Consider the following 57,671-nt stretch of genomic DNA (forward strand, 5'->3'; position numbering starts at 1 on the left):
TTTACTTTAGAAAATTAATTTTTAGGGATTTATAAGTTTTTAGAGTATGCTTTTTGAGATACTGAAGGGGATAAGAATGGTTATGATTATGTTAATTTATAAAAAATATTAAATTTAAAATAAAGCTTGCAATTAAATTAAAAATCTGTTATCATAAATATATTGTTAAAAAAGATTTTTTATAGATATGTAGATTTCTCCTTTTAGAGAATTATATAAATCAATATTAGTCTTTAAAATTAAGGAGGAATTTAATATGGAAGATAAAATATTAGTATGTAAAGATTGTGGAGAAGAATTCGTATTTTCAGTAGGAGAACAAGAATTCTACAAAGAAAAAGGATTCGATAATGAACCTGTAAGATGTGCAGCTTGTAGAAGAGCTAAGAAAGCACAAAATAATAGAAGATAATTTATGATTTAAAAGGTTATAAGATTTTCTTATAACCTTTTTTTTATGTAGCAATTTAAGAAAAGGTGAATAAAGTGATTAAAGAATTATAGCTATTTTATAGTAAGTTATAAAATAGAGGGTTCTTAGTAGTTGATCCCTAAAAGCTACTTGCCAATAATTATATAAGTTAAAAGAAAAAGTAACTAAGAAGCTATAAAAATGTTTTAATTTTTATAGCTTCTTAGTTTTACAAAAAAATATTGAATTCTCTCTTAAAATGTGCTTATTATTAGTTAATATTTAAATTATGGTATAATTACTATAAATAAGCAAAAATAGTATACTTAAAAATAGTAATGAAAGAGGGGATATATGTATATTGATTTATTAGAAAGAGAGTATCTAATATTGAGATGCTTTCTTTTCTATAATGCATTATTTTACCATAGTATAATTTATTGATATTATCACCGTAATTATATATAATGAGATAATTAATTCAGTGCTTAATAAAGCTGAGATTATACACAAGTTATAAATTACAGAAAACTTTATATTTCAAGCACTTTAGTTCGGAGAGATGTTTATGTTAAGTAAAGAATTAGCACAGAATATAGTAAATAAAGTTATGGGAGTTATTCCTTATAATGTGAATATAATGAATGAAAAAGGTGTTATCATTGGTAGTGGTGATGTATCTAGAATAGGAAGTTTGCATGAGGGTGCTTTAGAAGCTTTAAAAAATAAAAAAGCAGTTGAGGTTTTTAAAGATTATGAATATACAAAAGCAGGAGTTAATATACCAATACTTTTTAGAAATAAAATTATGGGAGTAATAGGTATAACTGGATCACCTAAAATAGTTAGTCCATTTGGAAGAATAGTAAGCGTAACAGCTGAATTATTAATATCTCAGGAATATACTTTAAATCAGCATATAATAAAGCAAAAGTTAACTGAAGAATTTATTTATGAATGGCTAAATATCAATGAAGAGTATACTGAGGAATTCATTCAAAGAGGAATGTCATTAGAAATAGATATTAGAATAAAAAGATTTGTTATAGTAGTTCAATACGATAAATCTAAATTAAAGGAAGTTAATAAATTTATAGATAAGAATTTAAAAGAAAATGAATATAGTATAAATATATCTTCAAATAAAATAGCTTTGTTATTAAAAAGTGAAAGAATAACTAGCAATAAAATAATAAAATTTCAGGATAAAATACAGGAATTATCAATAAAGATTGGAATCGGAAGAGTTCATAGTATCATAATAAATTCATTAATTGATAGTGTAAATGCTCTTAATATTGGAAATAAATTATATGAAGATAAGAATATATATCTTTACGATGCAGTTAAGTTTTTTCATAAAATGAGTTTGCTTATAAATAAGGACTATGAAAAGGAAGTTATAGGTAATATATTACAGGAAATAATGGGAAAAGAACTATTAGAAACGTTCTTAATTTATATGAAAAACAATGGTGAAAGAGCTAAAACAGCTAATGAAATACATATACATAGAAATACACTTAACTATAGGTTAGAAAAAATAGAAGAAGTTACTGGATTGAAATTTAATGATTATTTAGATTTATTTCAGCTAATAACATCATATATAGGATATAAATTAAACTCTTAGAGTTTGATTTATATCCTATTTTGCTTTAAATAGGACTATTTTTGTGCGTTTGCATAATAATAATGAATATAAATTCGTTTACATTACAATAGATAAAAAAAATACATGCCTATACAATATTAAATAGAGTATATAAACATTTACATTGAAAGAAAGAGGGAATAAAAATGGAAGTTACAGTTACAGCTTTGGGTGCAGTAATAGCATTAATTATTGCAATTATATTAATTATAAAAAAAGTACATCCAGCATATGGACTAATAATTGGGGCCTTAGTGGGAGGGCTTGTAGGAGGAGCTGGTTTAACAGGTACTGTAGATTTAATGATTACAGGTGCTAAAAATATGATGCCAGCTATATTAAGAATACTTACTGCAGGGGTGTTAGCAGGGGTATTAATAAAATCTGGTGCAGCAACTAAAATTGCAGAATCCATTGTAGAGAAAATGGGAGAGTCAAAAGCTTTAATTTCTTTAACAATAGCAACTATGGTTTTAACTATGGTTGGTGTATTTATAGACGTAGCCGTTATAACAGTAGCACCAATAGCTTTAGCTATTGCAAAAAGAGCAAACTTAAGTAAAACATCAATTTTATTAGCTATGGTAGGTGGTGGTAAGGCCGGTAATATAATGTCTCCAAACCCTAATACTATAGCAGTATCGGATAATTTAGGAGTATCACTAACTAATGTAATGATGGCAGGAATAATACCAGCTATATTTGGTGTTATTATTACATGCATAATAGCTAAAAAATTAAAGAATAAAGGAAGTTTTGTAAAACAAGACGAATTAATACAAGAGTCAGAAGAAAAACCTAATTTTTTACCAGCAATAGTTGGACCGTTAGTAACTATATTATTACTTATGCTAAGACCAATAGCTGGTATAAGTATAGATCCATTAATAGCACTTCCAGTTGGAGGAATATGTGGAGCTTTAGCAATGGGAAAAGCTAAGAAAGTGAATGAATATGCTATATTTGGGATTGGAAAAATGAGTGGAGTTGCTATACTTTTAATAGGAACAGGAACTTTAGCTGGAATAATTTCTAATTCAGGATTAAAAGATGTAATAATTCAAGGCATAAACATTTTAGGATTACCAAGCTTTGCATTAGCACCAGTATCAGGAATACTTATGGCGGCAGCAACAGCGTCTACAACTTCAGGTGCAGCAGTAGCTAGTTCTGTATTTGGAGCAACAGCTTTAGAATTAGGTGTATCAGGTTTAGCAACAGCAGCTATGATGCATGCTGGAGCAACAGTTTTAGATAGTTTACCTCACGGAAGCTTTTTCCATTCAACAGGTGGAAGTATAAATATGGATATGAATGAAAGATTGAAACTTATTCCATATGAAGCTATGGTTGGACTTACTATGACATTGGTATCAACTATAATATTTGGAATAATACTTTAAGTACATATTATTAAATATGAGAGCTAACATAATTTATGGAGGAATTAAATATGAAATTTGTATTAGCACCAGATTCATTTAAAGAAAGCATGACTTCTAAAGAAGCATGTGAAGCTATGGAAAGAGGAATAAAGAAAGTTATACCAAATGCAGAATGTATAAAGGTTCCTATGGCAGATGGCGGAGAAGGAACTGTAGAAGCTCTAGTTGAGTCAACAAATGGAGAAATACATAAAGTAGAAGTATTAAATCCATTAGGCAAAAAAATAAATGCTTGTTTTGGAGTACTTGGAAATAAAACTACTGCGGTAATAGAAATGGCAACTGCTAGTGGTATACAATTAATAAAAAGAGAAGAACGTAATCCACTTATAACAACAACTTATGGGACAGGTGAGCTTATAAAAGCAGCTTTAGATAAAGGAATTAAGCATATCATTATAGGAATTGGAGGAAGTGCTACTAATGATGGTGGAGCAGGAATGATTCAAGCATTAGGTGGAAAACTTTTAGATAGCAATGGAAATGAGATTTCTTTTGGTGGTGGTGCATTAAATAATCTTGAAAATATAGATTTATCAAATTTAGATGGTAGATTAAAGGATACTACTATTGAAGTTGCTTGTGATGTTACTAATCCTCTAATAGGAGAAAAAGGAGCTTCAGCTATTTTTGGCCCACAAAAAGGTGCAACTTTAGAAGTGGTTAAAGAATTAGATGCTAATTTAGCACATTACTCAGATGTGATAAAAAGATGTTTAGGAAAAGATATTGCATATGCTGAAGGTGCAGGTGCAGCAGGCGGTCTTGGCGCAGCATTACTAGCATTTTTAAATGGAAAACTAAAAAGAGGAATTGACTTAGTTATAAAACACACAGACTTAAGTGAAAAAGTAAAAGGTGCACATTTTGTATTTACAGGAGAAGGAAGTATTGATTCTCAAACAATCTTTGGAAAAACTCCCATAGGCGTAGCAAAAGTTGCTAAAAAAGAAAATGTTAAAACTATAGCTTTTGCAGGAAGAATAGGTAAAGGTATAGAAAATTTATATCCTGAAGGAATAGATTCTATATTTGGTATTTTAACAAGTGTTACTGATATAGATAAAGCATTAGCTTTAGGAAAAGAAAATTTAGAAAGATGTACTGAAAATGTAGTTAGGGTTTTAGTATTATAATTTTAATAATTTAATAAAAGACTATATTTTGGCATGGTGTTGATATATGCATAAATAAAGCTAGACTAAGTAATTTAAAATAAAATCTAACAATATGAAAAGGTATTTAAAATAGTTGTTCTATTTTAAATACCTTTTCATATTATCCTTCTAAAGTTTTGCTTTGATGATTTTTTATAAGTTGAAAAATGTACATAATACTTAATTTTTTTCAAATACTATAAAAGAATATAGAGGTTAAAATTAAGTTTTTAAGAAAATACATTTTTCATATTTAATAAATAATTAAGCAAAAGAGGTAGATAAGATGAGAAGAACTAAAACTATGGATGGAAATACTGCTGCAGCACATATGTCTTATGGATTTACAGAAGTAGCAGCTATTTATCCTATAACACCTTCATCACCAATGGCAGAACATGTTGATGAATGGGCATCTCAAGGAAGAAAAAACATATTTGGAGAGTCTGTTAAAATAGTTGAAATGCAATCAGAAGCAGGAGCGGCTGGTGCTATGCATGGTTCACTTCAAGCAGGTGCATTAACAACAACATATACAGCATCACAAGGATTATTACTTATGATACCTAACATGTATAAAATAGCTGGAGAAAAATTACCTTGTGTTATGCATGTATCAGCCAGAGCACTTACTACATCTTCATTAAATATTTTTGGAGATCATCAAGATGTTATGGCAGCAAGACAAACAGGTTTTGCTATGCTTGCAGAAACTTCTGTACAAGAAGTTATGGATTTATCAGGAGTTGCACATTTAGCAGCTATAAAAGGAAAAATACCATTTGTGAATTTTTTTGATGGATTTAGAACATCTCATGAAATTCAAAAAATTGAAGTTATTGAGCAAGATGAATTAGCTAAACTCGTTGATTATAATGCAATTGATGAATTTAGAAAGAATGCATTAAACCCTAATCATCCAGTAACTAGGGGTACAGCTCAAAATCCAGATATATATTTTCAAACAAGAGAAGCAGTAAACAAATCTTATGATGATATTCCATATATAGTAGAGGAGTATATGAATGAAATAACTAAGCTTACAGGTAGAGAATATCATTGTTTTGATTATTATGGTGCAAAAGATGCTGATAGAATAATAATATCAATGGGATGTGTAAATGATGTAATAGAAGAAACAGTTGATTATTTAAATAATAATAAACAAAAAGTAGGTTTAGTAAAGGTTAGATTATATAGACCATTTTCAGTAGAGAAATTATTAAAATCAATACCAGAAAGTGTTAAGAAAATTGCTGTTTTAGATAAAACTAAAGAACCAGGATCAATAGGAGAACCTTTATATTTAGATGTAGTTAGAAGTTTGTATGGTAAAAAAGACGCTCCTATTGTTGTTGGAGGTAGATTTGGATTAGGATCTAAAGACCCTACACCTGAACATATCGCTGCTGTTTTTGATAACTTACTTAATGATGAACCAAAAAATGACTTTACAATAGGAATAACTGATGATTTAACAAATAAATCATTGAAGCCACACAAGGGAGTAGATGCTATACCAGAAGGAACTACTTCTTGTAAGTTTTGGGGATTAGGATCAGATGGTACTGTAGGTGCAAATAAAAGTGCTATAAAAATTATAGGAGATCATACTGATATGTATGCTCAAGGATATTTTGATTATGATTCTAAAAAATCTGGTGGTATTACGGTATCTCATTTAAGATTTGGTAAAGAACCTATAAAATCAAGATATTTAATAGATAAAGCAGATTTTATTGCTTGTCATAATCAATCATATGTTTATAAATACAATGTATTAAAAGGATTGAAGAAAAATTCTAGATTCTTATTAAATACAATATGGAATAAAGAAGAATTAGAAGAAAAATTACCTGCAAGTATGAAGAAATTTATAGCAGAAAATGATATAGAATTCTATACAATAAATGCAATTAAGATAGCTCAAGATATCGGACTTGGTGGAAGAATAAACATGATAATGCAATCTGCATTTTTTAAAATAACAAACATTATACCTGTTGAAGATGCAGTTAAGTATTTAAAAGAAGCTGTTGTAAATACATATGGTAAAAAAGGCGAAAAAGTAGTTAGAATGAATCATGATGCTATTGATGCTGGCGTTGAAGGTGTAATAAAAATTGAAATACCATTTGGATGGAAAAATGTTATAGATGATAAAAAAGAACATAATGAAGAGTTACCTGATTTTATAAGGGAAATAGTAAATCCTATGAATAGATTAGAAGGTGATTCTTTACCAGTATCAACTTTTGTAAAGCATAATATTGAAGATGGTACATTTATGGCAGGAACTACTGCTTATGAAAAAAGAGGAATTGCAGTGAATGTTCCAGAATGGCTACCAGAAAAATGTATACAATGTAATCAATGTTCATATGTGTGTCCACATGCTACAATAAGACCATTTTTATTAAATGATGAAGAAAAATTAAAAGCACCATCATCTATTAAACTTGTTGAGCCAAAAGCTTTAAAGAGTGATGAAAAATTATATTATTCAATAGGAGTAACCCCTCTTGATTGTACAGGATGTGGAAATTGTGCTGAAGTATGTCCAGCACCAGGAAAAGCATTAGTTATGAAACCTCAAGCTTCTCAACATGAACAAATAGAAGTTTGGAATTATACAGTCGAAAAAGTAACTAATAAAAATCCTATGAATAAAAATACTGTAAAAGGAAGTCAATTTGAAATACCACTTCTTGAATACTCAGGAGCTTGTGCAGGTTGTGGAGAAACCTCATATGCTAAACTTGTAACTCAATTGTTTGGTGATAGAATGATGATAGCAAATGCTACAGGATGTTCATCAATTTGGGCTGCAGGAGCACCTGCTACAGCTTATACAAAAAATCAACAAGGACATGGTCCGGCATGGGCAAATTCATTATTTGAAGATAATGCTGAGTTTGGATACGGTATGTATTTAGGAGTTAAAGCTATAAGAGAAAGAATAGCTAATAATATTGAACTTGCTTTGAAATCTGATATGCCTCATAATGCAAAAGAAGTATTAAAAGATTGGTTAGAACATAAAGACTGTGGTGAAGGAAGTAGAGATAGGTCTAATAAAGTTATAGAAGTACTTGAAAAAGAAAATAATCAATTTGCAAAAGTTATATTAAAGGATAAGGAATTCTTAGTTAAGAGATCTCAATGGATATTTGGTGGAGATGGTTGGGCTTATGATATAGGCTTTGGAGGACTTGATCATGTTATTGCATCGGGAGAAAATATAAATATATTAGTATTTGATACAGAAATATACTCAAATACAGGAGGTCAATCTTCTAAATCTACACCAACAGCTGCAATAGCTAAATTTGCAGCATCAGGAAAGAGAACTAAGAAAAAAGATTTAGGTATGATTGCTATGACTTATGGTTATGTATATGTTGCACAAATATCTATGGGCGCAGATAAAAATCAAACACTTAAAGCAATAGCAGAAGCAGAGGCATATGATGGACCGTCATTAATAATTGCTTATGCACCTTGTATAAGTCATGGAATAAAAATCGGAATGTCAAATTCTCAAGAGGAAGAAAAGAAAGCAGTTGAATGTGGATATTGGAGTCTTTATAGATATAATCCTACATTAAAAGGAGTTAAGAATCCATTTTCACTAGATTCAAAAGAACCAAAAGAAAACTTTAGGGAATTTTTAATGGGTGAAGTTAGATATTCTTCACTTGCCAAAGTATTCCCAGAAATATCAGAAGATCTATTTAAAAAGACAGAAGAGGATGCTTTAGAAAGATATAATAATTATAAAAAATTAGCATCTCAAGAATAAGAAAGTTAGCATCTCAAAAATAAAATATATAAAAAATACAATGGCTATATTACTATAATGATATAAGTAATATAGCCATTTCTTTATATGTAAGATATTAAAAAATACAAAATTTTCAAATATTTTTATATAAAATTTAGTATAATGTATGCTTTGCACTAAAATAAAGGAGCATTCTTTAGAATTTTTGAAGAATTTTATAATAAAAAGAAGATAAATCATTCTAAAGCTTGTCTTCATTGGTTGAAAAATGTCATGGATATGTTAGTATTGAACACAAGGATGTTGTAATAAATTTGAATATATGAAAAAGAGTTAATTAAAAAGGATTATATTGAAATTTACACATATATCCAAAAAAAAATAGCGAGGGAGAGAAACTAATGAAGAAAGCTTTTTTAAGAAGAATACTAGGAGGGGTTGTAGCGATAGCAACAATTACTAGCCTAAGTCCATTAGGGGTATCCGCAGCAGGAAAAAATAATACTACTAATAATTATGCTACAACTAAATGTTGGAGTAAAGTTTATGGTACTTGGTTCTGTTTAGGTTCAAATGGACAAATACAAATAAGTGATTATATAAAAAATAATAATACAAGCTGTAATTTGAAATTTGGATGGGTGACATGCAATAGTAAGCCAGGAACAGATACTAATGGATCAAATGGTGATGTTACAGTTCCGAATGTACCAGGAAGTGACAATGGATCAAATGGTGATGTTACGGTTCCGAATGTACCAGTAAGTGATAAAGGATCAAATGGTGATGTTACAGTTCCAGATGCACCAGGAAATGACAATGGATCAAATAATGATGTTACAGTTCCGAATGTACCAGGAAAAGATACAACAAATCCGGACAATAATGGAGATGGCGGCACAGTTAAGCCTGAACAACCAGGAAATACACAAGAAAATTTACCATCTACAAATGGAGATTCTGTAAATGTTAATGGATTAAGCAAATTACCAGAAAAGTATTCTATAAGCATACAAAGTAGTGCTGAGAATAAAATCCTTCAATTAATGAATGAAAAAAGAGTACAAGCTGGTTTACAACCATTAACTATGGATAATACTTTATTACAAGTTGCTAGATATAAAAGTGACCATATGATTCAATATAATTATTTTGACCACACAAATCCAGATGGAACTAAATGGATAAACTGGTTACAAACAATAGGATATAAATATAATACAACTGGTGAAAATATTGCATATAATACATACGATCCAGTAGAATTATTTAATCAATGGTGGAATTCACAAGGTCATAGAGAAAATATGATGAATCCTTCTTATAATAAGGTTGGAGTAGGTGTTATTTACGATAAAGATAACAATAAATATATGGGAACTCAAACATTTTCAAATTAATAATTTTGATATAAAATAAAGCGATTTTTAAAGATATTTTTTAGGCTTTTAATTATGACTTAAGTATAGATTGAAAATTGAGAATTCTTAAAGTAACTTTATTTGAAAAATATTATTGTTCAACTAATATTTAAGATAAGTTTATATAAAGTCATTAATTTATTTTTTCTTAATCAAAAGATTGAGAGATTTAAATTAATGACTTTTATTTTAGTTAAAATTTAAAATATACTTATATAATAGGTTATAATTGATTAAAATATAATGAAAGAGTAAACGTATAAATATATTATATGTTTATAAATATATTGTAAGTGGAAGTGATAATATGAAAAAGCAGTGTTTTTATTGTAAAAAAGGATTAAATAATGAACTTTTAGAAAATAAAGTAGGTTGTTTTTGTAACGAAGTTCATTATGATAAATATCTAAAAAATTTAAGCTGGCATGAATATATAGAATTGCAACATAGTTTCTGTGTATGTAGTGACGACTAAATTAATATTCTTAAAGATAGTTATATAGTAAAAGCAATAAAACAATAAACAAATTATTATTATAAATAGACATATTGTTAAGCCAAATTAAAAAAATTATAATCTTTTTAATTTGGTTTTTTGTTGTGTACAAAGAGAAAGGCTTATTCATATTATATTAAAGAAATAAAATTTTAGATTAGAAAAGTAATTAAAGGAGAAATTAAAATTTATTATAGGCTTACTATAACTAGAAAAATTTAATTAAGAACATTAGGAGGAATTTTTATGGATTTTATGACCTATATATCACAAAATGCATTAATACTAATACCTGCATTGTATATAGTAGGCATGATAATTAGGGGTACAGAGAGTATTCCTAATAAATTTATACCATTTATTTTATTGATTATTGGAATTGTAGGGGGAATGCTTTTATTAGGATTTAATATAAATGCAGCGATACAGGGAATTTTAGTTACAGGGGCTACAGTGTATACTAATCAGCTATTTAAACAATATAATAAGAAAGAATAAATTATGTGCAAAAATACAATATTTTTTTATAAAGGTAATATAATATGGAGGTGTGAAGATGGAGAAGTGTTTAAATGAATGGAATGTTCATAGGTATGTAAGAAAGCAAGATAGAGAAGTTCTTAAAACCGCTCTTAAAGAAAATATAGATAGAATATTTACACCTATAACAGTCTGTAGTCAAGTTGTAGATGGAACAAACTATATGTTTATATGTGGATCAACAAGTGACATTTCAAAATTAAAAGTTGAACTTGTAAAAGTATATATTTATGTTCCTGTTGAAGGAAAACCAAAACTAAAAAGTATAGAGAAAATGCAATGATATAAATAAACTTTAGGGTCTTGATTTTATGATATAAGGCAATAATAAAAATAAGTAGAGGAATCAACTAAAAATACTTTTTAGTTGATTCCTTATAAAATTTTACTAAAATTTATATGTTAATAGATTTTATAATGTGGGAATAGATATTAATATATAATATAAAAGGCTATAATTAATATTGGTAAGTTAAAATTAATTATATGTCGCACTATTATTCCTGCACTGTGTTTTAAATATATCAATAATCTAATAAAACATGGCAAAATAAGAAAGTAGTATTTTAAGGAGATTTATTTAAATGAAAAGCAAAGAATTAGAATTTTTAGAAAAGTATTATGGATATAAGTCTTTTAGAAAAGGGCAAGAAAATATAATTTCAAATATTATAGATGGAAATGATGTATTAGCCATAATGCCAACAGGTGGTGGTAAATCAATTTGTTATCAAATTCCAGCACTTATATTTGAAGGACTTACAATAGTTATTTCACCTCTTATTTCTTTAATGAAGGATCAGGTAGATGCATTAAAAGATATGGGGATAGATGGTGAGTTTATTAATAGCTCAATAAGCAGTAGTGAAGAAAATCAAGTTATAGAAAATATTAAAAGTGGTCAATGTAAAATATTATATATAGCGCCAGAAAGATTAGAATCACTTAATTTTTTAAATGTTATTTCAGAATGTAGTATATCTCAAATTGCTATAGATGAAGCGCATTGTATTTCTCAATGGGGACATGATTTTAGAACAAGCTATACAAAAGTGTCTGGTTTTATTAAGTTACTTAAAAAAAGACCTATAATTACAGCATTTACAGCGACAGCATCAGAAGAGGTAAGAGAAGATATTATAAGACTTCTTAACTTAAATAAACCTAAAATTTTTATTACAGGATTTGATAGAGAAAATTTACTTATAAATGTAATAAAATCTGGAGATAAAAAATTATACTTGCATAATTATATAAATAATAATAAGGAATCTTCAGGAGTAATTTATGCAGCAACTAGAAAAGAAGTTGATAAAATACATGAAGAACTAAATCATAATGGATTCTCAGTTACTAAATATCATGCAGGATTATCAGAAAATGATAGAAAGCAAAATCAAGAAGATTTTATATATGACAGAAGTAATATTATGGTAGCAACTAATGCTTTTGGAATGGGAATAGATAAGCCAAATATAAGATTTGTAGTACATTATAATATGCCTAAAAATATAGAAGGTTATTATCAGGAAATAGGTAGAGCAGGAAGAGATGGAGAAAAAAGTGAGTGTATCTTATTATTCTCACCTCAAGATGTTCAAATACAAAAGTATTTAATAGAGCAATCTATTGAAAATATTGATAGAAAAAATAATCAATATAAAAAACTTAATGAAATGACTGATTTTGTATACAGCAATGAATGTTACAGGAAATATATACTAGACTATTTTGGAGAAATTTATGATCATAATTGTAACAACTGTAGTAATTGTTTAAATGAAGGAGAATTAGTAGACAAAACTATAGATGCGCAAAAGGTTCTTTCATGTATATATAGAATGAAAAATAAATTTGGTTCTGGTATGTTAGTTGATGTTCTTAGAGGCTCTAAGAATAAAAAAGTTATACAATTTAACTTTAATGAATTATCAACTTATGGAATAATGAAAGATTATTCAAATGATGAACTTAAAAATTTTATTAATACTTTAATATCACATAGATATATATCTGTCGTTAATGGAACGTATCCTGTTTTAGGATTGAATCAAAGATCAATGAATGTATTAAAGTCAGAAGAAAAAGTTGTATTTAAAGAATTTAAAATTGAAAAGAAGGCTAGAGAGGATAATGAATTATATTCAATACTTAAGGAAATAAGAAAAGAAATTTCTGTAGAAAATGGGGTACCTCCATACGTTATATTTGGAGATGCTACATTAAAAGAAATGACAGTAAAATATCCAGTTAATAAGGAACAAATGTTAAATATATCAGGTGTTGGAGAAATAAAGTATAAAAAATATGGTGAAATATTTGAAAATGAAATAAAGAAATTTGTAAAAGAAAATAATATTGAAATATCAAATGAAATAAAGGAAAAAGAAGAAGTTAAAATGGAAAGTGTTCATTTAGACATTAATACAAATGAAGAGTTATTTAATAAGCTAGATGAAATTAGATGTGAAGAAGCTAAAAAGGAAAATACACTTCCTAAAATGATAATTTCTAAAAATTCACTTAAAGAGATAAGTGGAAGATATCCTATTAATATTGATGAGTTAAAAGATATAAGCGGAATTGGTCCAAAGAAAATTTCTTTATATGGAGAAAAGCTAGTTTCAATAGTTAGTGAATATGTTTTAGAGAATAATATAGAAATAAAATGGGTGGACAGGAAAAGAAGAAAAGTAATTATTGATGGGGAAAATAGAGAAGACAATGAAATTGCAATTGACATGTTAAAAGAAGGAAGAAAATTAAATGAAATATGTGATGAAATAGAGGTTTCAATATCAACTATTTTAGGATATGCAACAGATTATATTAAAGAATTTGGAGAAAGTAAGTTTAATTTGGAGTTAGAAGAATTTTATAATGAAGAAGAAGAAAATTTAATTAGTGATGTATGTGAAAAAATTGGATATGAAAAAATAAGCGCAATAAAAAAACAGCTTCCACCATATATAAAATATGAAACTATACGTGCAGTGATATTAAAAAAATACTTTTTAATATAAGACTCTGTATTAAATGTATAAAAACGCTACTAAAATATAGCCTAATATAAAAAAACATATATTAATAACTTTTTTAAATTAATTAAGAACTAACTCATAAATAAAAATAAGGGATGTAATAATATTAAATATGAAAAATATATTTAATATTAAGGAATAAAGAAATTTTTAGAGGAGTGTTATTAATTTGGATCCATATAAAGTATTAGGTTTGAATGAAGGTGCAAGTAAAGATGATATTAAAGAAAAATACCAACAGATAGTAGAAAGTTACAATGAAAATGAGCAAAATGAAAATAATCAATCTATATTAAAAGACGTGAACATAGCTTATGATGTACTTATTAATGGAAATTTGTACAAGGAAGTTAGGTCTTTAATAGAAAAAAATAATTTTCTAGAAGCAGAGGCTAAGCTTAATGTTGCAGATGATAAAACTTCAGCAGAATGGAATTATTTGCAAGGCTTTATAGCTGTACAAAAAGGATGGTTTGATACAGCTTTAGTATATTTAAAAACAGCAACAGAAATAGAACCTAACAATATAGAATATTTAGATAGCTTAAATAAACTTCAAGCTAAAGTAATGGAATTTGCATCTAATTATGCAAGAAAAAATGCTAATAATAACAATATGAACAATAATAACAATATGAACGCCTGTGGAGGCGGTGGAGGAAATGGAGGAATGTGTTAATCTAAAGCACAGTTTAAATAAAAAATATATTGCTATTAAATAAGAATTATGTTATTCTAAATGGGCAGTTGGTACGTAAAGTGCTAATTATGGAGCTTAGAGTGTCCTTCGCCGGTCTCTAAGCTCCTTTTAATATTTATAATTTGCTTAAGTAAACCAATATTGGATTATTTAGGCTTATTTAGGATTTTTGAGGTGGTGATAATTTGAAGTTATTAGATTTGGAATCACAGTTATTAAAAAGTATATCTAAAATAAGTTTAACAAGGGGAAAAGATATTATAACTGATAAGAAATTGGTTAGACTTAATGGAAAAAAGATTGAAAGTTTATATAACATATATGGAAAAATAAAAGATGATAAACTTAAAGAATATAATCCACATTTAAGATTAGATTTGAAAAATGGAAAAGTTACTTTAGCTAAATGTGAATGTCATAAAGAAAAATATGATGAAGATTTAGATGGGATAGTAATTTGCGAGCATTTAGTAGCTATAATATTAACATTTTTTGATCAAGTTAAAAAACAAAGTAATAAAAATAAAATAGAGAATGTTAAAAAAGAAAATGTTAAATATATATTAGATGAAAAAAATAATAAAGAACTTTTAGCGATAGATGTAGTAGTAAATGAAGTAAAGGATAAAAATGAAGATTATTTTGAAGCAAGTTTTTTAATAGGAAGTAAAACAAAGTATTTAGTTAATATGAAGGAATTTATTTCTAGCTATATAAAAAAAGAAAATTTTTATATAGCAAAAGGACTTATATATAGCCATAAGAAATATTACTTTAATGAAGATGATGAAGAATTAATAGAATTTCTAGAAGAATATTTAAGTATTTGTAGATTAGAACTCAATACTGGGAATATAAAAATATTTCCTCAAAATATAAGAAGATTTTTAAACCTTATAAATAAAAAGAAAATAAAGTTTAAATATAATTATCAAAACTATTTGTGTGATATAAAAACTACTAATTTGCCAATTAGTTTCACTTTTAAAAAGTTAAAAGAAGATTATATATTGAAAACAAAAAAAGTTTTTCCTATACCATTAAATAAAAAAATGAATGCTTTTTTATATGATAGAAATATATACATATCTCCTATAAAGCACTTGCAGAGTTATATTAAATTTTATGAAGATTTAAAGGAATACGGAGAGATTATTTTATCTAAAGATACTTATATAGAAGATATAAATAAAATAATAGAAGTCTTAAATGAGATTTCTCATGATATAAATATTGAACAAGATATTATCGATGATTTGGATAAATTAATAAGTTTCAAATTTAATTTAATAAATAGGAATAATGATAGAATTATTAAAGTTAAAATAATTAGAGAAAATTTAGAATTAGATTATAACCATGATAATATAAATTCTAACTTTATAATTAAAAGATCTAGAAAAGTTAGAAGTATTGAAAGTGAAATGAATAAATTTAGATTTTTTTATAGTTCTGGTGATTTTATATTTCAAGGAAATGATGATGAATATTATGAGTTTTTAAAAAATGGAATAAACAAAATTAAAAAAATTGGAGAAGTAAGTGATTTAAAAGATGAAAAATTATTTACTTTATTTAATGGATCATTTATTAATTATGATTTAAACAAAAACAAAGAAGGTATCGATTTTTCTTTTTCATTAAGTGATTTTAGTAATAATGATTTAAATGCAATATATTTAGCATGGAAAGAGAAGAAAAGTTATATTAAGTTAAATGATGAGAGTTTTGTTAATTTAGAAGATGGAGACATAATAAACTTTTTACGAATTATAGAAAATTTAAATATAGATATAATGAGTGAAAACAATTCTTATATAGTTGATAATAATAAATTATATTATTTAAATGAAAAATTAAATAGTAAAAAATATAATGTTAACGGAGTAGAGATATTTAAAGAAGCTTTAAATAAGCTAGAGAATTTGGATGATGAGAAAATATTTATTCCAAGTAATCTTAATGCTACTTTAAGAGGATATCAAGTTAAAGGATATAGATGGCTTAAAAATTTAAGTAAACTAGGTTTTGGAGGAATACTTGCTGATGAAATGGGACTTGGTAAAACTATTCAAATAATTTCATTTTTACTTTCAGAACCAAATAGGAAAGCATTTGTTATAACTCCAACATCATTAATATATAATTGGGATGAAGAGTTTAAAAAGTTTGCCCCTAGTTTAAAAGTAGGAATTATACATGGAGATTTAAAAGCTAGAAACAAAGTATTAGATGATATTGAAAAATATGATTTGATAATTACAACTTATGGAACTTTAAGAAATGATTATTTAAAATATGAAAGTATGAAATTTGATTATTTAATAATAGATGAAGCACAAAATATAAATAATCCTAAGGCAAAAGTAACAGAAGTAGTTAAGGGAATAAAGGCCAAGATTAGATTTGCATTAACAGGAACACCAGTTGAAAATAATTTGCTTGATTTATGGTCTTTGTTTGATTTTATAATGCCAGGATATCTTTTTAGTAAAGATGAATTTTCGAAGAAATTTATAAATAATGATGAAAAATCAAAACAAGAATTAAGAATAATGATAAATCCATATATATTAAGAAGATTGAAAAAAGATGTTATAAAAGAATTGCCTAATAAGATAGAAGATAGATTTTTTGTAGAGATGACAAAGAATCAAAAGAAAATATATAAAACTTATATTAAAGATATACAGGATAAGTTAAAACAAATTGATAGCAAAAATAATAGAATGGCTATATTTGCTTATTTAACAAGACTTAGACAGCTTTGTTTAGATCCATCTATAATTGTTGAGGATTATGATGGCGGAAGTGGAAAAATTAATGTAGCAAAAGAATTGATAAAAAAATCCATAAAGAATAAGCACAAAATACTTCTTTTTTCTCAATTTACATCTGTACTACATAAAGTTTGTGATGAACTTAAAGGTGAACAAATTTCTTATTTATATTTAGATGGAAGTACGCCTTCAAAAGAAAGAATTAGACTTGCACATGAATTTAATAATAATGAAGATATAAAAATATTTTTAATTTCTTTAAAAGCTGGAGGAACTGGATTAAATTTAACTTCAGCGGATATGGTAATACATTTTGACCCATGGTGGAATCCAGCAATAGAAGATCAAGCCACAGATAGAGCTCATAGAATTGGACAAAAAAACGTAGTTCGAGTAATTAAATTAATAACAAAAGAAAGCATAGAAGAAAAGATACTATTGCTTCAAGATGATAAAAAAGCCTTAATAGAAGATGTAATAACTGGAGAGCTAAAAGAGGAAGGATTATTTAATAAATTAAATAAGTATGAGTTACTGGATCTATTTAAAACATAGCGAAAATATAAATTATCAAATTATGAAATATAAGTAAATAATTAAAGAATATCTAAAGTAAAAAGATTATATCAATTACTTTAGATATTTTTTTATGAACAAGATTCAATAAAAGAGTAACAAATCTACCTATTTCGACATAAATTAAAGTAGCAAATAAATAATGCTAAAAAGTTATGTATTAAAGGAGAATATAAGTATGGCAAAAGTAAATTATCTTAATCAAGCTAGTTTTTATGATACCAGTTCAAATTGTTTTAAAATAAATGAAGTCCCTATAATTATAAAAAGTGAAACAAAAGTATTTTCATATAAATATGTATATTCAGAAGCAGATTGTAATTGTCGAGAAAACTGCTATCCAGGAAAAGGTGACGATATTGGATTTACATTAGTATTTGGAAACTATGGAGAAGAGACTTATTCTCCACTTAATCCAACAGATTCAACAGTAATAGATATTTTAGATCTTTCAAATATCTACAATGCATCTTTAAAAGTAATGAGCATTTGTGCAGATTGTCATTTTAAAATTTTTGATATTACAGGTTTAACACCAGGAACAGGTGGAGGAACAGAAGTTATTCCAGGAGTAACTGAATTTGTAGGTGGAAATGTTTATACTCTTGAAATAAGAGAATGTGATGAAAATGACGAAAATTGTACTGCAGCATTCTGCTTACCTTGTCATTCAGTATTTTGTGCATCAATTTTATTCCAAGTTGAGTTTGAACCTTGTACTAGATTAGATTTAGAAAATGGTAGCTTCTGTGAAGGAGAAGAACCAAGTTTAGATGGTTGGATTGCAATACCAGCAAGTGGAGGAGGAACTGTACAAGCAGTATCATCTTACACTAGTAGTGCTGGTTTTAATTTAACACCTCAAGATGGTGATTGTGGATTCGCTTTGTTGAAAAGCGGAGATGATGGGGTTAAGAGCATATTAAAGCAAACATTTGACGTTAAGCAAGGCGATAGAATAGATTTTTATGCATTTTTCGATTTACCAGATTTCCCAGGTTGGCCTGATGAAGCTCAAGTAATAGTTATTAAAAACTCTAATGGCGATATAATAGATACTATAGTAACCCAAAAAGCACATTATGTTAGTACAGGTTGGGAACCTTATTATTATGATGTTACAGTATGTGGAAGAATTACTTTAGAAGCAAGTGTTAAAGATGTGAATAAACCTGAACCTCCACATGGACATTTAGCTATAGATGCAGTAACAGTAACACATCCTTAACTTTAAGTATAAATATAAGAAGTAAGCTTATTGATTTAAATATTACGAGGAACTTAATTATGTATTAATTCTGGTAATATTTTTATGTATTATCTAGAGCCCTTATATGAAAATTTTAGGACAATTCATATAAGGGCTTATTAATGTAACAATTTTATTCTTATTAACATATAGTGTAGTAATAAATTTTACGATAATTTCATTAAAAAAAGATAAGGAGAATAATTATGCCTACAGATGGAAAAATAAATTATAGAAATATAGCTAACTTTTATAATAAGGATTTAAATTGCTTTAAGCAAAATGTAAAACCTATAACCATAAAAAAAGAAATTAAAGTGTTTTCATATAAATACGTATATTCTGAAGGAGATTGTGGATGTTCGATAGAACCATGTAATCCAGGTAAAGGTGATGATATTGGATTTTTGTTAGTATTCGGAAATTACGGAGAAGAAACTTATCATCCAATTGACTCACAATCAACTGTGAGAGATACTTTAGATCTTACTCTTATTGAAAAAGCATCTTTAAAAGTGATGGATATTTGTACAAATTGTGATTTTATAATATATAATATTACAGATGATAAAGTAGTTGAAAAGGGAGATAGTTTTGACGGTGGAGTTGAATATATCCTAGAAGTAAGAAAATGTTGTGATGAGTCAGAAGAGTACTATGGAGATTTCTGTTTACCTTGCCATTCAGTATTTTGTGCATCAATTTTATTTCAAGTTGAATTTGAAGATTGTAATGAACCAGGTCCAGAACCAGAACCAGGAGACGATTTTGTCAACGGAGGATTTGAAGTTGAAGGAAAATGTAGTCTTGATGGATGGACTAAAATAGATATACCTGCTGGATTTGTTAAAGCCACAGATGAATTTAAATATAAAAAGGATGGTGAAAATAAAGAATTAAAAGGTAAAGATAGTAAATGTTTTGCTTTATTAAGATCAGGTAAGGTTAATGAAAGCGCTATACTAAAACAAAGTGTTGATGTTGTAGTTGGACAGGTAATAGATTATTATGCATTCTTCCATTTGACAGAAGGACCACAGTCAGATCCAGCTGTAGCTAAAGTAGTTATAAAAAATACAGATGGGGTTGTTAGAGATACTTTTACACATTCGGTACCATATATTAGTGATGACTGGGAACATCATCAATATATAATTACAGTAACTGAAACAATTGTTTTTGAAGCTTCCATTTCAAAACCAACTAGTCCCGTAGCTATGCATGGCTATTTAGCTATAGATGAAGTAAATTTATCATAACTATATATTAATGGATTAAGGGGGCAGCCTTTATGGCACTAATAACTTTTTCAACTTCGGTAAATGATAATAGAAATGAAATGCATTATAAATCAACATCAATAAGAAAAGAAACCGATAAACAAGAAAAAGATATACAGCAAAAGGATAGGCAAGAAAAAGAAATGCAACAGGAATCTTATAAGGATTCATCTTATGACTTTATGAGTAAAGTAAAAGAAAAAGAGTTAGAAATAAAAGAAAGAGAATTAAATGTAAAAGAGGAAAAAATCAATATAAAAGAAAGAGAAATTTATATTAATGAAAAAGAAATTAAACTTAAAGAAAAACAAGAAAATTTGAATCGTTTTTTAATGGAAATTAATAAAAAAGAAAATAATATAAAAGAAAAAGAAATTAATATAAAAGAAAAAGAAATTAAACTTAAAGAAAAAGAAATTAAACTTAAAGAAAAAGAAAATGAGTTAAATCAAAAAGAACAGTATTTTAATAAGATAGAAATGAATCTAAAGAAAATAGAAAATAGAAATAATATTTATAAACAAGGAAAATATAATAGAAGAGAATATTATGGTGATAATTATTATGACAATATTTAGATGATACTAATTTTAAAGATATTTGGGACATTAGAGATATTTATATAAAACTATTAAGCTGTTATTTTGATTATAATATTTATATGTAGAAATTATATAAACAGCATCATTAAACTTTTAATAGAAGTTATAAATAAATTATAATTTTTAATAATATTGCTAGGATTTTAATTAGTCCTAGCAGTATTTTTATATTTAAAAAAATAAATACGTAAATTTAGTGAGAATTTATCATAAATAAAAGATTTTTATTTATAAAGAATTAAATAAAAGATTGAATTTTAATTTAATTAAAATTAGTACATATAAAATATGTTTGTTACTTGTTACTTTATTAAAAAATATATGGTAATATATAAGCATGAAGTAATACAATGTATTATATTTTAGAAAATTTTATTCATTGGAAATAAAAAGTACCGAAAATACTAATATTTTTTGTATATAATAATGAACAGGAAGGGAGCTTAAATATGCTCGAATGTGTTTTAGAAGATTTAAATATTGGACAAGACCTTGATGTAAATCAATTAATAGAACAACATATGCCTTTTATAATTAAAAGCATATCTGATGTTACTGGAAAATATGTGTCTTGTGAAAATGATGAAGAACTAAGTATTGCATTACTTGCATTTTGTGAGGCTATTGAAAGATATGAGAAAAATAAAGGTTATTTCTTACCATTCGCAAAGCTTGTTATATCAAGTAGAATTAAAAATTATTTAAAAAGCCAAAATAAACATTCATGTTCATCTATTGAAGAACTGGTTGAAAAGGGAATAGAAATTCAAGATGAATATTTAGAAGAAGAAGATAATGGATTATTAGTTGATGACATAAATATATTAAAATCAGAAATAATGTTATATGGCTTTACATTTGAAGATTTAGTGGAAGAAGCGCCTAAGCAAAGAGCAACACGAGAAAATGCTATGAATTTAGCAAAGCAAATAAGTGAAGTAGAAGAACTAACAACTTTTATGGAGGTTAAAAAAAGATTACCAATTAAGAAAATTGTACTTAGATTTTCTGTTACTGAAAAAGTAGTGAAACGAAGCAAAAAATTTATAATTTCAGTAGTAATTATATTTAAGAAAAATCTTAAGACACTAAAAAATTGGATCAGAAAGTAGGTGATAATCATGAGTAAGGGAATAATAATGGAAATAAAAAAAGAATATGCAATAGTAATGAATGATACGGGTAGCATAGAGAGCATCAAAGTAAAAGATGGTATGAAATTAGGACAAAAGATATTTTACTTTGAAGAAGATTTAGTTAATATTAATCAAAATAGAAGTGTTAATAAAATTAGCTTATTCAAAACATTTGGAACATTTGCAGCATTATTCTTACTTATATTTACGTTCTTTCAACCATTAGCATTTAACAAAGCATATGCTGTAGTAAGCTTAGATATAAATCCAAGTATTCAAATACAGGTTAATAATAAGAAGAAAATAGTAGCTGTTGAAGGTGTTAATGAGGACGGCAAAAATATTGATTTTTCAAGTATAAATGGTCTAGAAATAGACAAAGGAATAGAAGGTATAAAGGCTATTCTAGTTGAAAAAGAATATTTAGGTGAAACGGGAGAAGTATTAGTTGCTTTTGCATTATTAGATAAGCATGAAGATGAAAATTACGAAAATCAAATACAAGATGCTATTAAAACAACTTTTAAAACTGAAAATGTAACTTATGTAAAAGGTAGTAAAGAAGCGGTGGAAGAAGCAAAAACTAAAGGTATAAGTTTAGGAAGATATGAAGTTTCTCTTTCAGCTGATGAAACTGTAAAATCTAAAATTGAAAATATTCCTGTTAAAGAAATTACTTCTTTAATAAAAGATAAAGAAAATTGTATTTACTGGAAAGCTGATAATGCACAAAATTCAGAAAAACCAGAAATAAATAATAATTTATCAGATGATAAATATAGTGATAAACCAGAAAATACTTTAGAAAATAATACAATACCTAAAAAAGATAAAATTGAAGAAACAATAAAAGAAATTACTCCAGAAGTACAAAAGCCAATAGAAGATAATAAAGAGTCTGAAATAAAGAAGGATCCTGAAGAAGTTCCAGAAACAAAGCCAGAAATAGTATTACCTCCAATAGAGGAAATTAAGCCAGGGGATAATACAACAAACAATGAAGAAACAGAAGATAAAAATAATGAAACTTCAAAAGATAAGAATAATGGTTCCGTAAGCAATATTACAGATACTGGGAAAGAAGAACAAAATCTAAAAAAATGATTAAAAAAGTACTCAAAAATAAAAAGCTAAGTGTATTGTATTATGTATAAACTAATTAAATTTTATATTATTTTGTATAAAATCTAATGAAAAAACAAAATAACTCAAATACTTAGTATAATCTATATGTTTGTTAGATGGCAAAGAACAAACGTATAGATTTTTTTATTCTTTAGGAATTTATAAAAATCCCATTATTTCTCAGGAAATATAATTAAATAATGACTTATATGATATACAAATTATTGATATAAATAGTCATAAATTAAAATAAACTATCTATTAGAATAACATAATTATTGTTTTAATAGATAATTTTGTTTTAGTTGAAACATTTTACATAATATACAAAAATATAAAAAACATAAATATAGTGTATAAAAAAGAAAGAAGTTACAATAGAGTATCTAAAAAATAATTATTTTAACAAATAGTCAATGTAAACATTAACATAACAAGAAAGTGCAAAGTAAAACATTGTATTTATTTATGATATAATTATAACATCATAAGATTAACTTAATAGTATTTCTTAAATATTAAGTTAATATTGTCGATACACAACTTAGGGGGGATCATTTTGTATAAAAATAATAAAATGAAAAAAAACAATGAAGAATTAATCAGTCCAGTATTTGCGATAGAGGAATCTTCAAGATGTTTACTATGTTATGATGCACCGTGCTCACAAGCATGTCCAATAGGAACGAATCCAGCTAAATTTATTCGTTCGCTTCGCTTTAGAAATCTAAAGGGAGCTGTTGAGACAATAAGAGAAAACAACATACTTGGAGGAGTGTGTGCCAGAGTATGTCCTACCAAGAAATATTGTGAAGGAGCTTGTAGTAGAACAAATATAGACAAGCCTATAGAAATTGCAAAGCTTCAAAAGTATTTAACTGATTATGAAAACGTTTTAGGGATGGAAATGCTAAACAAAGTAGAAAGTAATAAAGAAAAAATTGCTATAGTTGGCTCAGGTCCAAGTGGATTAGCAGCAGCAACTAAATTAGCACAATTAGGATACAATGTGACAGTATTTGAAAAAAAAGAAAAATTAGGTGGTTGGTTAACTTATGGAATACCAGAAGAAAGACTACCTCAAGTAGTTGTAGATAATGAAATTAAATATATAGAAAATCTAGGTGTAGAGTTTAGAACTAATGTAAACATTGGAAAAGATGTTACTATAGATTCTTTAAGTAAAGAGGGCTATAAAGCATTTTTAATTGCCTGTGGAATGCAAAGGAGTAAAGAAGTTAAAATAAATGGTTCTGATTTAAATGGTGTAATTAATGGTACAGACTTTTTAGCAGAAGTAAAGTCAACTGGACAATATAAATTAGGAAATAAAGTTATAGTTGTTGGTGGTGGAGACGTTGCAATAGATTGTGCAATGACAGCTAAGAACTTAGGTGCAGGAGATGTTAAAATAGTTTATAGAAGAACTATAGAAAAAATGCCAGCTGAAAGAAAGAGTATTCAAGAAGTAATAGACTTAAATATACCAATATTTACAGGAATTAAGCCTGAAGAAATTATTGGAGAAAATGGTAGTGTTTCAAGATTTAAAGGGGTAGGTATGTTTGATGACTCAAACTTAGATATACCTACAGAAAATGTTATATTTGCAATTGGACAAGAACAAGAAGAAGTAAATTCAATAGCTAATATAGAGCTTAATGATAAAGGAATGATATTAACTAAAGAATATAAAACTAATATTGATAGAGTATTTGCTTGTGGAGATATAGTTGAAGGTGATAAAACAGTTGTTTATGCACTTAAATTAGGAAAAGAAGCAGCAGAAAAAATAGATCAATATTTAAATGAGAAAGAAGGTGCTAGATAATGAGTATTATCAAAGACTTATCAATAGAATTTTGTGGAGTAAAATGTGAAAATCCATTTTTCTTATCATCATCACCAGTAGGAAATTGCTATGAAATGTGTGCTAAAGCATTTGAAGCTGGGTGGGCAGGTGTAATGTTTAAAACTATAGGTTTCTTTATGCCTAATGAAGTTTCTCCACGTTTTGATAGTTTAAGAAAAGAAGCAACTTCATTTGTTGGGTTTAAAAATATGGAACAAATATCAGATCATCCATTACAACAAAATTTAGATGATTTAAGAAGATTAAAAGAAAATTATCCTACTAAAGTTGTAGTAGCTTCAATAATGGGAGAAAATGAAAAAGAGTGGGAAGACTTAGCAAAGCTTGTAACTGAAGCTGGTGCTGACATGATAGAATGTAATTTCTCATGTCCTCAAATGACAAGTCATGAAATGGGTTCAGATGTTGGTCAAAACCCAGAACTTGTTAAAAAATATTGTGAAGCAACTAGAAGAGGTACTCATTTACCAATACTAGCTAAAATGACTCCTAACATAGGAGATATGTCAGTACCAGCTATTGCATCTATGGAAGGCGGAGCAACAGGACTTGCAACAATAAATACTATAAAAAGCATAACTGGTATTGATATAAATTCAATGACTGCAAAACCAGTAGTTAATGCTAAATCATCTGTTTCAGGATATTCAGGAAAAGCTGTAAAACCAATAGCATTAAGATTTATTTATGAACTTGTTAAGAATGAAAAATTACAAGGTGTTCCTATAAGTGGAATTGGTGGAATAGAAACATGGGAAGATGCTTTAGAATTTATATTATTGGGTTCAAGTAATCTTCAAGTTACTACTTCAGTAATGCAATATGGGTATAGAATAGTAGAAGATATGATAAGTGGGTTATCTCATTTTATGGAAGAACATGGATTTGAAAAGCTAGAAGATATGGTTGGAATAGCTGTTAAAAATATTATTCCAGCTGAAGATTTAGATAGAGAATATATAGTTTATCCAGAAGTTGATGAAGAAAAATGTTTAGGCTGTGGTAGATGTTACATTTCTTGTTATGATGGTGCTCATCAAGCTATAAAATGGAATGTAGAGGAAAGAAAGCCGGAAGTAAATAAAGATAGATGTGTTGGATGTCATTTATGTGCACTTGTATGTCCAGTTACAGCTATAGGTAAGGGCGAAATAAAATTCAAAAATAATGGAGAAGAAAGAGAAATAATTCTATAAATTTTTTAATTATTCATTTATAATAATAGCTGTGTTAAAAATCCATAAGATTAAACACAGCTATTTTTATCATAAAATAGTTAAATACATTTTATAATAAACATTTTAATAAAAAATAACCTAAAATTAATATTATAGGAGGAAATAATAATGAGTTCATTATTTTCATTATCATTAACTACAGCAATACTTTGTGGTGCGTGGATGATAGGTGCTGATGCTGCAGGATTAATTGCTTGGGCGGGTTTTGCAGGTTGTACTACTTTTTTTGCAGCAGGTGGTAAAAAAGAGGGATTTAAAAGTGCTATATGTACAAATTTGAGTGGAGTATTTTGGGCAATGCTAAGTATAAAGGTATCAGCTATGTTAGGTTTTCCACAAGCGGGAGTAATCATGACAATAGTGACTACATTTTTCTTATGTATACAATCTAAAATTAAAGTACTTGCATTTATACCAGGAGCTTTTGTTGGATCATTTTCAACATTTGCAGCTAATGGAGATTTGATGAATCTTATACCATCATTACTTATTGGCGCAGTATTAGGATTCTTATGTGAATGGACAGGGGTTCTTTTATATGAGAAATGTGGAAAAAAAGAAGAAGTGTAGTTAAATTATTAAGAAATATAGTATATAAATTTCTAATAAAGAGAAAATTATAAATATATTCTATAAATTATTAATTATTAATCAATTTATAAATTGAAATATTATGAAAATATAAAATTACACTTTGTAAACAGAAATTTTAATAATATCAAATTGTGTAACTGTATATAAACATTAGACAATGCATTGACAAATGATGAGAAGCTGATAAAATTACAATGTTAAAGGTTAAATTTTATATTGTGATTTCAGTCCAACATTAGGAGGAAAAAATGGAGAATAACAACTTGAAGAAAGAAATCAGTCTATTTATGGCTACTATGCTTGTATGTGGAAATATGATTGGTTCAGGAGTATTTATGTTGCCAGCAACCCTTGCACAGGTATCAGGCCCGTTAGCAACAATAATAGCATGGGTTATAACGACTATAGGTTCTATATTAATAGCAATTTCATTTGCAAACTTAGGTTCTAAATATCCAGCTACTGGGGGGGCATATCAATATACTAAAGAAGCATTCGGAGAATTTACAGGTTTTTTAAGTGCATGGTTATATTGGAATGGTTCTTGGATTGGAAATGCTGCAATTATTGTGGCTTTATCTAGTTATAGTGCATCCATTATACCTGCACTTCAAAATCCATTAGCATCAATAATATACACTAGCTCATTATTATGGATTTTTACTATATTAAATATAGTAGGAGTTAAAGAAGCTGGAAAGATTCAAACTTTTGTTACTGTGTTTAAGATTGCATTTTTTGGAGTATTTATAATAGCAGCTTTCTTAAATTTTGATAAAATTAATTTAATGCCACTTATGCCACAAGGAAAGGGATTATCTACAATTCCATTAGCGGCAACATCAACATTATGGGCATTTGTAGGCTTGGAAAGTTCTACAGTTACAGCAGGAGAAATCAGAGATCCAGAAAAAAATGTTAAAAAGAGCACAATATATGGAATGATAATAGCATCTGTTATTTACATATTAATAAGTGTTGGAAGTATGGGAGCTATGTCAAATCTACAGCTTTCAACTAGTACAGCACCACTTACAGACATATTAACTAATATATTTGGACACTCAATTGGGAAAGGACTAACAATCGCAGTTATAATATGCATTTTAGGAACAACAATTGGATGGCTATTATCAACAGCTAGAGTTTCATATGCAGCAGGAATAGATGGAGTGTTTCCTAAATTTTTTGGTAAATTACATCCTAAGTATGGAACTCCAATAAATTCATTGATAGCTGGATCAGTATTGGTAAATATATTACTTGTGATGAATTACCAAAAGAGCATGGTATCTGCTTTTACGTTTATAACTATATTAGCAACATTGTCATTTTTACCTGTTTATTTATTAGCAGTAAGTGCAGAAATGATGCTTATGTTTAGAGAAGAGCAGAAATTTAATTTTAAAATATTTATAAAGAAATCAATAATACCTCTTTTGGCATTTGCATATTCTATATGGACTATTTATGGTTCAGGAGCAGAAACTGTAATGTGGGGATTCATACTGATGCTTATCGGAGTACCATTTTACATTTATAATTATTATAATAATAAACAAACATCTTAGTTTTAGATTTGGTTTGTTTTATGTTTTTATTATGTAATTGCATTAATATATGATATGAAAATTATAAAAGCTTATATGCTGAAGGCATATAAGCTTTTAAATATATACTAGTTAATTGTGAAAAATTATATAGGATTAAATTTATAAAAAAATATCACCTAGTATACAGTGGTAATGAAATAAAAAATCAAAACTTTGTAATAAAATCATTTTTAAAGTATAATTAAAAGTGATTTTATTTAAGAATTGTTTAAATACGTGTTAATATATGAAATAGGTGAAGTGGCATTGTAATTGGACTTTGAGAATCCTTAATGAGTATTGTCATATTTACTGCTTGTCTCAATTTTATATTGGGAGCAAGCTAAAATAGGACTATACTCATTTTAGTATTCCTAAGTTTAATTACTTCGTCCACTTCGCTTATTCATATATTAACATATATTTAAAATATAGTTATAATTAAAATAAGATATGGTATTTTTGAATTTATTGGAGGAGAAATTTATGTTTAAGAATTTAGAAAGAATTGAAAAGGATGATTTTGAGAGCTTTTTTTGCTTATTAGATAAGTCCTTTCCTAATATAGAAAGAAGAAGCAGAGAAGGTCAAAAAGAAATTTTTGATGATGATTTATATAAAGTATATGGAGTCAAAGACCATAGTGGAAATGTTGTTGGATTTATAGCAACATGGGAATTTGAGAAGTTTAATTTTATAGAACATTTTGCAGTAGATAGAATCTTAAGAGGTAAAGGTATGGGAACTCACTTGCTAAAAGAATATATAAATAATTCGAACAAGCCTATTTATCTAGAGGTGGAATTTCCTAATGATGATATATGTATACGTAGAATTGAATTTTATAAAAGATTAGGCTTTAAATTAAATGAGTTTGATTATATACAGCTACCATTACAAATAGGAAATGAATTATTACCATTAAAGATAATGACATACCCATCTAAAGTAAGTAATGATGAATTTATTTACTTTAGAAAAAATGTTTATGATAAGGTATATAAACAAAGTCAATCTTCTGACTTTGAACTTTAATTATAGATAAAATTATATAAATTAGAATAATAGTACTATTAACTTAGATTATCTGAAAAAATAATACTCTATTTAATATAAAAAATTATATTAAATAGAGTATTATGTATATTGAGAAGATTGTTATGATATTTTAATTATTGACTTATATTTTAATTATATACATATAAAAAATAAAAAAATGTAATTTTAAACAAAAAATAATATGTTAAATATAGTGTAATTAACTATTAGAATAAACTTCAATACATAATTTTACATGGAAAGTAAAATTATCAAAATAAATAAAATTTTCTATTAATTTATAATTTAAAATATAAATTAAATATGAAAGTCACAAATATTTATTTTGATATTGTTAAATATAAAAATTCAGTTTACAATTAAAGTAATCGATTACATAAATAGTTATAACTAAAAATAATTAGTGAAAAGGAGAATTTTAATGTGCAAAAATATTAAAAAAACGATTGCTATTTTTACTATGGTGGTGTTAATGACTCTATGTTTTGAATTGCCATATCAACATGTTTTTGCTTTTGATAAAGCTTCACTAGAAAGTATCTATGTATTAGAAGAAGACTATGAAGAAAAAATGAAGAACGTAGTAGAACCATATATTGATGACATAAAAGAGACAGGCTTTGTACAAGGACAAGAAGGCGTTGATATATATTATGAGATGTATAAATTAAATGACTCAAAAGCTAATGTTGTAATAAGTCATGGATTTTCAGAATCATTAGAAAAATATAATGAAATGATTTATTATTTTCTAAATCAAGGATATTCGGTTTTTGGAATAGAACATAGGGGACATGGAAGGTCAGGTTCTCTTGGAGTTAAAGATAAGAGTCAAATAAATGTAAAAGATTTTGAACATTATGTTTTAGATCTAAAAGAATTAATGGATGATGTAGTTATGCCTAATTCTAATGATAAAGAAGTATTTTTGTTTGCACATTCAATGGGGGGTGGAATAGGAAGCAAATTTTTAGAAGAATATCCAGAATATTTTGATGCTGTAGTATTAACTTCACCTATGTTAGAAATTAATACTGGCAAAGTACCATCAAGTATAGCTAAATTAATAGCTAATACAAGTGTAGCATTATCATTTGGTGATAAATATATTGCTGGACAAGGTAAATATGATGACACGTATAGTTTGAAAAGTTCTGATACATCATCAGATGCTAGATGTAGATATTATCATAATATAGTAAGCAATGATGAAGATCTACAAAGAGGTGGAGCTTCATATAATTGGCTTCAAGCATCAATATATGCTACTAAAGAAATTACAGATAAAGACAATGCATCAAAGGTTGAAATTCCTGTAATGTTAATGCAAGCTGATAAAGATGATTTTGTAAAATCAGGTGGACAAAACAAATTTGCAAAATATGCTCAAAATTGTGATAAGGTATTTTTTGAAGGATCTAAGCATGGAATATTTAGAGAAAAAGATGAAATATTAAAAGAATATTTAAATGACCTATTCACATTCTATGAAGAAAATTTATAATAAAAATTCTATCTGTTTTAAGATGTAGTTGATAGTATGAAATAAAGAAAAAAAGATATCTAGAAAATCTAAGATATCTTTTTTTCTTTAAAATCATTATTTTACTTTTAAGTTTTCTTTTTTCATATAATTTGTGTACCAATTATTAAATAAAACTTTAAATGAAGCAGCTAAAGGTACTGCAAGTAACATTCCAAAGAGTCCACCAATATTTCCACCTATTAATATTGCAAGCATTGTAAATACAGCATGCAATCCTACGCTATTCCCAACTATTTTAGGTGCTAAAAGATTATTATCTATTTGTTGAACAATAATCATAGCAATAATAGCATAAACTATTTTTATAGGTGTACCACTTAATAAGCCCATTATGGCAGCTAAAATAGTACCAACTATTGGACCTACATAAGGAATAAGATTTGATAATCCAACTATTATACCTATAACAAAAGCGTAATCTATTCCAACAATAGATAAAGCTATTGCTGATAAGATTCCTACGAAGAATGCTTCTAGCAATTGGCCACGAATAAACTTTCCAAAAACCTCATGTATTGTTGAAAATACGTAATTTATTTTCTTACCAACTTTACTATTTCTGAAGATTAAGTAATAAAGTTTATTCCAAAGATTAATAAAATATTCATGATCTTTTAAAAGGTAAATACTAATAACTAATGCAATAAAGAAAGTAGCAACTCCACTTCCTATAGATACTGCAAAAGAAGCCATTTTCCCCATATTATTTGTAATATAATTTTGAATAAAGTTAACTACTACTACTATATGATCTTCTATAGCATTTAAAAAAGGTAAATTTAAATTTTCTAATGCTAAACTGATTGATGAATTAGAAAATGAATGTGTACTTAAATAAATAGATATATATTCTACTATATTAGAAATACTAATATTTTTAGATAATTGTCCACCAATCATAAAATAAATACCACAAAGAAGTCCTAATATTATTCCTATTATTGCTAGGTAAGAAAAAATAATGCTTAGTGCACGGTAAGTGCCTTTATTTTTTATCTTATATATCTTATTATTTTTTAGAAAATTTTCTATACCTTTAGTAAGAGGAAATAAAATATATGTAATTAAAATAGCTATTAACAAAGGTTTTATTAATGAAAGTATTTTCTCTATAACATGAAAAGTAGTTCCTAAAATGTTACCTATATTAAAAAGAATTGCAAAGGCAATATATATAGTAACAGCTGTAATAGTAATGTATAATCCATATTTAAATAATTTTTTATCAATATCAATTTTCATTTTGAGTCACCTTTCTAAAGTTTATGTATTTTATTACAGTATAATAAAATATAGTGTAACATAAAATTTAGAAAAAATAATAAAAAAATAATTAAAATTTTATTATTATTAAAGAATAGGTGATATTAATCTAGAAATAGATTCTAATATTTTAATTAGATGTCCTCTATTTTCATATTCTTTAAGCGTTAATAGTGTACATACATTTTGGTCTTTTAAAAATATATCTTCATAGTCTTTTGCTATTTTAGAGTCATAAATTATAGCATTAATTTCAAAATTAAGTTTAAAGCTTCTTATATCTAAATTAGCAGTACCAATGCTACATACTGAACTGTCTGAAACAATAGTTTTAGAATGAATAAAGCCATTTTTGTATTTATAAAATTTAATACCAGATTTAATAAGATTGCCTATTGAGGCACTTAGAGCCCAACTCATAAAAAAGTAATCAGCTTTATTTGGAACCATTATTCTTACATCAACGCCAGAAAATGCTGAAATTTTTAAAGCTTCTATCATAGGATGATCAAGCACTAAATAAGGTGTTTGTATAAAGAGAGTTTTTTTTGCATTTGTTATAATTTTTAAATAAGAATTTCTTATGTATTCCTCCATATTATCTGGACCAGAAGAGACTATTTGTATACCCACATTTCCTTTTGAAGAAAATGTGATTTTTTTTAATTGTATATCGTAAATATCTTCTTTTGCAGCATATTCCCAATCAAGAGCAAATCTTTTATTTAATTCTAATGCAGCAGCACCTATAATTTTTATATGAGTGTCTCTCCAAAAAGAAAATTGTTTTCCTTTATTTATATATTCATCACCAACATTAAAACCACCGACATAACCTGTATCTCCATCAATAACTACTATTTTTCTGTGATTTCTATAATTCAGACGTGGATTTATATATGGAGCTATATTAGGAAAAAAAACTGAAAATTTTATTCCGCAAGATTTAATATATTTTATGTGCTTTTTTGTTAATGATTTAGATCCCATACCATCAACTAATAATCTAACTTCAATACCTTCATTAATTTTTTCTTTTAATAATTCTATTAATTTAGAGCCTAGAGTATCAAATCTAAAAATATAGTATTCAATATTTATAAAGGATTTAGCATTTTTAATATCGCACATTAAATCTTTAAATTTATTTTCTCCATTAATGTAGGTTTTTACTTCGTTTTCTTTTGTATAAATACTATCATTAGCATAAAAATTCATTTTTATAAGATCTATATATTCTTCAGCAACTTCATTATGCAAATCTTTATTTAAATCAGCTAATAATTTTTTAATCTTTTTTTTATCAATGACAGCTTTTTTGCTGAAAATCTTTTTTTTAGATATGTTTTGTCCAAAACATAAATAAAGCATAAATCCTAAAAAGGGAAAAATAAAAAGGATTAAAAGCCATGCCCAAATAGTTGTTGTATCTCTTTTTTCAATAAATACTAAAGAGACTGCACATATAGAATTAATTATGAAAAGAATTAATGTTAAAATTAAATATATATTCATATACTTCACCTATTTTAATTGAATTTTAATATGTCTTTTAAAGTAGAATTATCTTATAACTAAAATTAAATCTTTATAATATATTTTTCTTATAACTAGTTTTTTATACTTAAATTATGTAATTGATTTTAAATAATAATATAAATTGAAGATTATAGACAGAATTTTAAGACATATGATTATTTAGTTTTGAAAACAATCAATTTTATATTCAAAGAAGACAAAAAATAAACTACTTTTTTCGTTTATTTTTTTTAATAATTACATTAATTTAATATGTAAGAAATAATAAAAATATCTTACAAATAAGTGAAATATGTGTTTTAATATATATAAGAATATAAATAAATATCATAGTATATAATATACGCATGAATGATAGTCATTTAAAGAAGGTGGTATTAAAAAATAAAAAAATAATATATTATTTTGTTAATAAAAGTGATTATATATTATAAATATGTACAAGCATATTATAATAAATCATTTTTTATTTTTATAATAATTTATAATATATGGGGGTGGGACAAGTGATATTAAAAGAAGAGGAAATGAAAGAATTAGATACCATTTTAGCTTCTCATAATTATCAAAAGTCGTCAGTTATTGCTATAATGCAAGAAGTTCAAAAACAATATCGTTATTTGCCAAAGGAAGCACTATGTTATATTGCAAAACACTTAAAAATAAGTGAAGCAAAAATATATGGTGTTGCAACTTTCTATGAAAATTTTTCATTACAACCTAAAGGAAAATACGTAATAAAAATTTGTGATGGAACTGCATGTCATGTAAGGGGATCTATACCTATATTAGAAGAATTCAGAAAATTATTAGGACTTTCAGAAAGTAAAGTTACAACAGATGATATGATTTTTACAGTTGAAACTGTATCTTGTCTAGGCGCATGTGGGTTAGCACCGGTCTGTACTGTAAACGATGTAGTACATCCTAGTATGACTAAGCAAAAGGCTAGAGACATAATAAAACAGTTAAAGGAGGAAGCATCTAATGAGAATTAACACTAGGGAAGAGTTGAACTCTTCAATAGAAAAATGTAAGTTAGCTTTAGGTAAACAATCTAAACAAATATTAATTTGTGGTGGAACTGGTTGTGTAGCTAGTGGTTCTTTAAAAATCTATGATAGATTAAAAGAGTTAATAGAACAAAGAGGACTTGAAGTTACTATCTCATTAGAAGAAGAACCTCATGATGATAGTATTGGTTTAAAGAAGAGCGGATGTCATGGATTTTGTGAAATGGGTCCACTTTTAAGAATAGAACCTGAAGGAATATTATATATAAAAGTTAAATTAGAAGATTGTGAAGAAATTGTTGAAAGAAGCATAATTTCCAATGAAGTAATAGAACATCTTATTTATAAAAATGAAGAGAAAAGCTATAGCAAGCAAGAAGAAATTCCTTTTTATGCAAGACAAACACGTGTTGCATTAGAACATTGTGGACATATAAATGCAGAGTCTATTGAAGAATATCTAGCAGCTGACGGATATACTGCTGTTGCGAAAGCACTTTTTGATATGACACCTGAGGAAGTTGTAGATGAAATATCAGAATCTTATCTTCGTGGAAGAGGAGGCGGTGGTTTCCAAACAGGAAGAAAATGGTCTCAAGTATTACAACAAGCTGAAAAACAAAAATATATAGTATGTAATGGTGATGAAGGTGATCCAGGAGCATTTATGGATAGAAGTATGATGGAAGGCGATCCTCATAGAGTAATTGAAGGAATGCTTATAGCTGGAATTGCAACAAAAGCAAATTATGGTTATATATATGTTCGTGCTGAGTATCCACTTGCAGTTAAAAGATTGCAAATGGCTATAGATCAAGCTACTAAAGTGGGACTTTTAGGAAAGAATATTTTAAATTCTGGATTTGATTTTGACTTACATATAAGTCAAGGAGCAGGAGCATTCGTTTGTGGTGAGGGAAGTGCTCTTACAGCGTCAATAGAAGGAAATAGAGGTATGCCAAGAGTTAAACCACCTAGAACTGTTGAAAAGGGATTATTTGAAAAACCAACTGTATTAAATAATGTTGAAACATTTTGTAATGTTCCAAGCATCATTAATAAAGGTTCAAAGTGGTATAAGAGTATTGGTACTGAAAAGAATTATGGAACTAAGGCTTTTGCACTTACTGGAAATGTAAAACACACAGGTTTAATAGAAGTTCCTATGGGAACAAAATTAAAAGAGGTAATATTTGATATTGGTGGTGGAGTAAAAGAAGGAAAGTTTAAAGCAGTTCAAATTGGAGGACCATCTGGTGGATGTCTTTGCGTAGGCGAAAATCATTTAGAATTACCACTAGATTTTGATTCACTTAAAAAAGTTGGAGCCATGATTGGTAGTGGTGGATTAGTTGTAATGAATGATAAAAGTTGTATGGTAGAGGTAGCTCGTTTCTTTATGAATTTTACTCAAAATGAATCTTGTGGTAAATGTATACCTTGTAGAGAAGGTACAAAAAGAATGTTAGAAATTTTAACTGACATTGTAGAAGGAAGAGGTACATTAGAACACCTAGATATGTTGGAAGAATTATCAGATACTATATCTGCGACAGCGCTTTGTGGTCTTGGTAAGAGTGCATCTTTGCCAGTAAAGAGTACTTTGAAATACTTTAGAGAAGAATATATAGCTCATGTTGTAGATAAAAAATGCCCAGGCGGAGTATGTAAATCTTTAATGTCTTATGAAATAGATAAGGATAAATGTAAAGGCTGTTCTAAATGTGCTAGAATGTGTCCAGCAGGAGCTATTAAAGGAGAAATAAAAAAACCTTATACCATTGATCAATCAAAATGTATAAAATGTGGTGCTTGTATGGATGGATGTGCATTTAAAGCAATCCAGTTAGTTTAATAGCTCACAACGTATGAATTAGTGAAAGGAAGGTATAAACTTATGTCAAAATATATGATAATTGATGGTAACAGGGTAGAATTTGATAAGGAAAAAAATATTTTAGATTTAGTAAGAAAAGCGGGAATTGACTTACCTACATTTTGTTATTATTCTGATCTATCTATTTATGGAGCTTGTAGAATGTGTGTGGTTGAAGATGAATGGGGAGGAATTATAGCTTCTTGCTCTACGCCACCTAAGGATAAAATGTCAATTAAGACTAATACGCCTAAACTTCATAAGCATCGTAAGATGATATTAGAACTTTTATTGGCATCACATTGCAGAGATTGCACTGTGTGTGAAAAGAGTGGAAAATGTAGACTTCAAGAATTAGCTTTGCGCTTTGGAGTGAAGACTATTAGATTTAAAAATAAAAATGAAAAAATTGAATTAGATACTTCATCTAAATCAATAGTTCGTGATCCAAGTAAGTGTATATTATGTGGAGATTGCGTTAGAATGTGTAATGAAATACAAAATGTTGGAGCAATTGATTTTGCATATCGTGGTTCTAATATGGTTGTTAGTCCGGCATTTGGTAAATGTTTAGGAGAAACAGATTGTGTAAATTGTGGACAATGTGCTAATGTATGTCCAACAGGAGCTATTGTTGTAAAGAGCGATATAAAGCCAGTTTGGAAAGCGCTATATAATCCTAAACAAAGAGTTGTAGCTCAAGTTGCACCAGCAGTAAGAGTTGCTTTAGGTGAAGAATTTGGAATAAAACCTGGAGAAAACGTTATGGACAATATAGTTGCTGCAATGAGAAAATTAGGATTTGATGAAATATATGATACTTCATTAACAGCTGATATGACAATAATAGAAGAATCTAATGAATTTTTACAAAAATTAGAATCGGGAGATGATAAACTTCCTTTATTTACTTCTTGCTGTCCAGCTTGGGTAAGATATGTGGAAACTAAACATCCAGAACTTATGAAGTATGTTTCTACATGTAAGTCACCTATGCAAATGTTTGGATCAGTAATAAAAGAGTATTTTAAAGAAAAAGATGCTTTAGACGAAAAAGAAACTATATCAGTAGCTGTTATGCCATGCACTGCTAAGAAAGCAGAAGCAGCTAGAGAAGAATTTATAAGAAATGGAATTAAGGATATTGATTATGTAATTACAACAACAGAATTATGTAAGATGATTAACGAAGCTGGACTTCAATTTGATAAGATTGAACCAGAATCTTCAGATATGCCATTTTCTTTATACTCAGGAGCAGGTGTTATATTTGGAGTTACAGGTGGTGTAACAGAAGCTGTAATCCGTGGGGTAGTTGAAGATAAGAGCTCAAAGGCTTTAAAAGAAATAGAATTTATTGGTGTTCGTGGAATGGAAGGTGTAAAGGTTTGTGAAGTTCCATTTGGAGAAAAGAATCTGCGTATAGGAGTAGTCAGTGGACTTGCTAATGCAGAAAACCTAATTGATAAGATTCAAAATGGAGAAGAACAGTTTGATTTTGTTGAAGTTATGGCTTGCCCAGGAGGATGTGTAGCTGGAGCAGGACAACCTTTTAGTTTAAAAGAAGGAAAGAAAGAAAGAGCTAAAGGTCTTTATAAAGTAGATAAGGTTACGCAAATAAAGAGAAGTCAAGAGAATCCGGTACTAATATCTTTATATAATGGACTATTAAAGGAACGTTCAAAAGAACTATTACATGTTCATTATAAATATGACTAGGAAATAAATAGTTAATATATTTTATGGTGAAAATTTATATTTTTAATTTTATTATTTTGAGTGTGTGTGTTTCAAATATATTTGGAACACTTTTTTTTGCTTTATTTTAAGGATATGTTTTATCAAAATGCTTATATATGTATAAGCAAAGTGAACAGAGTAATTGAACTTATGAATGCCCAAAATAAATATATTTATATAAATATTATTAAATAATACTTAAAAATATATGAACTATTAAACAGTTAAAAAAAATTGCTGTATAATAGACTATAAATTTTAACACATTGGGGAAATATTAATAAATAGTATGAAGAAAGGTTAATATTTTATGTTGATCTTATAGAAGTATTTAGATTAATGCTTAGCATTAAGTTGATATAAGTATATTTTATTGATGGAATTAAATATAGTACATAAATTATATAGTATACTAAAGTTAATTTATGTAATTAAGTTGGTGGAGGTATAGGAATGAGAATAGGACTTGTAAGACATTTTAAAGTTAATTATAAAAGAAAATTTCTTATGACATCAAAAGAGTTTAAGGATTGGGAAACTGCTTACAATACTAGTGATGTTATAAGAAATGATGTAGAACTTCAAGGAATAGCTTGGGATAAATGTTATAGTAGTACTTTAAGTAGAGCAATAACAACTGCCAAAGATATATATTTTAAAGAAATAGTTCAAAATGATTTAATAAGGGAAGTTCCAATAAGTCCATTGTTTAAAAGTAATTTAAAGTTACCATATTGGTTCTGGGCAATAAGTGCAAGGTTTGCATGGTATTTTAATCATTCTTCTCAAGAGGAATTAAAAACACAAACTGAATTAAATGCTAAAAATTTTCTTGATTTTTTAGAAGAAAAAGTAAAAGAAGAAGGATCACAGAATATTTTAATAGTCACTCATGGATTTTTCATGTATACTCTTCAAAAGGAATTGAGGAAAAGAGGATTTAAAGGCAAAATGATACATACACCTCAGAATGGTAATTTATACTTATATAAAAGATAAATAAGTATACTAGAGTTTTGATTATTTTATATTTATATTGATTAATGATATTAAGGGATGTAATATAAAACATGGCAATGATTTGTTTAAATTTTGCCATGTTTTGTGTCGTATAAATATTGTGTTTTAAAATAATATTTATACAATAGAAATAAATGCAACAACAAGAAGGATTTTTGTGAAGGGAAAGGAGAAAAAATGAGTAGCATAAACACATTAGAGAGGACAACTGAAAGAACAACATCGTTATTTAAATTGACATGGCCTATTTTTATAGAACTTATTTTGCAGATGCTTGTAAGTAACGTGGATCAACTTATGTTAAGCAGAGTATCAGAAAATTCTGTTGCTGCTGTAGGAAATGTAAATCAGATTATGAATTTCTTACTTATTACTTTTAGTATTATTACTATGGCAACAACAATACTTGTATCTCAATACTTAGGTGCAAAAAATTATGGAAAGGTTTCCGAAATATATTCTGTAGCTGTATTTTCTAACTTAGTATTTAGTATTTTAATAAGCATATTGTTATTATGTTTCAATGGTATATTTTTTAAGTGGCTAAGAATGCCAAGTGAGCTGCTTATAGATGCTAAAACATATATAAGTATAATTGGTGGAGGAATATTTTTACAAGCTATATTTATGACTTATTCAGCAATATTAAGAAGTAACAGTTTAATGAAACAAGGAATGTATGTTTCTGCAATAGTAAATATAGTTAATATATTAGGAAACTTTCTTTTTATAAGTGGTGCATTTGGGATACCAAAGCTTGGAGTAGAAGGAGTTGCTATATCAAGTGTATTAAGCAGACTTATAGGAGTTATAGTTATAATATACATATTTAAACAAAATATAAAACAAAAAGTATCATTAAAACACTTAAATCCATTTCCTAAAGAAATATTTAAAAAGTTAATGATGATTGGTCTTCCATCTGGAGGTGAATCAGTATCATATAATTTTTCACAAATGGTGATATTAACATTTATAAATATGATGGGTACAAGCTCTGTTGCAACAAAAGCATATGTTGGAATATTGGTTTGGTTTTCTTTCATATATGGATCAGCAGTATCGCAAGCGAATCAAATAAGAGTTGGGTATCTTATTGGTGCTAATAAGGAAGATGAAGCCTATAAGAAAGTTTTGCAGACATTAAGACCAGCAGCATTTATTTCAGTAGGGGTTTCAATAGTGTTATTTATATTTAGTGATAATTTGCTTGGTATATTTACATCTAATCCTGAAATCTTAAAATTAGGAAAACAAGTTTTATTTATAGATGTATTATTGGAGTTTGGAAGATCCTTTAATCTTGTAATAATAAGAGGTATGCAGGCAGCTGGTGATATTAAATATCCTATATTTATAGGAGTTTTATCAATGTGGATTGTAGCAACAGGACTTTCTTATGTTTTCGGAATAGTTTTAGGATTAGGACTTAGAGGGATATGGATTGCAATGATGTGTGATGAATGTTTAAGAGGATTAATTTTCTACATAAGATGGAGAAGAGGGACTTGGAGATCTAAGAGTGTTGTAAATTAAGTCTAGATTAAGTATTATGTGTAATATATTTGATTTTTAAGGTTATCTTACACCATCTAGCTTTAATTATGCATATGTCAACATGACCTTAAAGAATAACCTGATATGAAAATAATAAATAACTATTATATTATAAATTTCATACAATAAAATGTGGTATAACATTTTAAAGGAGTTACAGATGTATAAAAAAGGAGATTTTCATATTCACTCAACATCTTCAGATGGTGGTTATACCCCAAAACAAGTTGTTAATTTTGCTAAAAAAAGAGGTGTTGATATAATTTCTTTAACAGATCATAACAATACTTGTGGTATAGATGAATCTATATTAGAGGGGGAAAGAATAGGAGTTAAAGTAATTCCAGGAGTTGAACTTTCAACTAAACATAAAAATGGAAGTAGAGTTCATATTTTAGGATATTTTAAAGATGAGAGTTATAAAGATGAACTTCTTGTTAAGATTTTAAAAGATGTGAAAAATCATAAGATAAATAATATAAAAAAAGTATTAGGAAGATATATAGAAATCAATAAAGGCGATGGATTATCGGTTGATAATGGAATTAAAATATTAAAATTTTTTGGAGCGACAGTTGTACTTGCGCATCCAGTACTTATCAATAGAAATGATTTTAAAGAAATTATAAAATTAGATTTTGATGGATTAGAGGCTAAGTATTTTAGCAATACAGATGAAGATACAAAATATTTTTTGGAAGTAGCTAAAAATAAGAACATTCTTTATACAGCAGGATCAGATTTTCATAATCATAATGAGTTTTATAGAGCACATGGGCTTATAGGTGATGTATATTTAAATGAAAATGAAATATATAATTTTCTTACAAAAGGAGAGTTGTATCCATACATTTGACTAAATTATCCTTAGGTACTACTGCGATTTTTACAAAGCTTTAGTTTTAATAAAAGGGATGTATCAAAATTTGATACATCCCTTTTTATATAAAAAATTATATATAACATTTGAGGATTTAAATTCAAACTATTATCTCTAAACTTTTAAATAACAAGGTATGGTTTGGTAAATTTTTTTTATGGAATAGTATGATTAGTTTTGAAATATTTGTTAAAAATGATATTATATTATGAGTGAATATAAAAATAGTTATATAAATATGGCTGAAAATGAATAGAGTTGGATCAAAAACAGTTATAAACGATCAAAACCATGTAATAATTATACTTTAAAAACATATTTTAGTTAAAAATATAAATGTTTTTGATTGATTTTAAATTAATTTGAACTAAAATGATTGATTTTTAAAAACAAATAGTTTATTATAAAGATATGGAGTGGTGAGAATGTTTACAGAAGAAAGATACAATATAATACTTCAAGAACTAAAAACAAAAGGAATAATTTCAGTTGTTGAACTAGTTAAATTACTAGATGCTTCTGAATCTACAATAAGAAGAGATTTAAATAATCTTCATAATGAAGGATTGCTTAAAAAAATTCATGGAGGAGCAACATTAATAAGTGAAGGTACAGCAAAACATGATTATAAAGTAAATGTTAGAAAATCATTAAATGCAGATGAGAAAATTGAAATAGCAAGATATGCAGCTAATTTAATAGAAGATAGAGAGTTAATTTACTTAGATGCTGGTACAACAACAGAAGCTTTAATATCATTTATAGAAGCAAAAGATATAACTGTTGTTACAAATGCTATAGTTCATGCAAAAAAATTATTAGAAAAAAACATAAAAACTTTAATGTTGGGTGGAGAATTAAAAGCTGTTACTGAAGCAATTGTTGGACCTATAACTGTAGAAGATTTAAAAAAATATAATTTTACAAAAGGTTTTTTTGGTACAAATGGTGTAAGTAATAAAAATGGATATACAACGCCGGATGTAAATGAGGCTATGGTAAAAGCAGAGGCGATAAAAAGATGCAATAAAGCATTTGTTTTATGCGATGAATCGAAATTAGATGAGGTTAGTTTTATAACTTTTGGGACAATAAAAGATGCAACATTAATTACAAGCAGAATAAAAAATTTAGATATTATATATGATACTAATGTAATAGAGGTGAGTAAAAATGATTAATACAATAACTCTTAATCCTTCATTGGATTATATAGTAAAAGTTGATAATTTTAAAGTTGATTCATTAAATAGAAGTAATGATGAAGAAGTTTATGCAGGAGGAAAAGGAATAAATGTTTCTATAGTCTTAAATAATTTAGGTATAGAGAATACGGCATTAGGCTATGTTGCAGGCTTTACAGGAAATGAAATAGAAAGACAAGTTAAAAATCACGGTGTTGATTGTGACTTTATAAAATTAAAAAATGGTTTATCAAGAATTAACGTAAAGCTAAAAAGTAATGGAGAAACAGAAATAAACGGAGCAGGTCCAGAAATTACAAATGATGATTTAAATAAATTATATGAAAAACTTTCTGATTTAGAAGAAGGAGATTATTTAATATTGTCAGGTAGTATACCAAACAGCGTTCCTGATGATATATATCAAAATATAATGAAGAACCTATTGGAAAAGAATGTAGAATTTATAGTTGATGCAACTAAAGATTTACTTTTAAAGGTACTAAAGTATAAGCCATTTTTAATAAAACCTAATCATCATGAATTGGCTGAAATGTTTAATGTTGAGCTAAAAAATGATGAAGACATAATAACTTATGGTAAAAAGCTTCAAGAAATGGGAGCTAAAAATGTATTGATTTCAATGGCTGGAGAAGGAGCAATTTTATTACCTGAAAATGGACAACCCATAAAAAGAGAGGTGCCAAAAGGAATATTGAAAAATTCAGTAGGAGCTGGAGACTCTATGGTAGCAGGATTTTTAGCAGGATATATTAAAAATAATGATATAAAAGAAGCATTTAAAATGGGAATTGCAACAGGTAGTGCAAGCGCATTTTCTGATGAATTAGCAACAAAAGAAGAAGTAGAAAAACTATTATCTAAAATGTAAAAATGTAAGGAGGAATATTTAATGAGAATTGTTGATTTATTAAAAAAACAAGGCATTGAGTTAAACTTCAATCCATTTTCTAAAGATGAATGTATTGAGAAACTAGTAAACTTGATGGACAAAACAGGCAATTTAAATAACAAAGAAGAGTATAAAAAAGCTATTATAGCAAGGGAAGCACAAAGTACAACAGGAATTGGTGATGGAATAGCTATACCACATGGAAAAACTAATGCTGTTAAAAAAGCTTCATTAGCTGCAGCAGTATGTAAAAATGGAGTAGATTATGATTCATTAGATGGATCTTTAGCAAAATTATTTTTTATGATTGCAGTTCCAGATAATAGTGACAATTTACATTTAGAAGTTTTAGCTAGATTATCTACTATATTAATGGATGAAAAATTTAAAGATAGCTTAATTGATTGTAAAGATAAAGATCAATTTTTAAAACTAATAGATGAAAAAGAAAGTGAAAAATTTCCTGAAGAAGTTAAAGAAACTAAAAAAACTTCAAATAATGGTGGATATAGAGTTCTAGCTGTTACAGCATGTCCAACAGGAATAGCACATACTTATATGGCAGCAGAAAGTCTTGAAAATAAGGGTAAAGATTTAGGCATTACGATAAAAGTTGAAACTAATGGTTCTGGAGGAGCTAAAAATGTTTTAACTAAAAAAGAAATTGAAGAAGCAGAATGTATTATAATTGCAGCAGATAAAAATGTTGAAATGAGTAGATTTAATGGAAAAAGAGTTATAAAAACTAAAGTAGCCAATGGAATACATAAAGCAGAAGAATTAATCAATGAAGCTATAAGTGGAAATGCACCTGTATATCATTATAATGGTAATAGCAGTGCTGAAACAGAGAATATAGAAAATGAAAGCATAGGTCGTCAAATTTATAAACACCTTATGAATGGAGTATCACATATGTTGCCATTTGTAATTGGTGGTGGTATATTAATTGCATTAGCATTCCTTTTTGATGATTATAGTATTGATCCAAGCAACTTTGGTACGAATACACCACTTGCAGCATTTTTTAAAACAGTAGGTGGAACAGCTTTTGACTTTATGCTTCCAGTGCTTGCAGGATTCATTGCAATGAGTATTGGAGATAGACCAGCACTAGCAGTAGGTTTTGTTGGTGGAGCATTAGCTAATAAAGGCGGATCAGGATTCTTAGGTGCATTACTTGCAGGATTTATAGCTGGTTACTTAGTTGTTTTATTAAAGAAATTATTCGATAAATTACCTCAGAGCTTAGAAGGTTTAAAACCTGTATTATTATATCCTTTCTTTGGTATATTACTAATTGGAGCAATTATGGTGTTTGCTGTTAATCCACCGGTTGGTGCTTTAAATACTATGATTACAAATGGACTTAATTCAATGGGTGGAACTAGTAAAGTTCTTTTAGGTATAGTATTAGGTGGAATGATGTCAGTTGATATGGGCGGTCCTGTAAACAAAGCAGCATATGTCTTCGGTACAGCATCACTTGCAAGTGGCAATTTTGAAATAATGGCAGCTGTAATGGCTGGTGGTATGGTTCCACCACTTGCAATAGCATTAAGTACTACTTTCTTTAAAAATAGATATACAGTAAGGGAAAGACAATCAGGTCTTACTAACTATATAATGGGTTTATCTTTTATAACAGAAGGAGCAATACCATTTGCAGCAGCAGACCCATTAAGAGTAATACCAGCTTGTGTAGTTGGTTCAGCAGTTGCTGGTGGATTATCAATGTTCTTTGAGTGTGCTTTAAGAGCTCCACATGGTGGATTATTTGTAATAGGTATTATAAGTAATAAATTAGGTTATATTGGAGCAATAGCAGCGGGTGCAGTAGTAGGTATGATAATACTTTCAGTATTAAAAAAACCAATAAAAGATAATAAATAAACATCCAATACACCTATTTAGAGTAAATGATTATCTACTCTAAATGGGTGGTTTTTTATGATGTTAAAAAATATATATTTGATAAAAAACATTGCAATTTTGCCTAAACAGTGTTATACTGAATTAGTAATATATAAAGATTTTGTTAAGATAAATAGATTTCTCCTTTTAGAGAATTATATGAGTCAGTAGGAATCTTTAAATAATAAGGAGGAATTTAATATGGAAGATAAGACAATCGTATGTAAAGACTGTGGTCAAGAATTCATTTTTACAGTAGGAGAACAAGAATTCTACAAAGAAAAAGGATTTTCTAACGATCCAGTAAGATGCGCAGCTTGTAGAAGAGCTAAAAAAGAACAAAACAATAGAAGATAATTTGTGATTTTTAAGAGTTATAAGATTTTCTTATAACTCTTTTTTGTATATTTTAATATAATCTCCAGAGTATTCAGCACCATTTTCAAAATGCTTCCAACCTGTTTTCTCATAATAGTTATCAATATCTGTATATAAAAAGAGTTTAGAAAATCCAGCATTTTTACAGTAAGTTAGTACAAAGTCTTGTAATTTTTGACCAATACCTTTATTTCTATAATTTTCTTTTACATACAATGCTGATAACCATGGATATAAATCTTGTCTACTCACTAAATCAGCTCTCCACAAACTAATAGTGCCAACTAATTCATTATCTGAAAGAGCAATAAATGTTAAAGGTAAACTGTTTTTTTTAAAACTATGATTTATAATGCTTTCAAAAAAATCACGATTTGTTTCATTTCCAAATTCATTCCATAACCAATCAATTATGGTTTCTGTATTTTCTTTATAATCAGCTAAGTAGGCAATTTTAAGCACATTGAAGTCCTCCTGTTTTACATTAAATTGAAAATTATACTTATAATTAAAATATAGTTTAATTATAACATAAAAAGGCATGAAATGGCAAAAATAGATAGGGTAAAATGTTACCATATAATTATAATGATACAAGTGTAATTATAGATAGTTATTGACGTTAAACATAAAGTGATTTAATCTATATATAGATATTTATCTATGCTAGGAGGAGTTATGGAAACAAAATATGAATTAAATTCAAAAATATTTAAAGCATTAAGTGATCCAAATAGAATAAAAATATTAGATTTACTTTCTTGTGGAGAAAAATGTGCTTGTAATATATTAGAGAATTTTGAATTTACTCAACCGACATTATCACATCATATGAAGGTATTGATAGAGTGTGGATTAGTGGATTGTAGAAAAGAAGGAATATGGAATCACTACAAATTAAATAGTGTAAATTGTAATAAATTGGTTTTGTTTTTAATGAATATAGTTACCGAGACAGAAGACTGTATTTGTAATAATATATTAAAATGTAAAGATAATAATAGTTAATATTTGTAGATGTATAAATTATAAGACTATATAATAGATCTTAAGTTACTTCAAGGTTTATTATACAGTCTCCATGTTTTTTTTAGTTATGTTTGTAATTTTAATTCAACAGCTTTGGACAGTTCAATAAAGGTTTCTCCTAATGTGCAGTCATATACAAATATATCTACACCCATAGTTTTAGCTTTTCTAAGTGCATTGGCAAACTTAGGGTCAGTATCATCATTTGGTGAAAAACTTTTTACATTATCTAATTGAATTAAGAAAAGAACACCAGCTCCCATATTATTATTTTTAACTTCTATTAGTTCTAATAAATGCTTAGTTCCTCTTTCAGTTGGGGCATCTGGAAATCTACAAAATCCATCTTCCTCTAAGGTGACGCCTTTTACTTCTAAGTAATACTCATTATTTAAAGAATCTTCTAATTTAAAATCAAATCTACTATTTCCAAAGGTTTTTTCTCTAGAGATTTTTGTATATTTCTCTAGTCCTTTAATTCTTTTATTAATAAGAGCTTCTTCAACAACTTTATTTGGTATTTGTGAATCAATATTTATTAATTTGTCACCTTTATATGCACCAATTAAGCTAAATTTAGTTTTTCTATTTGGACCATTTTCTTCTCTTATTAGTGCTTTGCAACCAGGTATTAATATTTCTTTGCATCTACCTGTATTAGGTACATGCACTAATTCTTCTTTTCCATCTATAATAACATATCCTTGAAATCTATTTGGACGTCTTACAAATTCAACTATTTGCGTATTTTTTTTAAATATCATATGCTCCTCCAATATTTTAAATATAATATTTTAATTGTTTAAATCTATTTAGTCTTTTATTATTTTTCGAAACTAAATAGTGAATATGCTGTATCATTGCGAACATAATCTAACGTTCCAATTGTAAAATCATAAGTAGTTATATATCCATAATCATTAGCTCCAAATAGAATCGCTTCATGACTAAAATTTTCGTTAGGATTATCAATAACTTTTTCTATTGGCACTAATTTATCTTTGAAAGAATTTTTCATATCCTTATATTTTGTTTTTTGTAAGGTATTTGTATATACAGAATAAGAATACATATCAGCACTGTTAATATTATGTAATTGAATAGTACGTCCATCATTGCTAACTGTTACTTCACAATATTCATCGCCTTGGGTCATAGAACAGTCAATTTCTTGTAAATCAATACTATTAATAATTTGTAATTCATTTAAATCATAAATAAAAAGTCCAAAATAATCATGAAATATTATTATATCATCAGATGCATAATCAAGTGTTACCATATCTACACCAACGCTTTGTTCTAAAGCCCATTTAGCAGGTGAAGGTTCAAGGGTACTTTTCTTTGAATTATTACAACCATTTAATAAGATTAAACAATTTAACATTAATAATAAAAAGAATGATTTTTTAATAGATTTATAAGTAGTCATATAAATATCCCCCATATGTATAATATAATTTGTTGAGTTTTAACAAAAATATAAGTAAAATTTTCAATACTAAAATCTAAATAATTTGATAATAATATCATTTTGAAGATTATAGCATAAATATATATTAATTACTATTAAGATAAAATGCATATGTGTAAGATAAAAGTGTATTATGTATTTATAAGGGAATAAAATATATTTTGTTTTTATATTAAGAGTAAATCATACTAAAAATTAATGAATAGAATTGTTGTTCTCTAGTTATGATATAATGTATATATATAACAAGAGTAAATAAAGAAATGTTTTAGAAAAAGGGTAATAGGGTATTGCAACATTAAATTAATAAAAGGGGAGATTTTTATGAGGGAAAAAATGAAAACAATAGCAATAGTCACAAGTTCAGTTTTAATTGTAGGTATATTATACATATACAATAATACTCATATGACAACTCCAACTTCAATTGAAAAAGAACCTAATATAGAAACTAGTGAAACTACTAATGATAACGCAAATAAAGAAGAGATAACTATTAGTGAAGAAAGTATAGAAAATAAAGAAAAAAGTGATAGTGGCAAAATCGTAAATGATAAAAATAAGGAGAATATTGAAAAAGATTCTAAAGGTAATTTAATATTTAAAAGTAATTTAGGATTTTCAATGACTTTTCCAGATACTTGGAAAGACAAATATAGGATTATAGAAGAAAGCAATTCAGTAGCTGTTTATTTTAAATCATCTGATTCTAGCATTGACCCAAAATCAGGACTATTTTTTCTTATAATTAAGCAAGATGATTCATTAGATCCAAGTATGTTTGATACGATTGATGTTGAAAACTATGTTACTGTAAATGATGATACTTATTTTATAGGTGGTCCAACAGATATATCATTGAATGAAAATGCATCTGATTTTAATACATTTATTTCTATGAATAAAGACCGTAAAGATATAATAGAAAGTATAGTGAGCTTAAAGTAAAATAAGATTTAATATGTATAGCCTACAAATAATATAATTAGAGTTAAATGTTTATGTATAAAAATAGGTATCTAAAAATAATTTTTAGATACCTATTTTTTAGTTATTTAATTAAATCTTTATTCCAGATAAAAAGTTGATCTGAATTATTTAAACAACCAAAAAGGTTCTTTTTAAAACCTGGCATTTTATTATTAAGTTCATCAATCAATTCTTTTATATCCTGTCTTTTGGTTTTACCATCAGCAGGGCATGGATTCTTTATAACTGGAAAATTAAATTTTTTAACAACACTTTTAATGCTGTGCTCCTCTATATAAACCATTGGTCTTATTAATGTTATAGTATTTTTATGCATAAGTGTTTTTGGTGAAAAACAGTTAATTCTTCCTTCATAGCACATTGATAGCATAAGAGTTTCCAAAGCATCATCTTTATGATGACCAAGCGCAACTTTATTGCAACCTAATTTTTCTGCATTATTATGCAAAGCACCACGTCTAAGATTTGCACATAAAGAACAAGGATTTTTTTCTTTCCTTAAGTCAAACACAATCTTTTTTATATCTGTTTGTATTTCATAAAAAGGAACTTTTAAATTTTCACATAATGTGTATAGGGGAGAATTGTCTACACCACCTGGATTTAAGGTAATTGCTATAAGCTCAAATTTTTGGGGTGAAAAATTCTTGTATGTATTTAAAAGATATAGTAGAGTTAAGCTATCTTTTCCGCCAGAGAGTCCAACAGCTATTTTATCTCCATCTTGAATCATATCAAAATCATTTATTGCTTGTCGCATTTTACTAAGAAGTTTTTGCATTTAATATATTCCTCCTAAAAAGTCTGTACAAATAATTATATTATAGAAAAAACATAATTTCAAAGATATTAAATATTTATTTTTGATTTTAAATTTTACTGCAATTACTGTATTTTCACAAATAAAAACCCTTATAGTAGCTAAAAATCATATAAGAATTTTTATATCTACTATAAAGGTTACACTTTATTAAGGATAAATTATTTTTAGATATTTAAGGATTAAATTTTTTTTCAAATTCATCAACTGGTATAGGCTTTGAAAAAAAGTATCCTTGAACCATATCACATCCAATCTGAGTTAAAAAATCTACTTGAGCTTGAGTTTCTACTCCCTCAGATAAAACTGAAATATTAAGATCTTTAGCCATTTTTACAATATTAGATACGATTATTTTTTCATTAGCACTTACATTGTTGTTAGGAAAAAAGCTTTTATCTAATTTTAAAACATCTATAGGAAGTTCCTTTAAAAGATTTAAAGAAGAATATCCAGCCCCAAAATCATCCATTGAAAAAGTAAATCCAAGGTTTTTTAATTCAGTTATTTTACTTAATACTTCTTTTATATTATCAAGAAAAATATTTTCAGTAAGTTCAAGCTCTATTAAATTTATTGGAATACTATATTGTTTAATTAGAGTGATTAATCTAGAGATAAAAGTATCATTATTTATATGAACTCTTGATACATTCATAGAAATCGGTAGCAGTCTCTTTTTATTATCCATCCAATTACGAAGAACTTTAAAAACTTCTTCATAAACATAAAAATCTAACTCAACAATAAATCCATTTTTCTCAAACAAGGGAATGAATTTTCCGGGATAAAAAATCACATTATCAGGGGTAATCCATCGTACAAGAGCTTCAGCGCCAACTAATTTTTTTGTAGAAAGTTGAATTTTGGGTTGTAAATATATTACGAATTCTCTGTTATCTAAGGCATCAATCATACGATTTTCTATCTTTTTTTCTTCAGTAGCTTTTATATGAAGTTTAGAATCATAAAATGCAAATTGGCTTTTATGTGAACCTTTAATAGTTTTTCGAGCTATATTCGCTTTGTCAATCATTGAAACTAAGCTATCATTTACATTAGTTATTAAATAAATCCCACTAATTATAGAGATTTTTATATGATTAAATTCTTCTTTTTGAAACTTTAATATTTCATTATTAAAATTTATAAGTCTATTTTTAAATTTTTCAATATCAGTGTATTTTATAAGAGTTAAAAAATTATCAGAAGAAGCTCTACATACTAATTCATCTTTGTCAAGAAGTGTAGATAAAAGATAAGAAAATTTAACTAAAACTTTATTTCCAATAGCATAACCAGCAGTCTCATTTATATATTTAAATTTATCAAAATCTGAACATATAAGTGCATATTTATTATTTGACTTATTTAATAGTTCATTAGCCATTACTTCGAATTTTGGTAATGTCATTAAGCCTGTTAAAGAGTCTTTAGAGATAATTCTATCTAAAAAATTTGTTATATCAGAAAAATACATTAGTCTTGCTTGAATATTTTTAGGTAAGGTTATTTTACAAGCTGTCATACTTATCCAAGTTTCGAGTACTGGATTAAAAAATTCAACTGTATTAGTATTATTATCATAATTTAATTTAGATAATGGACAATGCATACAAGGAATATCGCTATTAAAAAAAGCTTTATAACATACTTCACCGCATTTTGCAGTTGGAAAGATGTTTTTTAAATTAGGACTCATATATAATAGCTCATAGCTATCATCTTTTAAAACATAGGTATATAGATTTTGATTTTTGGCAATGGATTGGAAAAAATGTTTTTCTTCTTCAAGACGTTGAGTAGTGCGTATCTTCAACAAATAAGAAGCTATTATTTTTGTTATTGTAGTAAACAACTTGATTTCATTTGCAGTCCAAAAATGATTTTCATAGGAATTATAGAAGTTAACACATCCTTTATACTGTTCATTATCTTTTATAAGACATTGTAAAAATGATTTTACATTAAGCTTATCATAAAGCTTTTTATTTTTTTCTGGCAGAATTAAATTTGAATAATCGTTACAAATAAATACATCATCATTATTAAAGATAGAAAAATAATATAGCCAATCATTAAACAATAAATTTTTCAGCTCATTTTTATAACAAGGTATTTCATAATTACACCATTCATGCGTAATATTAAAATTAGTATCCTCTGAGGAATATTTTAGTATGCTTATTCTACTTAAATTAAAGTACTCCCCAATTTTAGATAAAATCAAAACTATAGCATCATCGATATCTTTAGTTTCAGAGAGTATATCAAATGAGTATGAAATTAATTTATTTTTAAAAGTGTTATTATATCTGTTGTACAAATTGTTTTTTGAATGAAAATTGAAGATATCACTTTCTTTAAAAACATCTATTTTATTTTTATCATAGAATTCAAAGCAATCCTTACCATATCTTTTAGCTAAATAAAGAGCATGATCAGATTTTTCAAAAAGGTCATAATAAGCAATCCCATCATTTGGATAAATAGATATTCCAATACTGCAAGAAATACTATGACTTTTATCTATATATATATTTTTTATAGAATTACAAACTGTATAAGCCTTAGTGGTAATCATTTCTGTATTAATAATGTTTTTAAAAAATACAATAAATTCATCGCCTCCAACACGTCCAACAATGTCATCTTTGTCAAAACAAGATTTTAAAGTATCGGAAACTTTTAATAAGATATTATCACCGAACATATGACCTAAATTATCATTTATAGATTTAAAATTATCAATATCAATAATCATAAGAGCATGTGAGGTTAAAGTATTACTTTTTAAGAAGTCTTCAATTAATACTTTACTTGCGGTTTTATTATATAACTTAGTTAGAGGATCTAATTGAATTTTTAATTTTAATGTTTCAATCTCTAATTTTTGATGAGTATTTTTATTTTCTGTTATATCATTAAGAATACATATAAATTGATAATTGCAATTTTTATTAGATATACACCGACCCATTAGAAGTAGCCAACTAAAATTAGTATCATTTTTATTAATTCTAAATTCAATTTTAATATCGTCTCCAACATTATGTTTAGTCACAAAAATGTTCTTAAACAAATCTATATCTTCTTTATAAATGATTGAAAGAACATCATTTTTACAATCTTTATTAAAAATATCTTTCTTTAATCCAAGAATCTTAAAAAATTCAAGATTTGCGTAAGAGATTTTAAAAGAATTATTAAAAACAATAGTAGCTAATCCACATAAATCAGAATTATAAAATAATTTAATTAAAAATTTATTGAGAATTGGTTGTAGTAAAGAAGTTATTTTATCTTTAAGTTTACTCATAATATATCCTCGCTTTTATAAAATATAAAATAGTATTAAGAAATTATAAGTTTAAGTTGTTATTTTATCACTATTTTTTATAAATATTAAAGAATACAAGGTAGGGAAGTGATAAAATAATTTTTTCTAATCTTAAAATAAAGTTAAGTATTAATAATAAGGATAACTTAACTAAAGATTAGAATGATTTGAAAACAAGTTTCTTAATTTATTATATTTACATACTAATGCTAAGGTGCAATTTTCTAAATAAAAAAAGTGGCTAATTGCCACCTCTTTTTTATCCCCATAATTTTTTTTCAAACATTTTGATAGGCATAGGTTTATCAAAAAGATATCCTTGAGCCATATCACAACCAATCTCAGTTAAAAAATCTACCTGTTCCTTTGTTTCAATACCTTCCGAAATTACTATTATATTTAAATCTTGAGCCATTTTAACTATATTAGAGATTATTACTTTTTCCTTTGAATTTATAGCTGAATTAGGAAAAAATTCTTTATCTAATTTTAAAACATCAATAGGTAAATCTTTTAAAAGATTTAATGATGAATATCCAGAACCAAAATCATCAATAGAACAAGTAAATCCAAGAGCTTTTAACTTAATAATTGCATTAAGTAAAACTTGAATATTATCAAAAAATATACTTTCAGTTAACTCAAGTTCTATTAGGTTAGTCGGAACGTTATATTTTTCTGTCAATTTTTTTAATCTAGGAATAAAGTCACTATCATTTATATGAGACCTAGACACATTTAAAGAAATAGGTATAACTTTTTTACCTTCTTGTATCCATGAATTCATTTTTTTAAATACCTCTTCATAAACATAAAAATCTAATTCAATTATAAAACCATTCTTTTCAAATAAAGGAATGAATTCATTTGGTGGTATAAGTTTTTTACTTGGGCTCATCCACCTTACCAAAGCTTCAGCTCCAACTATTGTTTGAGTTGGAAGGTCAATTTTAGGTTGCAAATATACTAAAAATTCGTTATTTTCAAGTGAAGAAAACATTAAATTTTCAATTTCTTTCTCTTTGGTAATTTTTAAATGCAATTCATGGTCATACAAAGCATATTTACTTTTATGAGATCCTTTAATTGTTTTTCGTGCAATATTGGCACGATCTATCATTAAAGATAAGTCTGTATCTTCTGAGTTTATTAAATATACACCACATATAACTGGAATTTTTAAATTATTAAAATGTATTTTTTGAACTTCTATGAAATTTTCATTAAAATTCTTAAATCTATTTTTTAAAGATTCTAGATTATCATATTTTAATAATATAATAAAATTATCTGCAGAAGCTCTGCAAATTAATTCTCCAGCAAACAAGAATGAAGAAACAAAGTGTGCAAAATGGACTAAAACTTTATTTCCAATAGCGTATCCAGAAGTTTCATTTATATATTTAAATTTATTAATATCACAATAAATAAGAGCAAACTTAGTATAAGATACATTTGTTAGTAAGTTTTTTGCAAGCACCTCAAATTTAGCTAAAGTGAGAGCACCTGTTAAAGTATCTTTTGAAGTTATTCTATCAATAAAATTAGTTACATTAGAAAAACAAATTAAGTTTGCTTTATTGTCTAATGATAAATTTATTTCAGAAGCAGTAGTACTAATCCAACCTTTTAAAAAACTATTATAAAATTCTATTGTGTTGCTACGAATATCCTTTTTATAGAGGTCAGTAAGAGGGCAGTATTTACAAGGAATATCACTATTACCAATAACTTTATAACATACATCCCCAACTCGAGCATTAGGATATAGATCTTGGGTATTAGGACTAAGATATATAAGCTTATATGAATTTGGTTTTAACATGTAAGTATATAAACTCTGATTTTTAGCAACAGCTTGGGTTAAAAGTTTTTCACTTTCTAAAAGTTCCTTAGTACGCATATTCAAAAGATAAGAACCTATTATTTTAGTTATTGAAGTAAAAGATTCAATTTCAAAGTCTGTCCATACATGGTTTTCATAGCAGATATCAAAGCAAACACATCCTTTAAATTTACCATTATCAAGAATTGGACTTTGAAAAATAGATTTACTTTTAAGTGATGCATATAGCTTACTTAATTTATTAGGTAAATTATATGTATAAATATTTGAACAATTCAAATTACCGTTTTTATAAAAATTAATCAAATAAGTTTTCAAATTATTAAATTCCAAGTTCTGCATGATATACTTTGAAGGCAATATATTATTATCACACCATTCATAAGTGGTTCCAAGCAATGTATCATTATCAGAAGTTTCTAAGATACTTATACGACTTAATTTAAATGAAGTACCTATTTTAGCTAAGATTAAATTTATTGCACTATTAACATCTTTTGTTTCGGACATTATATCAAAAACATAATTACAAAAGTTATTTTCGAATCCATGAATAAATCGTCTATAACTTTCATTTTCAGTATAATAATTAAGTAAATGATCTTCATTTTTATTAGAAGAATTTAATTTAGGATTAAATAGTTCAAACTTATTTTTTCCATTATTTTTTGAACTATAAAGGGCTTTATCAGCTTTTTTAAATAGTTCATCATACGTAGTTCCATGAGTAGGGTATATAGATATACCTATACTACATGAGATTTTAAAATCGTTATTTTCTCCAGTATAAATGTCTTTAAAAACATTACAAAGATCATTTGCTTTTTGAGCTATTAATTCATAGGAACCAATATTTTTTATAAAAATTATAAATTCATCTCCACCAATACGTCCTACAATGTCGGATTCTTTAAAAACCTTTTTTATACTAGATGAAACTTCAGAAAGAACAGAATCACCAAACATATGACCTAAGTTATCATTTACCGCTTTAAAATTATCAATATCAATAATCATAAGTGCATGATATTTTTCTTTAGCAACTGTAGTAATATATTTTTCAATTAGAGACTTAGTAACCACTTTGTTGTAAACTTTAGTAAGTGGATCAAGTTGTGCTTTTAATTTTAAAGCTTCATTTTCTCTTTTTTCTTTATCTATATTTACTATATTTCCAATTGCCTTAATTGGTTTTTTATCATCAAACAATATAGTTGCTTGCACTTTAAACCATGTGTATAAATTATTAATACCATTAATTCTAAGATCTGTTGTAATAAAATCTTTTCCAGATGAAAGGGATTTCATTAGATTTAAGAATTTAGGTATATCTTCTTTATAAATTAGATTACTGTTTATTGTTTCATAAACAAAATTAGGTATATTGTAATCTTTTCCAGTAATATTAGTATATTTAATTGAATAAACCATTTTACAAGTTAGAATATCATAATCAAATAATATATTGTTTGATTGTTCAGCAATTATTTTATAACGTTTTTTTTCTAATTCTAAATCATGTTGTATTTGCTTAGATTCGGTAATATCAACAAGTATACAAAGAAATTCAGGCAAATTTTTATCAGTAATAAATT

General features: G+C 26.8%; 44 protein-coding genes (2 of these 44 only partly in view). 36 read left to right on the forward strand and 8 right to left on the reverse strand.

Annotation, left to right across the window (positions count from 1 at the left end):
- The 24 genes from yaaA to NG901_RS08145 form a co-directional block, all read left to right on the forward strand.
- Positions 1 to 18: the 3' end of a peroxide stress protein YaaA gene (gene yaaA, locus NG901_RS08030; RefSeq protein WP_252213459.1), read on the forward strand. It extends 756 nt beyond the left edge of the window; only the last 18 of its 774 coding nucleotides appear in the window; the start codon falls outside the window, past its left edge; its stop codon occupies positions 16 to 18.
- Positions 19 to 256: 238 nt separating this feature from the next.
- Positions 257 to 412, forward strand: a complete 156-nt coding sequence (locus NG901_RS08035; RefSeq protein ID WP_003372027.1) for a zinc-ribbon domain-containing protein — start codon at positions 257 to 259, stop codon at positions 410 to 412.
- A gap of 568 nt (positions 413 to 980) precedes the next feature.
- Positions 981 to 2,045, forward strand: a complete 1,065-nt coding sequence (locus NG901_RS08040; RefSeq protein ID WP_252213461.1) for a CdaR family transcriptional regulator — start codon at positions 981 to 983, stop codon at positions 2,043 to 2,045.
- Positions 2,046 to 2,212: 167 nt separating this feature from the next.
- Positions 2,213 to 3,469, forward strand: a complete 1,257-nt coding sequence (locus NG901_RS08045; protein WP_252213463.1) for a GntP family permease — start codon at positions 2,213 to 2,215, stop codon at positions 3,467 to 3,469.
- A 50-nt stretch (positions 3,470 to 3,519) separates the two neighbouring features.
- Positions 3,520 to 4,647 (forward strand): glycerate kinase family protein, encoded by a 1,128-nt coding sequence (locus tag NG901_RS08050; protein ID WP_252213465.1) that lies wholly within the window; start codon positions 3,520 to 3,522, stop codon positions 4,645 to 4,647.
- A gap of 307 nt (positions 4,648 to 4,954) precedes the next feature.
- Positions 4,955 to 8,470 carry a pyruvate:ferredoxin (flavodoxin) oxidoreductase gene (gene nifJ, locus NG901_RS08055; protein ID WP_252213467.1) on the forward strand — a complete coding sequence of 1,172 codons (3,516 nt, stop codon included), beginning with the start codon at positions 4,955 to 4,957 and terminating at the stop codon, positions 8,468 to 8,470.
- A 383-nt stretch (positions 8,471 to 8,853) separates the two neighbouring features.
- The gene (locus tag NG901_RS08060) at positions 8,854 to 9,852 is read left to right on the forward strand and encodes a CAP domain-containing protein (protein WP_252213469.1); all 999 of its coding nucleotides are present in this window, start codon (positions 8,854 to 8,856) and stop codon (positions 9,850 to 9,852) included.
- A gap of 328 nt (positions 9,853 to 10,180) precedes the next feature.
- Positions 10,181 to 10,348 carry a hypothetical protein gene (locus NG901_RS08065; RefSeq protein WP_252213471.1) on the forward strand — a complete coding sequence of 56 codons (168 nt, stop codon included), beginning with the start codon at positions 10,181 to 10,183 and terminating at the stop codon, positions 10,346 to 10,348.
- A 267-nt stretch (positions 10,349 to 10,615) separates the two neighbouring features.
- Positions 10,616 to 10,867 (forward strand): phage holin family protein, encoded by a 252-nt coding sequence (locus NG901_RS08070; protein ID WP_252213473.1) that lies wholly within the window; start codon positions 10,616 to 10,618, stop codon positions 10,865 to 10,867.
- A 58-nt stretch (positions 10,868 to 10,925) separates the two neighbouring features.
- Entirely contained in the window at positions 10,926 to 11,192 is a 267-nt protein-coding gene (locus NG901_RS08075) for a hypothetical protein (protein ID WP_252213475.1), read from the forward strand.
- 301 nt (positions 11,193 to 11,493) lie between these two features.
- Positions 11,494 to 13,932 (forward strand): DNA helicase RecQ, encoded by a 2,439-nt coding sequence (recQ, locus tag NG901_RS08080; protein ID WP_252213477.1) that lies wholly within the window; start codon positions 11,494 to 11,496, stop codon positions 13,930 to 13,932.
- A gap of 187 nt (positions 13,933 to 14,119) precedes the next feature.
- Positions 14,120 to 14,629: a tetratricopeptide repeat protein gene (locus NG901_RS08085; protein ID WP_252213479.1), complete on the forward strand. Its 510-nt coding sequence runs from the start codon at positions 14,120 to 14,122 to the stop codon at positions 14,627 to 14,629.
- Positions 14,630 to 14,835: 206 nt separating this feature from the next.
- Positions 14,836 to 17,985: a DEAD/DEAH box helicase gene (locus NG901_RS08090; protein WP_252213481.1), complete on the forward strand. Its 3,150-nt coding sequence runs from the start codon at positions 14,836 to 14,838 to the stop codon at positions 17,983 to 17,985.
- A 199-nt stretch (positions 17,986 to 18,184) separates the two neighbouring features.
- On the forward strand, positions 18,185 to 19,234 hold the full coding sequence (locus NG901_RS08095) for a hypothetical protein (RefSeq protein ID WP_252213483.1): 1,050 nt from the start codon (positions 18,185 to 18,187) through the stop codon (positions 19,232 to 19,234).
- 227 nt (positions 19,235 to 19,461) lie between these two features.
- Entirely contained in the window at positions 19,462 to 20,514 is a 1,053-nt protein-coding gene (locus tag NG901_RS08100; protein ID WP_252213485.1) for a hypothetical protein, read from the forward strand.
- A 32-nt stretch (positions 20,515 to 20,546) separates the two neighbouring features.
- Positions 20,547 to 21,113 carry a ribonuclease gene (locus NG901_RS08105; protein ID WP_252213487.1) on the forward strand — a complete coding sequence of 189 codons (567 nt, stop codon included), beginning with the start codon at positions 20,547 to 20,549 and terminating at the stop codon, positions 21,111 to 21,113.
- A gap of 473 nt (positions 21,114 to 21,586) precedes the next feature.
- Positions 21,587 to 22,249: an RNA polymerase sigma factor SigI gene (gene sigI, locus NG901_RS08110; protein WP_252213489.1), complete on the forward strand. Its 663-nt coding sequence runs from the start codon at positions 21,587 to 21,589 to the stop codon at positions 22,247 to 22,249.
- Between the two features lie 9 nt (positions 22,250 to 22,258).
- Positions 22,259 to 23,377: an anti-sigma factor domain-containing protein gene (locus tag NG901_RS08115; protein WP_252213491.1), complete on the forward strand. Its 1,119-nt coding sequence runs from the start codon at positions 22,259 to 22,261 to the stop codon at positions 23,375 to 23,377.
- A 598-nt stretch (positions 23,378 to 23,975) separates the two neighbouring features.
- Positions 23,976 to 25,229: an FAD-dependent oxidoreductase gene (locus NG901_RS08120; protein WP_252213538.1), complete on the forward strand. Its 1,254-nt coding sequence runs from the start codon at positions 23,976 to 23,978 to the stop codon at positions 25,227 to 25,229.
- The gene (gene preA / locus NG901_RS08125; RefSeq protein WP_252213493.1) at positions 25,229 to 26,467 is read left to right on the forward strand and encodes an NAD-dependent dihydropyrimidine dehydrogenase subunit PreA; all 1,239 of its coding nucleotides are present in this window, start codon (positions 25,229 to 25,231) and stop codon (positions 26,465 to 26,467) included. Before NG901_RS08120 ends, preA begins: the two co-directional genes overlap by 1 nt.
- Before the next feature lie 150 nt (positions 26,468 to 26,617).
- Positions 26,618 to 27,079: a DUF1097 domain-containing protein gene (locus NG901_RS08130; RefSeq protein WP_252213495.1), complete on the forward strand. Its 462-nt coding sequence runs from the start codon at positions 26,618 to 26,620 to the stop codon at positions 27,077 to 27,079.
- 272 nt (positions 27,080 to 27,351) lie between these two features.
- Entirely contained in the window at positions 27,352 to 28,674 is a 1,323-nt protein-coding gene (locus tag NG901_RS08135) for an APC family permease (protein WP_252213497.1), read from the forward strand.
- Positions 28,675 to 29,181: 507 nt separating this feature from the next.
- The gene (locus NG901_RS08140; protein ID WP_252213498.1) at positions 29,182 to 29,730 is read left to right on the forward strand and encodes a GNAT family N-acetyltransferase; all 549 of its coding nucleotides are present in this window, start codon (positions 29,182 to 29,184) and stop codon (positions 29,728 to 29,730) included.
- A 445-nt stretch (positions 29,731 to 30,175) separates the two neighbouring features.
- Entirely contained in the window at positions 30,176 to 31,258 is a 1,083-nt protein-coding gene (locus NG901_RS08145; RefSeq protein ID WP_252213499.1) for an alpha/beta fold hydrolase, read from the forward strand.
- Positions 31,259 to 31,354: 96 nt separating this feature from the next.
- On the opposite strand, the gene NG901_RS08150 is transcribed toward NG901_RS08145, so the two are convergent.
- Together NG901_RS08150 and cls are read right to left on the reverse strand one after the other, a co-directional pair.
- Complete coding sequence (locus NG901_RS08150; RefSeq protein ID WP_252213500.1) at positions 31,355 to 32,542, reverse strand: AI-2E family transporter; 1,188 nt, start codon at positions 32,540 to 32,542, stop codon at positions 31,355 to 31,357.
- A gap of 108 nt (positions 32,543 to 32,650) precedes the next feature.
- A complete protein-coding gene (gene cls, locus NG901_RS08155) occupies positions 32,651 to 34,078 on the reverse strand; it encodes a cardiolipin synthase (RefSeq protein WP_252213501.1) in 1,428 nt (475 codons plus the stop codon).
- A 530-nt stretch (positions 34,079 to 34,608) separates the two neighbouring features.
- Between cls and NG901_RS08160 the strand changes: the two genes are divergently transcribed.
- The 10 genes from NG901_RS08160 (at position 34,609) to NG901_RS08205 (ending at position 46,556) form a co-directional block, all read left to right on the forward strand.
- Entirely contained in the window at positions 34,609 to 35,100 is a 492-nt protein-coding gene (locus tag NG901_RS08160; RefSeq protein WP_252213502.1) for an NADH-quinone oxidoreductase subunit NuoE family protein, read from the forward strand.
- Positions 35,090 to 36,970, forward strand: a complete 1,881-nt coding sequence (locus NG901_RS08165) for an NADH-quinone oxidoreductase subunit NuoF (RefSeq protein ID WP_252213503.1) — start codon at positions 35,090 to 35,092, stop codon at positions 36,968 to 36,970. The genes NG901_RS08160 and NG901_RS08165 overlap by 11 nt, the downstream gene beginning before the upstream one ends.
- 42 nt (positions 36,971 to 37,012) lie before the next feature.
- On the forward strand, positions 37,013 to 38,710 hold the full coding sequence (locus NG901_RS08170; RefSeq protein ID WP_252213504.1) for a [FeFe] hydrogenase, group A: 1,698 nt from the start codon (positions 37,013 to 37,015) through the stop codon (positions 38,708 to 38,710).
- 474 nt (positions 38,711 to 39,184) lie between these two features.
- Entirely contained in the window at positions 39,185 to 39,730 is a 546-nt protein-coding gene (locus tag NG901_RS08175) for a histidine phosphatase family protein (RefSeq protein WP_252213505.1), read from the forward strand.
- 198 nt (positions 39,731 to 39,928) lie between these two features.
- The gene (locus tag NG901_RS08180) at positions 39,929 to 41,287 is read left to right on the forward strand and encodes an MATE family efflux transporter (protein WP_252213507.1); all 1,359 of its coding nucleotides are present in this window, start codon (positions 39,929 to 39,931) and stop codon (positions 41,285 to 41,287) included.
- Positions 41,288 to 41,468: 181 nt separating this feature from the next.
- Entirely contained in the window at positions 41,469 to 42,164 is a 696-nt protein-coding gene (locus NG901_RS08185) for a PHP domain-containing protein (RefSeq protein WP_252213509.1), read from the forward strand.
- 449 nt (positions 42,165 to 42,613) lie between these two features.
- A complete protein-coding gene (locus tag NG901_RS08190; protein ID WP_252213511.1) occupies positions 42,614 to 43,369 on the forward strand; it encodes a DeoR/GlpR family DNA-binding transcription regulator in 756 nt (251 codons plus the stop codon).
- Positions 43,362 to 44,264: a 1-phosphofructokinase gene (gene pfkB, locus NG901_RS08195; RefSeq protein WP_252213513.1), complete on the forward strand. Its 903-nt coding sequence runs from the start codon at positions 43,362 to 43,364 to the stop codon at positions 44,262 to 44,264. The genes NG901_RS08190 and pfkB overlap by 8 nt, the downstream gene beginning before the upstream one ends.
- A 21-nt stretch (positions 44,265 to 44,285) precedes the next feature.
- Positions 44,286 to 46,178, forward strand: a complete 1,893-nt coding sequence (locus tag NG901_RS08200) for a PTS fructose transporter subunit IIABC (protein WP_252213515.1) — start codon at positions 44,286 to 44,288, stop codon at positions 46,176 to 46,178.
- 222 nt (positions 46,179 to 46,400) lie between these two features.
- Complete coding sequence (locus tag NG901_RS08205; RefSeq protein ID WP_003374574.1) at positions 46,401 to 46,556, forward strand: zinc-ribbon domain-containing protein; 156 nt, start codon at positions 46,401 to 46,403, stop codon at positions 46,554 to 46,556.
- A gap of 30 nt (positions 46,557 to 46,586) precedes the next feature.
- Here NG901_RS08205 and NG901_RS08210 read toward each other — a convergent pair whose 3' ends face one another.
- Positions 46,587 to 47,039 carry a GNAT family N-acetyltransferase gene (locus NG901_RS08210; protein ID WP_252213516.1) on the reverse strand — a complete coding sequence of 151 codons (453 nt, stop codon included), beginning with the start codon at positions 47,037 to 47,039 and terminating at the stop codon, positions 46,587 to 46,589.
- A 216-nt stretch (positions 47,040 to 47,255) separates the two neighbouring features.
- On the opposite strand from NG901_RS08210, the gene NG901_RS08215 reads away from it, so the two are divergent.
- Positions 47,256 to 47,585 carry an ArsR/SmtB family transcription factor gene (locus tag NG901_RS08215; RefSeq protein WP_252213517.1) on the forward strand — a complete coding sequence of 110 codons (330 nt, stop codon included), beginning with the start codon at positions 47,256 to 47,258 and terminating at the stop codon, positions 47,583 to 47,585.
- A gap of 86 nt (positions 47,586 to 47,671) precedes the next feature.
- On the opposite strand, the gene sfsA is transcribed toward NG901_RS08215, so the two are convergent.
- Both sfsA and NG901_RS08225 read right to left on the reverse strand, forming a co-directional pair.
- Positions 47,672 to 48,370 (reverse strand): DNA/RNA nuclease SfsA, encoded by a 699-nt coding sequence (gene sfsA / locus NG901_RS08220; protein ID WP_252213518.1) that lies wholly within the window; start codon positions 48,368 to 48,370, stop codon positions 47,672 to 47,674.
- A 59-nt stretch (positions 48,371 to 48,429) separates the two neighbouring features.
- The gene (locus NG901_RS08225; protein WP_252213519.1) at positions 48,430 to 49,038 is read right to left on the reverse strand and encodes a hypothetical protein; all 609 of its coding nucleotides are present in this window, start codon (positions 49,036 to 49,038) and stop codon (positions 48,430 to 48,432) included.
- Positions 49,039 to 49,404: 366 nt separating this feature from the next.
- Between NG901_RS08225 and NG901_RS08230 the strand changes: the two genes are divergently transcribed.
- Positions 49,405 to 50,028: a hypothetical protein gene (locus NG901_RS08230; protein WP_252213520.1), complete on the forward strand. Its 624-nt coding sequence runs from the start codon at positions 49,405 to 49,407 to the stop codon at positions 50,026 to 50,028.
- Between the two features lie 103 nt (positions 50,029 to 50,131).
- On the opposite strand, the gene NG901_RS08235 is transcribed toward NG901_RS08230, so the two are convergent.
- From NG901_RS08235 to NG901_RS08245, 3 genes are all read right to left on the reverse strand, one after another.
- Positions 50,132 to 50,851 carry a tRNA 2-thiocytidine biosynthesis TtcA family protein gene (locus NG901_RS08235; protein ID WP_252213521.1) on the reverse strand — a complete coding sequence of 240 codons (720 nt, stop codon included), beginning with the start codon at positions 50,849 to 50,851 and terminating at the stop codon, positions 50,132 to 50,134.
- 214 nt (positions 50,852 to 51,065) lie between these two features.
- The gene (locus NG901_RS08240) at positions 51,066 to 54,209 is read right to left on the reverse strand and encodes a bifunctional diguanylate cyclase/phosphodiesterase (RefSeq protein ID WP_252213522.1); all 3,144 of its coding nucleotides are present in this window, start codon (positions 54,207 to 54,209) and stop codon (positions 51,066 to 51,068) included.
- A 280-nt stretch (positions 54,210 to 54,489) separates the two neighbouring features.
- On the reverse strand, positions 54,490 to 57,671 hold the 3' portion of the coding sequence (locus tag NG901_RS08245; RefSeq protein ID WP_252213523.1) for a bifunctional diguanylate cyclase/phosphodiesterase. The gene runs 778 nt beyond the window's last position; the window shows 3,182 of its 3,960 coding nt (coding positions 779-3,960); its start codon lies beyond the right edge, outside the window; the stop codon is at positions 54,490 to 54,492.

Origin of the sequence: Clostridium sp. CMCC3677 (genome assembly GCF_023845585.1) — a bacterium.
Taxonomy (GTDB): domain Bacteria; phylum Bacillota; class Clostridia; order Clostridiales; family Clostridiaceae; genus Clostridium; species Clostridium aquiflavi.

Coding starts and splice junctions, on each gene's coding strand:
- NG901_RS08205 (WP_003374574.1), top strand. CDS start 46,401: ATGGAAGATAAGACAATCGTATGTAAAGACTGTGGTCAAGAATTCATT.
- pfkB (WP_252213513.1), top strand. CDS start 43,362: ATGATTAATACAATAACTCTTAATCCTTCATTGGATTATATAGTAAAA.
- NG901_RS08065 (WP_252213471.1), top strand. CDS start 10,181: ATGAAAAAGCAGTGTTTTTATTGTAAAAAAGGATTAAATAATGAACTT.
- NG901_RS08040 (WP_252213461.1), top strand. CDS start 981: ATGTTAAGTAAAGAATTAGCACAGAATATAGTAAATAAAGTTATGGGA.
- NG901_RS08175 (WP_252213505.1), top strand. CDS start 39,185: ATGAGAATAGGACTTGTAAGACATTTTAAAGTTAATTATAAAAGAAAA.
- NG901_RS08060 (WP_252213469.1), top strand. CDS start 8,854: ATGAAGAAAGCTTTTTTAAGAAGAATACTAGGAGGGGTTGTAGCGATA.
- NG901_RS08165 (WP_252213503.1), top strand. CDS start 35,090: ATGAGAATTAACACTAGGGAAGAGTTGAACTCTTCAATAGAAAAATGT.
- NG901_RS08035 (WP_003372027.1), top strand. CDS start 257: ATGGAAGATAAAATATTAGTATGTAAAGATTGTGGAGAAGAATTCGTA.
- NG901_RS08045 (WP_252213463.1), top strand. CDS start 2,213: ATGGAAGTTACAGTTACAGCTTTGGGTGCAGTAATAGCATTAATTATT.
- NG901_RS08115 (WP_252213491.1), top strand. CDS start 22,259: ATGAGTAAGGGAATAATAATGGAAATAAAAAAAGAATATGCAATAGTA.
- NG901_RS08190 (WP_252213511.1), top strand. CDS start 42,614: ATGTTTACAGAAGAAAGATACAATATAATACTTCAAGAACTAAAAACA.
- cls (WP_252213501.1), bottom strand. CDS start 34,078: ATGAATATATATTTAATTTTAACATTAATTCTTTTCATAATTAATTCT.
- NG901_RS08235 (WP_252213521.1), bottom strand. CDS start 50,851: ATGCAAAAACTTCTTAGTAAAATGCGACAAGCAATAAATGATTTTGAT.
- NG901_RS08240 (WP_252213522.1), bottom strand. CDS start 54,209: ATGAGTAAACTTAAAGATAAAATAACTTCTTTACTACAACCAATTCTC.
- NG901_RS08130 (WP_252213495.1), top strand. CDS start 26,618: ATGAGTTCATTATTTTCATTATCATTAACTACAGCAATACTTTGTGGT.
- NG901_RS08135 (WP_252213497.1), top strand. CDS start 27,352: ATGGAGAATAACAACTTGAAGAAAGAAATCAGTCTATTTATGGCTACT.
- NG901_RS08140 (WP_252213498.1), top strand. CDS start 29,182: ATGTTTAAGAATTTAGAAAGAATTGAAAAGGATGATTTTGAGAGCTTT.
- NG901_RS08050 (WP_252213465.1), top strand. CDS start 3,520: ATGAAATTTGTATTAGCACCAGATTCATTTAAAGAAAGCATGACTTCT.
- recQ (WP_252213477.1), top strand. CDS start 11,494: ATGAAAAGCAAAGAATTAGAATTTTTAGAAAAGTATTATGGATATAAG.
- NG901_RS08075 (WP_252213475.1), top strand. CDS start 10,926: ATGGAGAAGTGTTTAAATGAATGGAATGTTCATAGGTATGTAAGAAAG.
- NG901_RS08095 (WP_252213483.1), top strand. CDS start 18,185: ATGGCAAAAGTAAATTATCTTAATCAAGCTAGTTTTTATGATACCAGT.
- NG901_RS08170 (WP_252213504.1), top strand. CDS start 37,013: ATGTCAAAATATATGATAATTGATGGTAACAGGGTAGAATTTGATAAG.
- NG901_RS08215 (WP_252213517.1), top strand. CDS start 47,256: ATGGAAACAAAATATGAATTAAATTCAAAAATATTTAAAGCATTAAGT.
- NG901_RS08225 (WP_252213519.1), bottom strand. CDS start 49,038: ATGACTACTTATAAATCTATTAAAAAATCATTCTTTTTATTATTAATG.
- NG901_RS08230 (WP_252213520.1), top strand. CDS start 49,405: ATGAGGGAAAAAATGAAAACAATAGCAATAGTCACAAGTTCAGTTTTA.
- sigI (WP_252213489.1), top strand. CDS start 21,587: ATGCTCGAATGTGTTTTAGAAGATTTAAATATTGGACAAGACCTTGAT.
- nifJ (WP_252213467.1), top strand. CDS start 4,955: ATGAGAAGAACTAAAACTATGGATGGAAATACTGCTGCAGCACATATG.
- NG901_RS08150 (WP_252213500.1), bottom strand. CDS start 32,542: ATGAAAATTGATATTGATAAAAAATTATTTAAATATGGATTATACATT.
- preA (WP_252213493.1), top strand. CDS start 25,229: ATGAGTATTATCAAAGACTTATCAATAGAATTTTGTGGAGTAAAATGT.
- NG901_RS08105 (WP_252213487.1), top strand. CDS start 20,547: ATGGCACTAATAACTTTTTCAACTTCGGTAAATGATAATAGAAATGAA.
- NG901_RS08100 (WP_252213485.1), top strand. CDS start 19,462: ATGCCTACAGATGGAAAAATAAATTATAGAAATATAGCTAACTTTTAT.
- sfsA (WP_252213518.1), bottom strand. CDS start 48,370: ATGATATTTAAAAAAAATACGCAAATAGTTGAATTTGTAAGACGTCCA.
- NG901_RS08185 (WP_252213509.1), top strand. CDS start 41,469: ATGTATAAAAAAGGAGATTTTCATATTCACTCAACATCTTCAGATGGT.
- NG901_RS08180 (WP_252213507.1), top strand. CDS start 39,929: ATGAGTAGCATAAACACATTAGAGAGGACAACTGAAAGAACAACATCG.
- NG901_RS08200 (WP_252213515.1), top strand. CDS start 44,286: ATGAGAATTGTTGATTTATTAAAAAAACAAGGCATTGAGTTAAACTTC.
- NG901_RS08145 (WP_252213499.1), top strand. CDS start 30,176: ATGTGCAAAAATATTAAAAAAACGATTGCTATTTTTACTATGGTGGTG.
- NG901_RS08070 (WP_252213473.1), top strand. CDS start 10,616: ATGGATTTTATGACCTATATATCACAAAATGCATTAATACTAATACCT.
- NG901_RS08120 (WP_252213538.1), top strand. CDS start 23,976: ATGAAAAAAAACAATGAAGAATTAATCAGTCCAGTATTTGCGATAGAG.